Source organism: Acinetobacter sp. YH12151 (genome assembly GCF_013418355.1).
Lineage (GTDB): Bacteria > Pseudomonadota > Gammaproteobacteria > Pseudomonadales > Moraxellaceae > Acinetobacter > Acinetobacter pseudolwoffii.
The window spans coordinates 1-57,671 of record NZ_VPCG01000011.1 but is presented as its reverse complement, the minus strand read 5'-3'; the positions used below and the strand labels follow the sequence as shown (position 1 = coordinate 57,671).

Here is a 57,671-nt window from a genome sequence, read left to right as displayed (position 1 = left end):
AAGGAGCAGATCTTCGGTTCACAAAAAGAATTAACTGAATTGAAGAGCTTTATCAAAACAGAATTCAATGCAGTGATCGAAGACTTGTCCAGTCTGGGCAAGGAACTGAAAGAGGATGTCAGTCAGATTTCGACCAAACATAAAGAGCATTTGACCGATACCTTAAAACGTTCTAAAGACAGCACCATTGAAGTGCTGAAAAAAGTCAAGCCGGTAGTGAAAGCAGAAAGTTCAGACAAAAAGCCTGAGCTGAAAAGTTAAGCTGCGTTGAAAGGCTGCTCTTTAAAAGGAGAACAATCACATGTTCTCCTTTGTCTTTATGTAGCAAAACGGACTCACAATAATAATCAGAAGGGGTTACGATGCCACGGCATTATTTGGTAGGTGTGCTTGTTTTATTGATATTGATTATGCTGCTTAATCTGGAAAGCGGCTTGGGGCGCATACTTTATCTGGGTGTGATTGTGTTATGTTTGGGCGTACTGGGGCAGGTTTTGGGGACTGTTCTGCTCATGGTACTCACTTTTACTTTTATTCTTTATGCTGCAGTGAAAGCCATTCGGAGCCAGCATCAGTTACCTCATTAAAATGCTACTCTAAGATGTTCAAAAACAAGAAAATGCAAAATAACCATACACAGCTAACTACTTTGTCTAGAGACAAACAAAAACGTGAGACTTCAAGTCTCACGTTTTATCAGTCTTTTACAGATTCAGACAGAGGATATACAGGTTTGACTGATCTAAAATACATGCAACCAGTCACGTTTATTATGAAAATCTGCCTGAGGACTACTATGCTGCATCGCGTAGTACTGGTCACCTTGCGAGGTTTTTAAAACAGCAGATAAACCCAGGAACAAGTTTTCCCATTTGAGTTTATGTGTTGCCATAAAATCGGTCAGATCCACACTGACATTGAGACCATAATGGGTACGTTTGAGCTGATTCAGCTCAATATCATCTGCAGCTTGTGGTGGCATATCTTCAGGATAGCGGTATTCTTCAAATTGATAAGCCTGCCAGGCCTGAGAAGGGGAGAGATTAATCTCACGATAAAAATCTTCACCCTGAACCCCAATAAAAATTTCAAAGCAGGTCTGTTCCCACAAGAAATCCTGACGGGGATGTGCAGCTACCATGTCTGGCCACAGGATGTAATGATTGGGATCGCGGATCCAGAAGCCCACATTTAAACTACATGGACCTTGCTGTTCAATGGCAGCAACCAGAGAGATGGCCTGAAAACGGCGATCAAATGCGCTAAGTTCGTAACTTGCCATAAGTCCTGTACTTAGTTAGACAAATGAGCGAAACGAACAAGATTGGACAATTTTTGGTTCTGTTTTGCCGCTTTCTTATAAAGCAGCGCAATTTTACCAATAGTTTGAACCACTTCAGCACCAGTCGCTTCTGAAATTTCAGCAATCAGCGCTGCACGCGCTTCACGATCCTCAGCGACAATTTTAACTTTAATCAGTTCGTGATCGTTTAAAGCACGCGCTAATTCTTCGGTGACATTTTCCGTCAGACCTTTGTCACCTAGCATCACGACTGGGTTAAGTGTATGTCCGATTTGACGTAAACGCTTACGTTCCTGAATAGATAAAGCCGCCATGAGAGATAACCTGAATTTTAAAACGGCTTAGTATAGCAAAAGCAAAAAATAAACGCTGTAAATTATCAGGAAATAATCATATTCAATCTGTCCACGGAGAGAGCAAAAGCCTTAGATTTAGATACACATGTATACTGCAAAATAAGTCTTTTTCACGTACAATTAATATAATGAGACATTTTTTTATTTAGAGAGTTATGGCTACACGCATTACCAACCAAAAGTTATCTAAAAGTAGTCGTGATTGGATGAGAGAGCATTTAGACGATCCTTATGTGAAAAAGGCACAAAAGGAAGGCTATCGTGCGCGTGCAGCATATAAGCTCTTAGAAATGCAAGAAAAGTATAAAATCATTAAACCTGGTATGACTGTCGTCGACCTGGGCGCAGCGCCAGGCAGCTGGTCACAGATTGCCGGTAAACTTGTTGGCGATAAGGGTTTATTGATTGCATCTGATATTTTACCAATGGATGCTTTACCAGATGTCACTTTTCTGCAAGGTGACTTCCGTGAAGAAGAAGTTTTCCAAAAACTGCTAGAAATTTTAGATGGTCGTACTGTAGACGTTGTAATTTCAGATATGGCCCCCAATACATCAGGTAATAAGGCTGTAGATCAACCGCGTCAGATTTACTTGTGTGAACTTGCACTGGATTTTGCCAATAAGGTGCTAGGCCCTAAAGGTCAATTTGTGGTAAAAGTTTTCCAAGGCTCAGGTTTTGATGAATTCCGTAAGCAAGTGGTTGATAGTTTTGATATTCTGAAAACATCTAAACCCTTGGCATCACGTGCTCGCTCTAAAGAAGTTTTCCTGATCGGGCAGGGACGCAAGAAGGCTTTAAAATAAGTCTACTTGCCAAGTCGTTAAAAATTGTGCATTTTGTACGTTTTCAGATAATTGTAAGTTAATTTACAGCTTAAGTATTAAGGTCACCCTGAACAGGGCATGATCAAATTAGATTGGAATGGGAATAAAGCTTTGAGCGATCTTTTTAAGAATGCCGTATTGTGGCTCGTGATACTGGGTGTGCTGGTGTTAATCTTCAGCAACGTCAGTGACCGCAATCAACCGACTACAATGAACTACTCAGAGTTTGTTGCCGCGGTCAATGCTGGCCAAATTAAACAAGTTGTTATTGACGGCGAAAGAATTCGTGGCGAAAAATCAAACGGTTCAGAGTTTGAAAGTATTCGTCCGGCAGTTCAGGATCCTGAGCTGATGCCAAGCCTCATTAAAAATAATGTTGTGGTCGAAGGTGAAGCACCACAACGTCAAGGCTTGCTCATGCAGTTGCTTATTGCAAGTTTCCCTGTGCTTTTAATCATTTTGTTATTCATGTTCTTTATGCGCAACATGGGTGGCGGTGCAGGTGGTAAAAACGGCCCAATGAGTTTTGGTAAGTCTAAAGCCAAAATGTTGTCTGAAGACCAGATTAAAGTCACTTTCGTCGATGTTGCCGGTTGTGATGAAGCCAAGCAAGAAGTGGTTGAAATTGTCGACTTCCTGAAAGACCCAACGAAATTTAAACGTCTCGGTGCAAGTATTCCACGTGGTGTTTTGATGGTCGGTCCTCCAGGTACAGGTAAAACCTTGCTTGCCAAAGCCATTGCCGGTGAAGCTAAAGTGCCATTCTTTAGTATTTCAGGTTCTGACTTCGTGGAAATGTTTGTGGGTGTTGGTGCATCGCGTGTGCGTGACATGTTCGAACAGGCAAAACGTCATGCACCATGTATCATCTTTATTGATGAGATTGATGCAGTCGGTCGTCACCGTGGTTCAGGTACGGGTGGTGGTCACGATGAACGTGAGCAGACGCTGAACCAGATGCTGGTGGAAATGGACGGCTTTGAAGGCAATGAAGGCATTATCGTGATTGCTGCAACCAACCGTGCAGATGTACTGGATAAAGCATTACTTCGTCCAGGCCGTTTTGACCGTCAAGTTGTGGTTGGTTTGCCAGACATTAAGGGTCGTGAACAAATCCTGAATGTGCATTTGAAAAAATTGCCTTCAGTCACAGGGGTCGATGTTAAAGTACTTGCACGTGGTACACCGGGCTTCTCGGGTGCGCAATTGGCCAACCTAGTGAATGAAGCTGCTTTATTTGCTGCACGCCGTAACAAGAATACTGTCGATATGCATGACTTTGAAGATGCAAAAGACAAGCTTTATATGGGTCCTGAGCGTAAATCGATGGTACTTCGTGATGAAGAGCGTCGTGCGACGGCTTATCATGAAGCAGGTCATGCGATTGTTGCTGAAAGTTTGCCGGGTACAGACCCTGTGCATAAAGTCACCATTATGCCGCGTGGCTGGGCATTGGGCGTGACCTGGCAGCTACCTGAATTTGACCAAACCAGCCATTATAAAGACAAAATGTTGAATGAACTTTCGATTTTGTTTGGTGGTCGTATTGCAGAAGAAGTCTTCATTAACCAAATGTCGACAGGTGCTTCAAACGACTTCGAACGTGCAACTAAAATGGCACGTGCGATGGTGACCAAATACGGTATGTCTGACAAAATGGGCGTCATGGTCTATGAAGAAGATGCACAGCAATCGTTTATGGGTAGTATTGGCAGTCGCAGTATTTCTGAAACGACCCAGTTAGAAGTCGATCGTGAAATCCGTCGTATTCTGGATGAGCAATATAAAGTCGCACGCGATATCTTGGAAAGTAAAAAAGATGTTGCCCATGCGATGGTCAAAGCCTTGATGGAATGGGAAACTATTGATCGTGATCAAATCCGTGACATTATGGAAGGTCGTGAGCCTCAACCGCCAAAAGTCTATGTTGCAGAAAATCCTGTGATTGATGTAACCCCAGATGATGGCCCGTTAACGCCACCGCCATTGCCAGCCAACTAAGTTAAATAAAAAATCACCTTCGGGTGGTTTTTTTATGTCAGTCATTTTTATGATAATTTTCTGAATGCTATATTTAACTCAAAACTAATGGGCAAATGTCTTATCGAGCTTTGCTTTATTGCTCTATCCATAAGACAATATTCGAATTATTGTGAACGAGAATGGAAACATGCAGCTGATGCCTTTACGACCACATGTATGGACATTTGGTGAGTTAAAACTGGACTTATCTCAGCCGCATGTGATGGGAATTCTCAATGTCACCCCCGACTCATTTAGTGATGGTGGTCGGCATAATCAAAAAGAAGATGCAGTTGCACGTGCGCTGGAGATGATGGCTGAAGGTGCGACCGTAATTGATATCGGCGGGGAATCGACCCGTCCGGGTGCCGCTGTGGTAGACGTAGAGGAAGAGATCCGCCGCGTGGTGCCTGTGGTTGAAGCCTTAGCAAAACATGATGTTGTTCTCTCGATTGATACTTCACAACCAGAAGTGATTCGTGCAGCGGTTCAGGCCGGAGCGCATATCTGGAATGACGTCCGTGCGTTGACCCGCCCCAATGCCTTAGTAACGGCCGCTGAATTAAATATTCCGGTAATCATTATGCATATGCGTGGTGAGCCGACCACCATGAACAATCTGGATCAATATGAGGATGTCACTACCGAGGTGATTGGCGAACTATCTCAACGTGTTCAGGATGCCTTGGATGTAGGAGTAAAAGCCGAAAATATCATGATTGATCCGGGGTTTGGTTTTGCCAAGAATGCTCAGCAAAATCTCAAGCTGCTTCAAGAATTTTATAAATTGACAGAAATGGGTTATCCGATTTTATCTGCCTTATCACGTAAACGCTTTATTGGGGCTGTCTTAGATGGCGCAGAACCACAGGCGCGTGCGGTGGGTTCGGCAACAGCACATTTGCTCAGTATTCAGCAGGGCGCCTGTATGGTACGGGCACATGATGTGAAAGCGACAGCGGATGCGATTAGAGTCTGGCAAGCCATGCAGATGGCGTAGACATTGATGGCGGGAGAGTAAGCATCTGGCAATGTTGTTTGGCTTTCAGGCAACAATGTGCTATATAGGCACGCTTAGATTAAATTGTCATCTTTTAGAGTGCCTGTAATGTTTGCAGATTTACTTCTCCCCATGTTCGATGATGCGTATTATCCCGATATTCTGGTTGCTGAAATCAAACAGCACATCGAACATTTTGCCCAAAAAGTCGCTAAATCAGCTTTTTCAGATCAAGAAATTTACCAGCTTGCCCATCTGACCGTTGCTGATATTAATGCCATGAAACCGCAGTTTGAAGATCTGGATTCATCTCTGGATGATACCGCTGCAGATTATATTGCCGAAGCCATGATGATGGTGGTGCAAGAGCACGGGTTGTTCGAGATTGAAATGGAAGAGCTGATTACCAATCGTGAATGGTGATCGATAAAACCCTGCTACTGCAGGGTTTTTTATTATTTGTAGAAATAGTCTTTAAAACTTTTAAAGCGAATCGAGCTGAGTAATTTTTGCTCTTCATGCATGCATTGCTGATAAAGATTCTGGTAATAAGCTTGCAGATTTGACTGGTCCTGAATCGGTTGCGGTGTTTTGGATCTGGACTGTTGATAGGCCCAAAAGGCCAGCTGCCGCAGTTTTTGCAGTTTGATCTGATCAATTGCACTACAAGAACTTTTAAATAAAGGTTCTAAGGTGACAGCGCCAAAAGAGGAAAGCGCTAAAATGATCATGCTGATGATCACCAGCATATCTGAATGAATTACATACAGATTCAGCAATAAAACCAGAAAAATCGGAATTTGCAGATACAGACAGTTCTGCAAACGCTGACTATAGGCTTTGGAGCTGAATTGTGCCTGATATTGTGCATACCAGATATAGGGATAAAGCAGGGCCATTAACATGATCAAGGTGACATTAAAGGCGATCGTGGCATTCTTGAAAAAATAATATTCCAGAAGTACTGAGCTGATGCTACAGGCCACGCAGATTAAAAGAGACAGTAAATTAATCGCGATCACAAACTGGAGATTTTGCAGGGCATTAAATTTGAAGCGGCTATAACGCAGCTTCAGGAAAAAAGCGTCTGGATGGCGTAATTGTAATGTGGCGAGATCGAAGTATTTTAATTCTGACATGAGGATTTCGCGCTAAAAGAATAAAATTCAGGCACAAAAAAACCAGCCTAATGCTGGGTTTTCTATTGCACCATTTTAATAAAGATTAAAATGGTGCCCGAGGCCAGACTCGAACTGGCACGCTTTGTGGGCGGGGGATTTTAAATCCCCTGTGTCTACCGATTTCACCACTCGGGCATGTGCGCAATAATAGAGGACGAAATAAAGCTTGGCAAGCACATTTCTAAATGATTGCTTTCTTTTCAAGCAATTCCGTGGCTTCTCTCTAAAAAATTAGCAGATCAATCTGTTTTTAAGGCCCCTTATTAGAAATATTCAAGATGGCTAATCAAAATAATAGAGCGAACTATGAGTTCTCGTCCAGATAACTGTCGACATCCAGATGCTTGATGGTTTTACAGTATTGATGCTCATGTTTCAGCAGTTGGATATATAACTCGGCATAGTGATTTAATTGCTGTTTTAGTTCGGCATGCTGAGGATGATTGTTTGAACAAAAACGTAATTTTAGTCGAAGCATACAGGTCTGTTTATAAGCCCAGAAGCAGATTCTACGTAATTGTTGCAACTGATAATGTTCAGTATTTTGGCTGTTTTCCCGGAACAAGTTTTCCCGATAAAAACGGATAAAGCCAAAGCTGACTCCAAAAAAGAATAAACTCCACATCAGCAGGCTACTTTGTACAAAAAACAGATTTAAGGTTTGTAGTATAATCACCACAGCCATCTTGATTGGGGTATGGCGTAATAACTGATATAGCGAATAAGAAGAATGCTGAACCTGTTGCAGAATTAAGGTGAGACTCAACATCAGGAACAACAGTATCGCCAAAATGGCATAACTTTGCGCCTGAAATTCGCTCACTTGCACAAAAGATTGCTTTATGACGTCACCGAACATCAAACTGACGGGAATAAAAATCATGGCTGCCAAGACCCAGGGAATCAAAAGCTTGGCTTTATCCCAGATCCCACGGATTTTGATCTGGCTATAGAACAGGTAATTGCCTTTAAATGCAGTCGGATACTGTTGTTGAAGTTGCTGCAGCAACAAAGTCACTTGGGTAGTGGGCATCATCCAGAGATTGATTCAGAAATAGACACAGGCACTATAGTCGATTTGACGCAGAATCACAGGACAAATCCATTTTCAGCGCTTATCATTGCTTTAATCACGAAGATTTTAGTTTTTTAGCCACGAATTATGCGAAAATAGCCGATTCAAGATTTATTTTTTTAAGGACAGTTTATGACTGATCAATCTCCTGAGGCGTTAAGCGACATCGAAATTTTAGACATCCTGCAAAGCATGAAAAAGGATGAACTAAATACTGAGGCGAAAGAAGTGATTCGTCAGGGTGGTAAAGCTGGTCGTCAGGAAGCGCATAAAGAAGCGTTAGTGGCATTGAATCAGTCATTTGAAGACAAATTTGTCGAAGCGGTATCTTTGGCTTTGGGCCTGAATACGGCACAAATCAAAAAAATCCGTTATAAAAAAGACCGCGTCCGTATTTTAAAAGCGCGCGGAATCGACTATATGGCGATTGATGGCGCTGAAACGGCACAAGTGCTGTCCCAGATTGCACAAGCGATTCTGCGTGAAGATGCGATTGTTACCCATGACCTGCATAATATTTTTCCATTCTGGAAAGAAGGCTGGCCTATGGTGCAGTTCGACAATGCTTACAAGATTCTAGAAGATGATATCCAGATTCACTATCAAGCTGTTTTAGATGCATTGTTAACAAAGATCTAAGCACCTCAATAGATGTAAAAAAGCACCGTTAGGTGCTTTTTTATGATTGAATTTACTGGTTTGAATAAAACAAACTTAAAATAAAACTGATAGGAACGATAAATAGTCGTCCCCATAAAATCAAAGGTATGGCCAAATACTGTCCCCAACTCATGGTTCGGTCATAATGGCCACGGTGACGCTGGTAACCATAAGGGGTAATGATGCAAGCAAAAATCAATAAAATGATCGCTAAAAACAAGAACAGCGGATTTTGTTGTTGAGCAAAAAAGAAATAGATTAAATACAGTCCTGAATAAAAACTAAAACAAGCCAACAGCGCAGAAATGGACATCACTCTATCCTTATGATTTTTATTTTAAAATAGAGGAAGAATCAGATTATTCTAATTCTTCCTGAATTAATGGATTGATTTCAATGATCCGAGTCACCAGCAACTGGTCAATCTTGAAATGATCGACATCGACGACTTCAAATTTATAACCGGCATGAATGACGGTATCGGCAGGACGCGGAATTTTACGCAGCTTGAACATCATAAAACCAGCCAGTGTTTCGTAATTTTCCTCATCTGGCATTGAGTCGATTTCAAGCGCATGTTTCATGTCTTCAATTGGCGTGCTGCCTTCAATCAACCAGGAATTATTGTCACGCTTAATAATTTGCTGATCGGCTTCAATTGGTGTCACCCAGTCGCCCATTACAGTAATCATAATGTCGGAGAGGGTAATCACCCCAACCACCAGCGCATATTCATTAATGACGACGGCAAATTTTTCCTTGGTCGAGCGAAAACGGTCCAGAACTTCCGATAAAGTTAAAGTATCCGGAATGGTCAGGACATTACGGATGGTATTTTCATTTAACTGTAGCAGCGACTGGTTATTCAGAATCCGCACCAGAATATCTTTGGCATCGACATAGCCAATCACACTGTCGATGTCATTGCTACACACCAGAAACTTGGAATAGGGATATTCCGCCAGCTTTTGCCGAATACTTTCTTCTGGTTCATTTAAGGTAAAGAACACCACATTCTCACGGGTAGTCATACTCGAAGGTACATTACGCTCTTCCAGCTCGAATACATTTTCAATGAAATGATGTTCCTGTTTTTGCAGTACGCCAGCCTGTGCACCTGCATCCATCACTGCGGAAATATCATCAAAGGTAATATTATCATCACGAATGGTATTCACTTTAAACAGACGGAACAGCATGTTGGCAATAACATTAATGAGCCAGGCCAAAGGCTTACAGACTTTAATGAAAATCTGAATGGGTTCAATGACCGAGACTGCGATCTTTTCTGGCGCAATCATGGCCAGACGTTTCGGCATCAAGTCTGCAAATAAAATAAATAAAGAAGTGACGACAGTGAAGGAAAGTGCAAAGCTAATGTTTTCAGCCCACGGACCCTGGTAAAAGCGGGAAACAAAATTAAAAATATAAGGACGGAAGGCTCCTTCACCTAAAATACCGCCAAGAATGGCGACTGCATTTAAACCGATTTGAGAGGCTGCAAAGAAGTCAGCAGAATTTTCTTGTAGATCTAAAACTTTTTGAGCGCGATGTTCACCCGATTCAGCCAGAATTTTCAGTTTGACTTTACGGGCACCTGCGAGGGCGATTTCTGTTAAAGATAAAAAACCGGCCCCCGCGATGAGTATTAAGATAATCACGATATTTTGTAAGAGGCTCACAAATCCACCTGTGGATGAATAGTATCTTGGGATATTTTTAACACAAAAAAAGGCTTGAGGTGTAAAAACTACCTCTCAAGCCTTCAAAGTATAATCTTAAAAAATAAGAATTTAGAAGAATTTGAGTTTAATAGTGTGAAAATTGAGAGTTATTGCTCAGGAATTCACGATTTTCTTCTTCAATCATTTGACGCGCAACATACAAAATCAGCTGACGTAACCAGCGATGTGCAGGGTGATGATGCAATAGAGGGCACCATGCCATTTTGAGTTCAAATTCGGGAATATAAAATGGTGGATCTTTCAGAATTAAATTATGATTCTTGGCTTGCAGGCGTGCGATCCGTGAAGGCAGGGTTGCCACCAGATCGACATTGGAGGCCAATAAACCTGGCATTTGATAATGACGGGTAAAGACCGAGATTTTACGTTTCTGGCCAATACGTTCCAAAGCCTGATCGATCCAGCCTAAACCGGCCTGTTTCTCCGGGTTGACCCCGAAGCCCACACCCATACCGGTTTTAGAGACCCAGATATGCTGTGCATCCAGATAGCTTTTTAAGTTCAGGTTGGTTGCAGCGGGGTGTTTATTGTTTAATAAACAGGAAAAACTGTCACGCCAGACCAGAACCTGATGAAAACTTTGCGGTATTTCATTAAAACGGTTAATCGCCAGATCAACTTTGCCTTGTTCCATGTCACGATAAGACACATCACTCGGGGTTAGAAAGTCCAAGACCACGTTCGGTGCTTCTGAACGTAAGGCTTTGACCAGCCGAGGAACCAGTGTCGCTTCGGCATAATCCGAGGTCATAATCCGGAAGACACGATTTGACGTATAAGGACGGAACTCGGTACGCGGTTCCAGAATCATGGACAAGTCAGCCAGCGCATCCCGGATACGTGGCTGTAACTCAAGTGCACGTTCTGTTGGTGTCATGCCTTCAGAAGAACGGATCAGGAGAGGATCATTAAATAAATTGCGTAATCGGCGTAAAATATTACTCATGGCAGGCTGGGTAACGCCCAATTGTTCGGCTGCACGGGTGACATTTTTTTCGCGAAGAAGTACATCAAGATAAATTAATAGATTGAGATCGACCCGCTCCAGATTCATAAAAGAAATACCGAGAATAAATACAAGAAATTATGCTGATTATGCCATAACTGCCGGGCTTTGTGTAAAGCGCTGATGAAAAAAAAGCCATGAGAAAGCAGATAAAATCTAGGGAATTGATGCAGGTTTAAGCTGAATGATTAATGATTTTATTCGACTGAGTAGAAGCACGGGCTAAGCAAAATTTCAGTATTTTTATGTATGCAGATCAACAGCTCCATAGCCAAGCTTTAAACTTTAAAAATACAGCTGTAATTGCGTGAATAATTGCGTGAAAAGTGTGCTATCTTGATAAATGCTTCAGCCTAAGAAATAATTCAAAATCATGATTATTTTTTAATAAAAGTGGATTTGAGCCAAGCCCAGACTTAAGTCTAATGAAGTATTTTTAAGCAGTCTGAAGGAAAAACGATCAATTTTATTTTAGTAAAATATAAAATAAAACAATATCTTATTTTAACATCACAGGATTATACTAAGACTTTCATCTACTCATTTTTTAAATAAATACTGAAGATTCTTGCAGACTATTGGATTAATTTTCATAAGCCCACTAATCTTTAGCTATCCCAACGGACCGGCGAAAATCTAAACAAGTTACTGAGGGTGTGATTTGAACGGTTCGTTGCAGAAAAATCCTAATATTATTACAGGAAAATATCATGACTACATACCAAACAGCGATTGATGCAATCCGCGAATTGAAAGCGAAATTCGGTAACACTTGGGCAGACATCAGTCCTGAAGATGCTGCGCGTATGCAAATCCAAAACCGTTTCAAAACTGGTTTAGACATTGCGAAATATACCGCGGCAATTATGCGTCGTGATATGGCTGCTTATGATGCAGACTCTAGCAAATACACTCAATCATTAGGTTGCTGGCATGGTTTCATCGCACAACAAAAAATGATTGCCAACAAAAAATACTTCGGTACGACTGAACGTCGCTACATTTACCTTTCTGGTTGGATGGTTGCAGCACTTCGTTCAGAATTTGGTCCACTTCCTGACCAATCAATGCACGAAAAAACTTCTGTTCCTGCATTGATCGAAGAAATCTACACATTCTTACGTCAAGCTGACGCGAAAGAATTGAACGACTTGTTCCGTGCACTTAAAAAAGCACAAGAAGCAGGCGATACTGCTAAAGCAGCTGAATTGACTTCACAAATCGACAACTTCCAGACTCACGTTGTGCCAATTATTGCGGACATCGATGCGGGTTTCGGTAACGAAGAAGCGACTTATCTTTTAGCTAAGAAAATGATCGAAGCGGGTGCATGTGCACTACAAATCGAAAACCAGGTGTCTGACGCGAAACAATGTGGTCACCAAGCTGGTAAAGTAACTGTGCCACACGAAGACTTCATCGCGAAAATCCACGCACTTCGCTATGCATTCCTTGAAATGGGTCTTGACGACGGTATCATCGTTGCACGTACTGACTCTGAAGGCGCTGACCTGACTCAAAAAATCCCAGTGGTTAAAGAGCCAGGCGACATCGCTTCTCAATATATCAGCTACTTGGAAACATCTGAAATTGATATCGCTGATGCACAAGAAGATGAAATCCTGATCAAACGTGATGGCAAACTTCACCGTCCTAAACGTCTTGCTTCTGGCTTGTACCAGTTCCGTGAAGGCACGCAAATTGACCGCGTTGTACTTGACTGTGTAACCAGCTTGCAAAATGGTGCTGATCTTCTTTGGATCGAAACTGCGACACCAAACGTTGCTGAAATCGCTCACATGGTAAACCGTGTGAAAGAAACAGTTCCAAATGCGAAACTTGTATACAACAACTCACCTTCATTCAACTGGACGCTTAACTTCCGTCAACAAGCGTATGACCGTTGGGTTGCTGAAGGTAAAGACGTTTCTGCTTACGACCGTGCTAAGTTAATGAGCGCTGAGTACGATGCAACTGAACTGGCTGCTGAAGCTGACGAAAAAGTTCGTACCTTCCAAGCAGATGCTGCGCGTGAAGCGGGTGTGTTCCATCACTTGATCACACTTCCGACTTACCACACAGCTGCACTTTCTACGCATGAACTTGCTCAAGGTTACTTCGGTTCTGAAGGCATGTTGGCTTATGTTGCTGGCGTACAACGTAAAGAAATCCGCGGCGGTATCGCATGTGTTAAACACCAGGCAATGGCTGGTTCTGACATCGGTGATGACCACAAAGAAATCTTCGCTGGTGACAATGCATTGAAAGCTGGTGATGACGCTAAAAACACAATGAACCAGTTCAGTGCTTAATCTGCTGAATTGATTCACCAAAAAACCCTGCATCTGCAGGGTTTTTTATTTGGAAAAATGCTATTAATAAATAGGAAATGGCAACCTCAAGAAAGTATTCAAGTAAGATCATCCATAATTTCTCCATGATTGGTTTTTATCACAGTTATTATGTGTTTAATTCTTGCATTTTACTGCTATGTCACTGAATACTTAGATATAGCTTGCTCGTATTTGGTCTAAATTCATCCCTATTTAATTAAAAAGTGACTCGGACTTATGCTGTCTAAATTTTTTATCCACCGCCCGATCTTTGCTGGGGTATTGGCGATTGTCGTGATGGCGATTGGCCTGTTCGCAGTGATGAACCTGCCAGTGGAACGTTATCCGGATATTGCCCCGCCACGGATAACGGTGGCAGCAACCTATAGTGGCGCTTCTGCGGAAACTGTGGAAGAAAGCGTGACCCAGGTGCTGGAGCAGCAGATTAAAGGGATTGACCATTTACTGTATTTTAGTTCGAGTAGTGATTCTTCAGGGCGCAGCCGGGTCAGCATCAGCTTTGAAAATGGTACCGACCCCGATACAGCACAGGTTCAGGTACAAAATGCGATTAATGGGGTATTGAACCGTTTACCGGAAGATGTCCAACGCCAGGGCGTTAACGTGTTTAAATCTCTCGGCGATACCCATATGGTGATCAGCCTGTATGATGAGTCCGGCCGCAGTAACAATATTGAACTTTCTGATTACTTGATGACACATCTGGAGCAGGACATTTCCCGGATTGAAGGCATTGGTGAAGTCGATGTTTTTGGTTCTCAATATGCGATGCGGATCTGGCTGGATCCAGGAAAACTCAAACAGTATAAGCTGATGCCAAGCGATGTTCGTGCCGCCATTGAAGCTCAGAATACTCAGGTGGCTGCGGGCGCGATTGGGGATTTTCCGGCAGTGGATGAACAATACCTGAATGCTAAAGTCACCTCGGGTTCCCGTCTAAAAACCGTTGAAGAATTCCAGAATATTATTGTCAAATCGGATCGTGCCGGTAGTTTTATTTATTTAAAAGATATTGCACGGGTCGAACTTGGTGCTGAAAGTTATCAGTCTTATAGCACCAACAATGGTTATCCTTCGGCAGGTCTTGGGATTTCTCTGGCCTCAGGTGCCAATGCCATTGCCACCTCAAACTTGATTAAAGCTGAAGTTGCCCGTATTTCCCAGCAATTGCCCGAAGGCTATAAAATTGCCTACCCACGAGACAATACGCCCTTTGTACAAGAGTCGATTAAAGAGGTGGTCAAAACCCTGATCGAAGCGATCATTCTGGTTATCATGGTGATGTTCATTTTCTTGCAGAACTGGCGTGCCACCTTGATTCCTACCGTAACGGTGCCGGTGGTGATTTTGGGAACCATGGCAGTGCTGTATGCACTGGGCATGAGTATCAACACCTTGACCTTATTCGCTTTGGTTCTGGCCATTGGTCTATTGGTTGATGATGCGATTGTGGTGGTAGAAAACGTGGAACGGCTGATGCATGAACAGCATTTGTCTGCCAAAGAGGCGGCGTTAGAGTCCATGCAGGAAATTAGTGGGGCATTGGTCGGAATTACCTTAGTTCTAACCGCAGTCTTTATTCCGATGGCGTTCTTTGGCGGTTCTACCGGGGTGATCTACCGACAGTTCTCCATCACTTTGGTTGCGGCCATGTCCTTATCCTTATTGGTGGCCTTGATTCTAACCCCAGCACTGTGTGCGCTCATTCTGAAACCGAATCCGAAACCGGCAAAATGGGCGGCATGGTTTAACCAGAAGCTGGATCATTTAAAGCATCGTTATCTGCATCTTTCCAAAGTCACGATTCAGCATCAGGCCATTTGTTTACTGCTTTTTGCCGGCTTGATCTGTGTCTTTGCACTGTTTTACCGTGCTTTGCCAACCAGTTTTTTGCCGAGTGAAGATCAGGGGATTTTAAGCCTGCAAATCAAAGTGCAGGAAGGTGCTCCGATGAAAAATACCATTCAGGTCGGAGAAGAGGTTCGTAAATATTTTCTGGATCAGGAACAGGCCAATGTCAGCCTGGTGATGATTCGTTATGGCCGCAATTTCTCGGGAACTGGCCAGAATCTGGCCACCGGTTTTGTGGCATTAAAACACTGGAATGAACGTTCCGGTCAGGACAATACCGCACCCGCGATTCGTGAACGGGCTTTGAAGCATTTTCAAAGTAACCCTAATGCACAAATCAACGTATCCATGCCCGCGTCAGTCAATGGTCTGGGACAAACCGATGGTCTGGATTTCTGGATTCGGGATATCAATGGTAATGGCCGGCAGTATCTGGAACAGCAATTTCAGGCACTGGAAGCTCAGGCTGGCAATTATGCAAGCTTTGAAAATCTGGGTAAACGTTCTAATCCTGAAAAAGCCGAACTACGCGTCAATATTGACCAAAAACAGGCCATGGCCAATGGTCTGACCCAAACGGCAATTAACAGCACCTTATCTAGCGCTTGGGGTGGCAGTTATATCAATGACTTTATTGATCGCGGCCGGATTAAACGGGTGATCATGCAGGGCGATGCCGAATTTCGTTCCAAGCCGGAAGATCTGGCACAATGGCATGTCCGTAATGACCAGAATCAAATGGTGCCTTTTAGTAACTTCTCGCAAGTGGACTGGAGTGGTGGTCCGGAAGTGGTCAACCGTTTCATGGGCTATACCGCACTACAGATGGAAGCGGATCGGGCTCAAGGCAGCAGCTCCGGTCAGGCCATGCAGGATGTAGAGGCGCTGATTGCTGAACAGGACGGCGTAGATGTGGTCTGGAGCGGTTTATCCTTTGAAGAAAAACAGTCCAATAATCAGGCCATCTGGCTGTATCTGATTTCGATAGGTTTTATTTTCCTGTGTCTGGCCGCATTGTATGAAAGCTGGAGTATTCCTACTGCAGTGATGTCAGCAATTCCTCTTGGTATTGGCGGCAATATTATTTTCAGTTATTTGGCTGGCTTCCCGAATGATATCTATTTTCAGATTGCCTTGCTGACCACCATTGGCTTGTCCTGTAAGAATGCCATTCTGATTGTGGAATTTGCTTCGCTGGCACAGCAACAGGGCAAATCGGTGGTGGAGGCAGCATTAGAAGGTGCGTCCTTGCGTCTGCGTCCGATCCTGATGACTTCCTTGGCTTTTGGCGCCGGGATTTTACCTCTGGTCTTTGCCACGGGAGCAGGTGCGGTAAGCCGTCAGGAAATTGGTGTCAGTGTATTCGGCGGCGTAATTTTTGGAACCGTGCTGGTGCTAATTTTTATTCCCTTTATGTATGTGATGATTCGAAGTTTAATGGCTAAAAAAGAACCGGTTGATTCATGATCGTGCGCTCAGAAAAACAATCAATAGCCTGACTCAATCCGGCTGTGATGATTTAGATGCACTGAGAGCAGGGGTAATGTTCGGAGGATGATGCTAAAATCCACGCCTTTGCGCTTATAGCCATGGACTGCCTATGCCGAAAATTTCAGAAAAAATACAGCATATTCAACAACAGATCCGTTCTGAACACCATGCTATGGCGATTGGCTTATTAAATGATCTGAATGTCGCCGATCAGGCCAGTATTTTAAAAGGTTTGAAGTTAGAAGAACAGATCCGGATTTTTCAGGAACTCAAAGAACCGAGCCGGGTATTCGAGTTTATGCCACTCAGCCAACAAGTCAGTCTGGCTGAGCAATTACCGGTCGCACAGATTATTGCGATTTTAAATGCGCTCGATTCGGACAACTTTGTCGATGTTTATAAACGATGTTCTCCACAGCTGCAGCAGCAGCTCATGGCAAAATTGTCCGAAGCGAGTCGGCAAACCCTAAAAGATCTGGCGATTTATCCTGAAGGGACTGCTGGTGCGCTGATGAGCTCCAGTTTTGTTTCTTTGCATCAGGATCTGTCGATTCATGACGCTATCCAAATGTTGCGTGTGGTGGCCGCAGATCAGGAAACCCTGTATCTGATTTATATTGTTGATGAGCAGGACCAGCTGATCGGGGTAGTCTCTTTAAGGCAGATGATTCAGGCCAGTCCTGAAACCAGCATTGCCGAAATCATGCAAAGAGATGTGATTTACGCCAAGATTGGGGATGACCAAGAAGATGTTGCAAAAACTTTAACCTATTATGATTTTATGGCTTTGCCGATTGTCGATGAGCATAAAAAAATTCTTGGAATTGTCACTTATGATGATGCCATGGACATCATGGAAGCCGAAACCACCGAGGATATTTTAAAGTCAGGGGCGGTTGAGCCTTTAACTGAATTAAGTTTAAAAACTGCGCCTATTTTTACACTGTATCAGAAGCGTGTATCTTGGCTGGTGATTCTGGTCTTTGGCAGTCTATTGTCCGGCATTGGCATTGCACATTATGAAGAGACCATTGCCGCGCATATTGTTCTGGTTTTTTTCCTGCCATTGCTGGTGGGCAGTGGCGGTAATGCCGGCTCGCAGTCGGCGACCTTGATGGTGCGTGCTTTGGCCACCGGTGATGTAGAATTTAGAGACTGGTTTAGCCTGCTCAGCCGGGAAACCTTGGTGGCGTTGTGTCTGGGTGGCACCATGGCACTGGCTGTCTCGGTGTTGGGTTATGTCCGAGGGGATATCATGGTGGCTGTGGTTCTAGCGATCAGTATGCTCGGCATTGTGCTGATGGGCTGCCTGATTGGCATGAGTCTGCCTTTTATTCTGAACAAGTTTAAGATGGATCCGGCCAGTGCCTCTGCACCTTTGGTGACCTCTATTTGTGATGCCACCGGTGTGATTATTTATCTATTTGTTGCTTCCAAATTATTGTTTTAATTCACAGATTGCTACAACTTTGGTCTCAAAATAATTTATGCTGATGAAAGTCAGTCCTATTTTTGGAATCACATATGCCTGAGCCTGGACAAAAAACAAAACTGAGTCAACAAGAGGTCATTCGTCTGGAACGTGATCTGGCCAAGTTTGCCAACATGATGGATTCAGTGGTACGTATTCCATTTACCAAGCAAGGGGTAGGGGCAGATGCCGCGCTGAGTACGATTCCGGTCGCTGGAGATATCGCCGGTTTTGTATTGACCTGTTATGCCATTCATAAGGCCAAACAGATTGGGGTGCCGAGTGCCAAGCTGAATCCGGTCATGAAACTGGCGGTGATGGATGCAGTGGTTGGATTTATTCCAGTGGCAGGCACCATTTTTGATATTTTTATTCGTCCCAGTCGCAAGGCGCTTGATGTGGTGCATGTTCATATTCGCGAAGAATATCAGATTCACAGTGATCGACATGTGGTACACCCTTTTTTGCATGAAAGCCTGGAACGCAAACAGCAGCAATCTGCATTTTGGCGCAATCCTGTAGTGGCCTGGATCTGGATTCATATCCCGGATATTTTAGGCGCCTTGTTCCTGATTCTATTTGTTTTTGCGATTGGGTGGGGTGCGATGGCGTTGTATCAGTGGATTAGCGCATAACGGCCTATATAAATAATGAATAATTGAATCCAATAAAAAAGCCTGCAAGTGCAGGCTTTTTTCAATCAATGAATAGTATTACTTAAGCACAATCAAGCTGTTGTAGTGCAGCAACACGTTGTTCGATGCTTGGATGCGTCTGGAACAAGGCAGCAAGGCTAAAGCCTTCTTCTTTACCCGCAGAAATCGCAAATGCTTTCATTTCTTTCGGCATGGCATCTGGCATTTCAGACTCTGCCTGTAAGCGCAATAATGCTGAAATCATAGCCTGTTTACCTGCCAAGCGCGCACCGGCTTCATCGGCACGATACTCACGCTGACGGGAGAACCACATCACAATCGACGACGCCAGAATACCGAATATGATATCCAGTACGATGGTAATTACAAAATAGGCAATACCCGGTGCTTCACCTTCTTCACGACCAAAAACGTTACGGTCAATAAAATCACCCGCAACACGTGCGAAGAACATGACGAAGGCGTTCACAACACCCTGAATCAGTGCCAGAGTGACCATATCACCATTGGCGACGTGACCAATCTCATGCGCCAATACTGCACGAAGCTCGTCTTTGTTCATACGCTCCAGCAGGCCAGTCGATACGGCTACTAAAGCATCGTTTTTATTCCAGCCAGTGGCAAAGGCATTGGATTGATAAGATGGGAAAATACCCACTTCCGGCATTTTAATGCCTGCACGCTGAGAAAGTTGTGCAACTTCATGGAGCAACCAGGCTTCAGCTTGGTTACGAGGTGCATTCGGGTCAATAAGTTCAGTACCCGTGGTCTTTTTCGCCATCCATTTAGACATGAACAGGGAAATCATTGAGCCAACCATACCGAACACGAAACAGATGACCAACAGGTTGCCTAGATTCAAGCCACCTGCGCCATGGTAACTACCGACACCGAAGAGTGACAAGATAATGCCAGCTACAACCAGTACCGCGAGGTTGGTTAGCAAGAACAAACCAATCCGCATCATTGAGAAATCCTCTTATTACAGAAAAATAATCTGATTATTGAATGTAAATCATTGAAATCAATATGAGGTGAAATCGATAAGATTTCAAGAAAAAAATAGCAATTCGCTACAAAAAGACAGTATGTTTTTTGTCCATATTGAAAGATAGGTCTTTAAAAACAAAGCTGTTTCAAAATTACTCACTTAAATATATTTTTGCAGATGCTGTCGCATTGGCATTGGCATAAGAACCCATCGGTGCATCAGTGAAGCTACCATCTGCTCGTGCAATGATCTGACGCTGATATTTTGCCGCCTGAACATTGGACGCCGTCGTGGTTTCAGTTGAATAATTGGCAGAGCTGGCAATGACACGACCAGTATCAGAGGAAGCGGTATATGTACCACTGGTGCTACCCAGTCCCTGTGCGTACAAGTTCTGATAACGGCTGCTGACACGGCGGACATAGTCCTGAGTTTCACGAAAAGGTGGCACCCCCTTATATTTGGCCACATTGCCTTCGCCGGCATTATAACCTGCCAGTGCCAAGGTGGTATTGCCATTAAAGCGTTTCAATAACCAGGCCAGATATTTGGCCCCGGCCATAATATTCTGCTGCGGGTCATAGGCATTGCTGACATTAAAACGACGTGCTGTCGCCGGCATGAGTTGCATCAGGCCTTGTGCACCGACTGGAGAGCGAGCCTGTACATTAAAACCGGACTCGGTATGCATCACGGCTTTGATCAGGCCTTCAGAGACACCATAGGTTTGCGCTGCCTGGCGAATAATCGAATCATAAGCATTTTTATTTCTACTATAGCTCGGCAAGACCGAAGCTTCACTGGAACCCCAATTGCTATAACTATGAATATTACTGTCTGGATAATAGGTCTTCTTTTCAACCTGAAGATGGTTATAGCGACTTTTCTTATTGGTTAATAAGGTGCTGCCATTGCTATCGCGCAACTGATAAATGGTTTGACCGGCATAGACCAACTGGCAACAACTCGCCAATAGCACAGCACTGATCCCATGACACCCCAAAACACGCAAATTTATTTTCATTGTTTATATTAGGTAAACACAATCGAGAAAAATTTAATGATGAGTTTAACAAAAAATTACGGAATAGAAAGACTTGTACGCTGCATTTATAAACGAGTTTGTAAGTGCAAGCCATTTTTTACATTTTAGAGTTAGAAAAAAAAATATGATTTAATTTAAAACCTTAGGGTTGACAGGTTTAACTAGTTGATTTTTATTAATAATTAAATTGGTTAAAAAGTGATCAATTCAAAGAAAAGCCTTATCTTTTGAGACGAAGAACTTGTCAAGTGCGTTTCAATCCACAAAGTTATCCACAGCTTTTGTGGACAACTGTGGAAAAGTCCAAAAACTAGGCATCTTGCTGATTAATTGAACTGAAACGTTCAATATATCAATCTAAATAAAACATGAAAATGAAACTAATATGACATTTGCATGAAAATAAATTCTTTTGATGCGATGCGGGCCTGAATCGGCTAAAATTGCGCGGTATTTTTATTTATGGGTGAATCTCGTCTATGTACTCGCCAGTTGAGTCCGAACAAGGATTTAATTTCAAACCTGAACTGCCAACAAGCTCAGCCTACTATCGTTTGTTAAAGAAGCTGCGTCGCCAGGTCGGACATGCCATTCGTGACTTCAAAATGATTGAAGAAGGCGATAAGGTCATGGTGTGTATTTCAGGTGGTAAAGACAGTTACACCCTGTTAGATATCATGTTGCAGTTCAAGCGTATCGCACCGATCAACTTTGATGTCGTGGCGGTGAATCTGGATCAGAAACAGCCAGGCTTCCCGGAAGATGTATTACCACGTTATTTAGAAGAAAATAACATTCCGTATTACATTCTGGAAAAAGACACCTACAGCATCACCAAAAAGTTGACCCCGGAAGGTAAGACTTATTGCGCCGTCTGTTCGCGTCTACGTCGTGGCTCTTTGTATGGCTTTGCCCAGGAAATTGGTGCGACCAAGGTTGCGCTAGGGCATCACCGTGATGATATTCTGGCGACCTTCTTCCTGAACCTGTTCCATGGCGGCAGCTTGAAGGCCATGCCACCAAAACTGTTGTCTTCTGACAAAAAGAACATTCTGATTCGTCCACTGGCTTATGTGGAAGAAAAAGACATCATCAAATATGCAGAAATGCGTCAATTTCCAATTATTCCATGTAATTTATGTGGCTCTCAGGCGAACCTGCAGCGCGCAATTATCAATGACATGTTACGTGATTGGGATAAGGCACATCCAAAACGTCTGCACAGTATTTTTGGTGCATTGCAAAATGTCTCGCCATCACAGCTGGTCGATCGTGAATTGTTTGACTTTGAAGTGCTGGACAGCCAGCGCGAATTTGACTTCAAAGACAGCTGTTCGACTGAAGAAGCGCTGGAAGGCGAGAAACGCCGGATTAATATGGTCAATCTGGGCTTTGCCGCAGAATAATTTCAGTACGCAGATATCAGCCTTCGGGTTGATGTCTGTATGAAAAACAAATAAAAATAGAACTACAAAAATTGAACGACGCGTACAAAATTCGTTAGCCTTTGCGCTAATGATCATGATATAACAAAGCACGAGCATAATAGCTTCAACATGATGTCGTCTGGATAGCCGACACAAATGAACAAATAATTTGAGGAAAGATCATGCCTGCTTTTTTAACTGATGATTGGTTTTCAACTGTAGAAACACTTACTGCGCAAGCTGGTGATTTAAACTTGCCACCAGCTTTGGCGAACCTGGCGATTAATTTGGTTGTAGCGGACACTACAGGTAATACTGAACTATCTTTAGATGGTGGAGCAATTAAAAAAGGTTTGTCTTCAAATGCCAAAACGACGTTGAATATGGACGGCGAAACGTTACGTAAAGTTTTTCTGGAGTTTGATATGGCCGCAGCCATGCAGGCATTTATGACCGGTAAAATCAAAGTACAGGGTGATATGTCTCAATTGATGGCACTTCAAACTGCCAAACCGAGTCAGGAACAAAAAGATCTATTCAAGAAAGTACTTGAAAATACGACAGCTTAATTTTGCTGAACATCAGCTGAAATGAGCACAAAAAAAGCTTACCCTTGAGGTAAGCTTTTTTTATCGCCGGATAGAATAAAATCCAGCTCATCAGACCTTAGATATTCACCAATTGTGGTGTGGTCTTGATGTGTTCCAAATAAGCACGAATACGGGTTACATATTGTACTGCCTGACGATAGCGGCCGTTATTGGCTTTATTCTGATCCAGATAGGCATAGAGGTTGACCCAGTTATTTGGATTCTTGCCTTGTGACTGAATGCGTTTTTGTAACTGATTCACTGCACCTGGGCCCATATTATAAGCGACCAGTGCAAACCAGTTGCGATCCGGATAAGGAATATGCTCATAGCGGCTCAGCATTTGATCATAATACTTGGCACCACCCTGAATGCTTTGGGCTGGATCGGTACGATTGCTCACACCCATTGCTTTAGCAGTGCTATTGGTCAGCATCATCAAACCGCGAACACCTGTCGGAGAGACCGAGTTCGGTTTCAGATAAGATTCCTGATAACCAATGGCAGCTAATAAATGCCAATCCAGATCATATTGCTGCGCTGTCTGTTTAAAGCTTGCTTTATAGATCGGTAACCGGTTGCTCAAATCACGTTGAATGGCTGTCCAAGATTCCTCTTTCACCACATTCTGATTATAAAATGAAGCAAGCTGCTTGATGGCACCACTTTGTTTGCCTTTACAGATAAAAGCACTGGCAGTTTGGCTCAAGGGATCTGTGGCAGATTTAAATACCAGATTTAAATTGGTATTCAAGCCATTACTCACCAAAATAGACTGATCACCACAGGTGGCGGAGAATGAAGTCAGGCGCTTATTTTCAATTTCACCTAAATCGGTGGTGGTCATGGCCAGATTGGCTTTGCCCTGAGCAACCCATTGCAGTGCAGTGGCATTATTCGGGACAATTTTAAAATCCAGTTTCACATTCAGACTGTTGGCATAGTTGCGCACCAGGTCATAACCGAAGCCATGCAGATGTTGCCCATCCTGAAATACGGTGGTCGGATTTTCGACTGCAACCACGGTCAGCTTATTGCTATTGACTACATGATCAAACTGAAGTGTGGTTTTACTTGCATTGATACTGTGAAAGGGAATAAATGCAGTGCTCAGTACAAGTGCTTTCAAAGGGAGAGAAGAAATTACAGATCGTAGGCAAAGCCTCGACCCAGTGGATGAACTACTGTGCATGTTGTCTCCGCTACAAGTAATTTATGCCCTAAAAATCACAGCCAACATAGCCAGAAATTTTAACAGTTTGATAAATTCAATAAGGGTTGGGCAGTCATGACGTCATTCAAAATGACAAGAGATTTACGCATCATTATGTAGAAAAACTACATAGATTAAAAAATAAGCATTTCCGGAAGTAGGTGGCATATTAATGATCTAAAAAACGATTGTCAAATTTTGTACACAAATTATTATTAAAAATAATTTTAAGATATTGAAATGTAATGTGAATTTTTTTTGAATTTTTTCATTGTTTTGAAATGGTAAATAAAATAAGCTGTTTGTAAGTTAATACACTGAAAATTTGATCAGCACGACGTATGAAATCCAACTTAATCACCCGTGGTGGACACGATAAATTGGTGGCAGAACTTAAGAATCTCTGGCATGAAGAGCGGCCGGAAATCACCAGAAAAGTGAACTGGGCAGCGAGTCTCGGCGACCGTTCGGAAAATGCCGATTACCAATATAACAAGCAAATTTTGCGTAAGATTGACCGCCGGGTCAGATACCTAGGCAAGCGTCTTGAAGAGCTAAAAATCATCGATTTTTCTCCAGAGCAGGAAGGCAAGGTCTATTTTGGAGCTTGGGTCGAGATTGAAAATGAAGAAGGCGAGCAGAAAAATTTACGTATTGTTGGAGTCGATGAAATTTATGATCATCATCCGCAGCATATCTCGATCAGTTCGCCCATGGCACGTGCGTTGTTGGGCAAGCAGGTAGATGATGAGGCTGAAGTGCTGACACCTTCTGGAAAGAAACGCTGGTTCATCAATTCAATTCGTTATGAAAAACCAGAAAATTCAGCAAATTAATGGAATTGATTTTATTTTGTGCAATTGATGCAGTGAAAGCATGAAAATATTTGCCAAGCGTGATTTTTGTTTATATCATGTCGGCCATGGAAGCGTGGCAGAGCGGTTTAATGCACCGGTCTTGAAAACCGACGAGGGTGTGAGTCCTCCGTGAGTTCGAATCTCACCGCTTCCGCCAAATTCTAAAAACCCAGTCAATTGACTGGGTTTTTTTATGCCTTTATTTTTATATTCATTATCAAGCTAATTCTGATTCATGTCGTTGCTTTATCTTGAATTAAATACCTCTTGGCATCGTTTAAGTATTAACTTCTTTAAATAAAAATACATTTCAGCTTTTGTTTCGACTGATTTTTAACTGAATGAATAGCTTTTGCTAAAAGTTTTGCTAAATTTTATTGCCAAAAATCCGATTTATTTATATGATGGCGGCCAAGGAAGCGTGGCAGAGCGGTTTAATGCACCGGTCTTGAAAACCGACGAGGGTGTGAGTCCTCCGTGAGTTCGAATCTCACCGCTTCCGCCAAATTCTAAAAACCCCAGTCGAAAGATTGGGGTTTTTCTTTTTAGGCAGCAATGATTCAATACTTTATTCATCAATAACCAGCTCATAGCTTAAAACTTGAAAAATGGACGCATGTGCCAAATATAGAGTCAGAGACATCAACGCGCTATCATATGCCCAAGCATCATATGGATCTCATTATGAAAATTGTCGCAGATGAAAATCTGGCATTTACCGATTATTTCTTTTCTGAATTTGCAGACATTCGTCATTGTCCAGGCCGTAGCTTAATGGCACAGGATGTTCAGGATGCAGATGCATTATTGGTACGCTCAGTGACTCAGGTCAATGAAGCACTGCTACAGAATAGTTCGATCAAGTTTGTAGGCAGTGCCACTATTGGTACAGATCATCTGGATATTGCTGCATTGGAACAGCATGGGATTCAGTGGAGCAATGCAGCCGGCTGTAATGCACAAGCTGTGGCTGAATATGTCATTACCGCATTACTGCATGTACGTCCTGAGTTAGTAGATGCCAATGCAACATTTAGCCTGGGTATAGTCGGTTTGGGTAATGTTGGAACCCGTCTGGCTTATATGGCAAAACTTTTGGGCTGGCGCGTGATTGGCTATGATCCTTTGGTTCAAAGAACGCAGGTTGATCAAGTTGAATTTAATGAATTGTTGCAGCAAGCAGATGCGATTTCGATTCATGTCCCTTTAACTCAAACGGGTCTTTATCCAACTTACCATTTATTCAATACGGCTACATTGGCGCAAATGCAGCCTGATGCAATTCTGATTAATTCTGCACGTGGGCCAGTGATTGAAGAGGCCGCCCTGATCCAGGATCTTAAAGCGACACAACGAACTGTGATTTTAGATGTTTTTGAACACGAACCGGTTATTTCAGCAGAGCTTCTGGATCTGCTGACGCTGGTGACGCCGCATATTGCCGGTTATAGCCTGGAAGGCAAGGCGCGTGGTACTCAAATGATCTATGACGCTTTTTGTCAAACTTTTGCTTTTGCAGCACATAAACAGTTCGAAACCCAGCTTCCGGTCTGCAAGCAGTTTTTCCAAAATCAGGATTTAAAAATGGTGCTAAAGCAATATTTAACGCAAATTTATGATATTGCCCGTGATGATCAAAATCTGCGTGCTTGTGTCAAGGATGGCAAAGTGGATCAGCAGGCTTTTGATCATTTAAGAAAAACCTATCCGCTGCGTCGTGAATGGGCTGCACATGGTGGGCCAAAAGCATGAATAGCACTTATCAGCCGACGTGTGACCTGAATGCCATGCGTGCACGTGCCACCTTATATGCACAAATCCGTCAATTTTTTGCTGAGCGGGATGTATTAGAAGTCGAAACACCAATTTTATCTCAAGCCGGTGTGACCGATGTGCATTTGGCTTCAGTACAGGCGCAGCGTCATGTACTGGCTAAAGCACATACGCATTATTTACAGACCTCACCTGAATTTGCCATGAAGCGTTTATTGGCCAGTGGCAGCGGGCCTATTTACCAGATTTGTAAAGTCTTCCGTGATGATGAGCATGGGCGTAAGCACAATAGCGAATTTACCATGCTGGAATGGTATCGTCCGGGCTTTAGCTTAAAAGATTTGATGTTCGAAGTAGCCGATCTGCTTAATGTGACGCTTAAAGCACGTTTTGCTGAAATCCGTCCAACCATTTTGAGCTATAAACATGCCTTTATGGATCGTCTGGATATTAATCCATTGCAAGCGACCTTGCAGGAACTGAAAGACTGCTGTCGCCGTGTCGGTCTAAATCTGGATTTGGGTGAGGATCGGCTCGGCTATATCGACCTGTTATTTTCACATATGGTGGAGCCAAGTCTCGGTTTTGATACCGCAGTATTCCTGACCGATTTTCCGCCTGAAATGGCCTCTCTGGCGAAAACCCGAATCGATGAAGATGGGGAACTGGTCGCTGCACGTTTTGAGTTGTATATCGAAGGTTTAGAATTGGCTAATGCCTATGATGAGCTGATTGATGCCGAAGTTTTGCGCTCACGCTTTGAGGCGGATAATGCAGAGCGGGCCAGACTTGGGCTGCATGTTATGCCTATTGATGAGTATTTACTGGCGGCTTTACCGAATATGCCGGAATGTTCAGGGATTGCTTTGGGAATTGACCGCTTGCTCATGATCGCGACCAATCAGATGAAACTGGAGCAAGTGATTAGTTTCCCGGCGGATATTTCCTGATCGGGATTTGATTTTCCTTAAGCTCTTTAGAGGGCTGGGTCTCTGCACTAAATGATTGAAGCAATAAAAAAGCACCCTCGGGTGCTTTGTCTTTATTCAATAGATACAGTTTGTTGGGCTTTAAGTTCACCCAGTGCCTGAATACGCCGTTCAATCAGCATTTCGCCAATATCCGGGCCTTGAATATCGGCAGGCAGGTCTTGTGCTTTAATGGCACGTACTATCTGCATGGCATCAAGTACATATTGTGCTTGTGGATAGGCACGATCTTCCAGTCCTAAACGGCCACGTGAATCACATTCACAGGCCTGTACAAAAGCTTCGACACGCTCGGGACGACGTAAAACGTCCAGACGCTGCAATAATCGCCATAAAGTACCGGGTTTGAGATTAAATGCCTGATGACATTTCAGATGCTCTTTACATACTGCCAACGCCAGTTGCTTGGTATAGGTCGGTACTTTTAAGCGATCACACAGATCATTGACCGGCTTGATGCCACGTTCTTCATGCATGATATGCCGCGGTAATTCTTCAACCGGGGTTAATGCTTTGCCCAAATCATGCACTAAAACGGCGAAACGTACATCCAGGCTATAGTTTTGACGACACGCCTGCTGCAAGGACATCATGGTGTGAATGCCGCAGTCAATTTCCGGATGATATTCAGGGCGTTGCGGAATACCATATAAGGCATCTATCTCAGGAAATAAGACTTTTAAAGCGCCACATTGACGCAATACTTCAAAATACACATCAGCATGACGTTCTGTTAAGGCACGTGAAGTTTCTTTCCAGACCCGCTCCGGTGTTAATGCATTCAATTCACCGGATTCCGTCAAGCGCTGCATGAGTGCTAAAGTTTCATCCGCAATCACAAAACCTGCACTGGTATAGCGGGCCGCAAAACGGGCAATTCGCAGCACCCGTAATGGATCTTCGACAAAAGCATCGGAAACATGACGCAGCACCCGGTTATTCAAATCTTGCTGACCGCCATAAGGATCATAAATCTGACCGGCATCATCCATCGCCATGGCATTAATGGTCAGGTCACGACGGATCAAATCCTGTTCCAGGGTCACACTGATATCGGTATGAAAGTCAAAACCATGATAACCGGTGCCGGATTTACGTTCGGTACGGGCCAGTGCATATTCTTCTTTTGTTTTGGGGTGTAGGAAAACAGGAAAATCTTTGCCTACGGGCTGATAGCCTAAGTCAAGCATTTGCGCCGGAGTTGCACCAACGACCACATAATCTTTTTCGTGATAGGGGTGTCCGAGCAAATGATCCCGAACTGCACCGCCTACTAAATAAACTTGCATGAAAAAACCTCTATTCTTACAAGCATCATGCTACAGAATAGAGGTTTTCTCAAGTTAAGAAACGAGGCGGATGCGTCGTTATCTTGTCATTGGATTAAAGTGCGTCTTGTTCCGCTTGCTGGATTTCTGCAACGGTAAGTGCAGTCATGTTCACCACGCGACGCGTAGTCGCAGTCGGAGTCAAGATATGTACCGGCTTCGCAGCACCCAACAGAATTGGGCCAATCGTCACGTTGTTGCCTGAAGTTGCTTTCAACAAGTTAAACGAAATGTTGGCAGCATCCAGATTCGGCATGATCAGTAAGTTTGCAGAACCTTTAAAACGTGAGTTCGGGAAGGCAAACTGGCGAATATTTTCATCCAGTGCAGCATCACCATGCATTTCACCTTCAACTTCAAGTTCAGGCGCAATTTCAGACAAGATGTCATACACTTGGCGCATTTTTTTCGCGCTAGCATCATCTTGATCAGAACCAAAGCTTGAATGAGATAGAAGAGCAATACGTGGTGTCATACCGAAACGACGCACTTCTTCAGCAGCCAAAATGGTCATTTCAGCAAGCTGTTCAGCGGTTGGGTTACGGTTGATATACGTATCGGCAATGAATAAGTTGCGATCTTCAAGCATTAATGCATTGAGTGTGAAGAAGTTATTACGACCTTCTTTCAAACCAATAATATTACGTACGAAATCTAAATGAATATCGTAGCTTGAATAAGTACCACACAGCATACCGTCAGCCAAACCATGTTTCACTAACATGGCAGCAATTAACGTTGAACGACGACGTGTTTCACGTTGTGCATACTCAGGTGTAACCCCTTTACGTTGCATGATGCTGTAGTAATCATCTGCGAATAATTCGTAATTTGGATTTTTTTCTTGATCGACGATAGTGACATTGACACCATCTTCAAGACGTAAACCTAATTTCTTGATATTCGCTTCAATGATCGCAGGACGACCCACAAGGATGGGTTGTGCTAAGCCTTCATCGACTGCAATTTGTACACCACGAAGTATGCGTAAATCTTCACCTTCTGCATAAGCAATACGCTTAGGATTTGATTTTGCCTGTTCAAAGATCGGTTTCATCACGAATGCCGAGTTATAGACAAACTCAGACAAACGTTGACGATAATGCGAGAAATCTTTAATTGGACGTGTTGCTACACCCGAATCCATGGCTGCTTGTGCCACTGCAGGTGCGATTTCAAGAATCAGGCGCTGATCCAGTGGACCCGGAATCAGGTATTCACGGCCAAATGATGCCGATTTCTCACCATAAGTTGCAGCATCCGCTTCGACGTGTGCCATACGCGCAATTGCATGTACACAGGCAATTTTCATTTCTTCGTTAATCGTGGTTGCACCAACGTCTAATGCCCCACGGAAGATGTATGGGAAGCAAAGTGCGTTATTGACCTGGTTTGGATAGTCAGAACGGCCAGTGGCCATGATCACATCATTACGAACTTCGTGTGCATGTTCAGGCAGAATTTCTGGATCCGGATTCGCCAGTGCGAAAATGATCGGATCTTTGGCCATCACCTTAACCATTTCTTTGGTCAGGATGCCGGCAGCAGAAAGACCAAGGAACATGTCTGCACCCGCGATCACATCACCAAGCTGAGTGGCTTCGATGTCCTGTACATAAGCTTTCTTCGACTCATCCAGACCTTCCCGGTGCGTCGTCAGCAGACCACGTGAATCGGCAACGATGATGTTCTCTTTTTTCGCGCCAAGGGCACAAAGCAGATTTAAACAAGATAGGGCTGCAGCACCCGCGCCTGAAGCGACAATCTTGATGTCTTCAATTTTTTTGCCGTTGATTTGCAGCGCGTTAAGTAAAGCAGAACCCACAATAATCGAAGTACCGTGCTGATCATCATGGAACACTGGAATGTTCATGCGTTCACGCAGTTTTTGCTCGATGTAGAAGCATTCTGGCGCCTTGATATCTTCAAGGTTGATCCCGCCGAAAGTCGGTTCTAATGATGCGATAATATCAACAATTTTGTCCGGGTCGTTTTCAGCAATTTCAATATCAAACACATCTACGCCAGCGAATTTTTTGAATAATACGCCTTTACCTTCCATGACGGGTTTAGAAGCCAGAGGACCAATATTACCCAAGCCCAGCACCGCAGTACCGTTGGTCACTACAGCGACCAGATTACCGCGTGCGGTATACAATGCAGCAGTTGAAGGATCGCGTTCAATCTCAAGACATGGTGCAGCTACGCCAGGCGAGTAAGCAAGGGCTAAGTCACGTTGGTTGACCAATTGTTTGCTTGGTGTAACGCTGATTTTCCCCGGGGTAGGAAACTCGTGATAGTAAAGGGCCTGTTGCTTTAAAGATTGTTCGTCCATCAGTCTCTCGATCGTTGTAAAGATTACCCGGTCAGCGGGTAAAAAATTTATTTATGTCCCCGAATATACCATTTGTTCGCCAGTTCGCACAGCCAAAGACGGCCGTTTTTCCAACAATCTTATTGGGGGAGGGTATAAACTTAGACTTGATAAGTATAAGAATCGTTGGTCATATTTTGTGTCAAATACGCAGTGGCTTCCTGTTCGGGCAGCGGTTTGGAGAAAAGGTATCCTTGAGCGATATCACAGTCTAAATCACGCAGATATTCTAACTGTTCAATGGTTTCGATCCCTTCTGCCACCACGGTCATCCCCATGGCTTTACCCATCGCCACCATGGCACTGACTATGGCTTCCTGCTTGTTCTCTCCAATCTTGGAAACGAAACTACGGTCGATTTTTAAGGTATCAATCGGGAAATCAGCAAGATAGGACAGAGATGAGTAGCCTGTCCCAAAATCATCTAGGGCAATATGAATCTGTCGCTGTTTGATTTCGTTCAGCAGGTTTTTGACGGTTTCTGAATTTTCAATTAAAGACGATTCGGTAATTTCCAGTTCCAGACTGGTACCTGAAATCTGGTTATCGTCAATGGCCTGATCCAGATCGTCAAGTAATTGGCCGCGCCGCAATTGTTGCGCCACGATGTTGACTGATACACAAATATGATTAAAACCGAGATCATTCCATTGACGAATCTGTTTGGCAGTTTGCTGTATCACCAGACGGCCAATGTCTGAAATCAGGCTGGTCTGTTCGGCTAAAGGAATAAACAGGCCGGGTGGAATAATGCCTTTTTCTGGATGATTCCAGCGAATCAATGCTTCAAAGCCATAAATGCTCTGATCGCTGAAATTGATTTTTGGCTGATAATAGACAATCAGTTCATTGTTCTGAATGGCTTTACGCAGATCCCGTTCCAGGAAAATTCCCTGTTCCTGTAAACCCTCATTCTGACTGGAATAAAAATGAATGGTATTGCCGCCCAGATTTTTGGCTTCATTCAGCGCCTGTTCGGCGCAGTTATTTAAATAATCGAGTTGTCGGCCATGATCCGGATAAAATGCCACTCCCATAGAAAGAGTAATTACATAATCCTGACCATAAATATTAAATGGTGCGCTAAAAGCCTGGGCAATGCGTTCACAGTGATGCTGCACGGAAGGGCGAATGTGCGAAATCTCGTAGATAATTGCAAAATCATCCCCATTCAGATGTGCTACAAACAGGGCTTCTGCATTGGTCATACGCAGGCGCTGCGCCACCTGACGTAAAAGTTCATCACCGCCATTATTGGACAGATATTCATTTAACGGGCGGAAGCGATCGATGTTCAGCCGGATCACTGCCATCTGCTGAATGGAATCTTTTTGCGAGACCAGATATTGATGCAGCTGATAGTTATAATAGAAACGATTCGGCAAATCGGTCAGGGTGTCATAATTTTCCAGATATGACAGGCGCTGTTCCTGTAATTTACGTTCGGTCAGATCTGAGACAATTCCGACATAATGGGTAATCCGGCCCTCATCATCAGTGACGGCATTGATATGCAGCCATAAAGTGGACTGTTTGCCGGACAGAAACTTTGCCTGCACTTCCCCATCGTAGGAGCCAATCTTTTGCAGCTGTTTGATAATGCTGGCATGGCTGCTGCGTTGTTCGGCCTTATTTTGCGCGGCAATATCGAATAAAAACTTACCGATGATCTGCTCTCGATCATAGCCGCTCAGGTATTCATAGTGAGGATTGACATCAATATAATACAGTTCAGGATTGAGAATAAAAATCCCTTCCGCGGCCTGTTCCAGTACACTGGCGACCAGTTTCAAGCGTTCCTGAGAAATGCGTTCCTGCTGAATATCCCGACGAATGCCCACCATACGTAACGGCTTATTATTTTTGGGATCACGTTGAATCACACGGCCAATATCATGCACCCAGCTCCAGCTGCCATCACTGAGCTGGATCCGGTAGGTGACATCATAACGTTCAATCCGGCCACGTAGATGCTGCTTCATGTTGCTTTTAAAATAGTCCAGGTCATCCGGATGAATCAGATACTCTAATTGCAGATGATGGTCTTTAGAATCACGCAGGATTTTTTCATCTTTATGATTGGTCAGGGTAATTGTACGATCCTGGATATTCCAGTCCCATGGCCGAATGCCGGCAATTTCATGGGCAAGTTGCAGATTTTGTTGCTGATTTTTTAAATGATGATTAATCTGTTCAATATCGTAGGTACGTTCCCGAACTTTCTGTTCCAGCAGTTGATTGTTGAGCTGTAACTGTAATTCGATATCCTTGGATTTATTGACTTCAGTTTGCAGTTGCTGACACAGTTCATCGCTCCAGAGTACTTGCTGTTCGGCATTTTTAACCAGCAGACTGTTTTCTGCATACAAGCGCGATGTCCGGCGATGAATACGATAACTACTATTGGCACACAGCAGAATGACAATCACCGCAAAATTTAAGGCCAGACCGAAGAAGGGATTGGAAAGGCTGACATGATAAATTTGCGACAATAAAAAAGGGAATAAAGAGGGTAAAAATACCAGGCAGAAATAACTGAGTTTTTGGGTCAGATAAGTCAAGCCAAATGCCTGAGTCACAATCAGGAGCAGAGCAGACAAGGTCAGTGCTTCAATATCTTCGAATGCAGGATTGGCCTGCGGCAAATAGTAATAAATTGTATAAATACCGACAGCAATACAGCTCCCGACAGCAAGACTCTGAATCTGTAACCAGCGATGTGCGCCTTTCAAATCATATTGTTCAGGCTTAAAATAAAGTGTGCTCACCAACCAGCACATACTGACCAGTAGCTCGGTCAGAATAAACCAGATATTAAAATAGGTATTGGAAGGACGATATTGAAGGTGATAAATACAAAAAATATAAAGGCAAATCACCATTATACTGATTAAAAAATAGCGACTATGGCGAAGTGTGTTCGCAATCTGAGCATGATGCAAATGCTGCTGGATATAGTCGTCTTGCTTATCAACCATGTGATTCAATGCCTGTATTCATCCTAAACGTTTTTCCCTATGTATTGTTCTTATAAAAAAACTCCAGGAAATGTGTAAAATTAACTCATCAATAGTTATTATTCTTTCATCGAGATTAGAGGTCTTAGGAATAAAAATCAACAAAATTAAAGACAAATTTTTACTGGCCTGATGAACTAGAGATTATAGTTCAAAATTGAAAGGGCCACGACAGGGGCTGTTTCGGTACGTAGTACGCGTTCACCAATACACCAGTTTAGAAAACCTTTTGCATTTGCCGCTGTAATTTCTGCCTCACTGAGACCGCCTTCAGGGCCAATCAGCAGGGCAATATCCAGGGTCGCATCTGCCAGTACATCTGTTTCATCTTTATTGGGGGCCAAAACCAGTTTGGTCTTGGGTAGCTCGGTTTCCAACCATTTTTCAAGTGATATTGGTGCTAAAATTTTAGGCACAATATTCAGTCCACACTGTTCACATGCTGCAATCGCGATCCCCTGCCAGTGATCCAGTTTTTTCTGGTCACGATCATACTTCAAGCGCATTTCACAACGATCCGAAGTCAGCAGCTGAATTTCGGAAACGCCCAATTCCACAGCTTTTTGAATCGCATAATCCATGCGGTCGCCTTTGCTCATCACCTGACCGAGCAAGGCCTGGAACTTGGGTGTGCGATTAGCCGGATTAAATGTATTGACCGATACTGTGGCTGATTTCTTAGCAACTTCAGTTAAGGTCACTTCATATTCGCCACCCTGTCCATTGAACAGGGTCGCGGTTTCGTCCGCTTGAGCGCGTAATACCTTTACCCAATGATGAAAAACGGTTTCCGTTAACTCAACCGTAGTATCAACATTTAAGTCTGCTTCAATAAAAAAACGTGGCATGGAGGGATTACTCTCAGATGGAACAAAACAAGACTGCATTGCTATTTACACCCTCTTTGTGTTTCTCTCAAAGGGAGAAAATGGGTGAGATCAATGCAGCCTAAAAACTTATGCTAGACCTAAGTCTTTTACAAGTTGGCGTGTAGGATCAGTGGAGTTCATGGTGTAGAAGTGCAAGCTTGGTGCACCACCTGCAAGCAGACGCTCACAGAATTTAACCACAACTTCGTGGCCAAAGGCTTTGATGCTGGCAGTATCATCACCATAGGTTGCCAGTTGCTTGCGAATCCAGCGTGGAATCTCGGCACCGGTACCGTCCGCAAAGCGGATTAGGTTGCTGGCATTGGTGATTGGCATGATGCCAGGCGCCACAGGAATATCAATTCCAGTTTTCTGGATGCGATCTACAAAGTAGAAATAAGCATCTGGATTGAAAAAGAACTGGGTTAATGCTGCATTGGCACCAGCTTGTACTTTTTCAACAAAGTGCTGGATGTCTTGATCAAAGCTTTCTGCCTGAGGATGCATTTCCGGATAAGCTGCGACTTCAATCTTGAAATGATCGCCTGAATATTCACGGATAAAGCCAACCAGATCAGCGGCATAGGGTAATTCACCCAAACCAACCTGACCTGATGGCAAGTCACCGCGGAGGGCAACAATACGGTCAATGCCTTGTGATTTGTACAGATCAAGCAGTTCTGCAATACGCGCTTTGTCATCGCCGATACATGACAGGTGAGGGGCAACCGGTGCACCTTTGCCATTAAAATCGTTGATGGTAGACAGGGTGCGTTCACGAGTTGAACCACCTGCACCATAAGTTACAGAGAAAAATTCTGGATTGAGCAATTGTAGTTCTTGATGAACCACTTTGAGTTTTTCCGCACCCACATTAGTTTTGGTCGGGAAGAATTCAAATGAAATTGGAATTTGCTTAGACATGTTGAAATCCTTTTTATAAATACTTTTTAATTAGTTTTACCTCTCCTAAATCCTCTCCTGAAAGGAGAGGACTTACCCTCGATGACATACATTTGGTAATGAATGTTTCCTCTCCCTATGGGAGAGGGTTAGGGAGAGGGTGGAGTTTAATTAGTATTTATAAGCATCCGCTTTAAACGGACCTTCAACAGCAACGCCTAAGTAATCCGCTTGCTCTTGAGTTAATTGAGTCAGAACACCACCAAAACCTGCAACCATTGCAGCAGCGACTTCTTCGTCTAATTTCTTAGGAAGAAGCTCTACACGAATTTGCGCAGCTTTTTCAGATTCTGGAAGATCAGCAAATTTCTCAGCGAATAAATGCATTTGACCCAATACCTGGTTGGCAAATGAACCATCCATAATACGTGATGGGTGACCAGTCGCATTACCAAGGTTTACCAAACGACCTTCAGAAAGAAGGATCAGGTAATCATTTTCATTTTCTGAACGATACACTTGGTGTACTTGAGGTTTCACTTCAACCCACTTGTAGCCACGTAGGTAAGCTGTATCAATTTCAGTATCGAAGTGACCGATGTTACATACCACAGCGCCCGCTTTTAATGAATCAAGCATTGCCGAGTCACACACGTGGTAGTTACCCGTTGTAGTCACGATCAGGTCAGTGTTTTGAAGAAGATCAAGATTCACGTCTTCTTTCTTACCAGTTTGCACGCCATTTTTGTATGGAGAAACAACTTCGTAACCGTCCATGCATGCTTGCATCGCACAGATTGGATCAACTTCAGTTACGCGTACAATCATGCCTTCTTGACGAAGTGATTGCGCAGAACCTTTACCTACGTCACCGTAACCGATTACAAGTGCACGACGGCCAGATAAAAGCATATCTGTACCGCGTTTGATTGCATCATTTAGAGAGTGGCGGCAACCGTATTTGTTGTCGTTCTTAGACTTAGTAACAGAATCGTTTACGTTGATTGCAGGAACTTTTAAAGTGCTATCACGAAGCATTTCATACAGACGTTGAACACCTGTCGTTGTTTCTTCAGTGACACCGTGGATTTTAGCAATCACTTCTGGGTATTTTTCATGAACAAGTAGCGTTAAATCACCGCCATCGTCAAGAATCATGTTGGCATCCCAAGGTTTGCCATTGACATTGATCTGTTGTTCAAGACACCACATGTATTCTTCTTCAGTTTCGCCTTTCCAGGCAAACACAGGAATACCCGCAGCCGCGATTGCAGCAGCAGCATGATCTTGAGTAGAGAAGATGTTACATGAAGTCCAGCGAACTTCGGCGCCCAATTCAACCAGTGTTTCAATAAGAACAGCAGTTTGAATGGTCATGTGGATACAGCCGAGAATTTTCGCGCCTGCAAGTGGTTTAGCAGCAGCATAGCGTTTACGCAGACCCATAAGGGCTGGCATTTCAGCTTCTGCAAGTTTAATTTCTTTACGGCCGTAATCAGCAAGTGAAATATCAGCAACTTTGTAATCTGTAAATGAAGCAGTAACCGCGTTCATCAGGATCTCCTAGGAAAAAATAGATTGGATCGTTCTGTTCGCGGATGCCGTTGTTGATCAGAACGAATGTCTGACCGATGGTCGAGCCTAGCGATTTTACATTTAGTGCCTGTAAAACGTCGCAGCATCCCTCGACTAGCGCAGTATTGTACTTGGATTCTATGAATGAGCCAAGTTGAAAAAAGATAATATTAATTGTTTTCTAAGCTTTGAGCTTTTAGTTGATCAAAAGTATTCCAGCCTAAACCAGTTAATTCATACAGCCTACCATTGTTGCCAAGATCATTAATAAATCCTGATTTCTTTAGATCAGTGATAGCCGTTTTCCATTGAGAAATTTCTCTTTGGCTATTTAAATTCAAATGTAAATCGCCAGCATGCAGTTGGGTAGAATCAATATTTTGTAAAAATTGAATTTCACTTTCGCGTTCACCAGCACTTAGTAAAAGTTGCATCATTCTCTCGCTTAATTCATTTTTTTGTTTTAAGAGTTTAGGGTTTTTGAAATCAATGATTTTTAGATTATTTAAGATATTTTGAATGTATGTATTTTGCTGGATATGAAGAGATAAATGATCTTTAATTTTTTGCTTAAAAATAGATAAATCATTGTAAAATTCTAGTACGCCACTTGGCTTCCACTCCCTGATTTGAATTTGTAGTTTTTGATATTGTTCAGTAATTTGACTTGGGGGAATAGGTTTATCACAGATATAAATTGAAGTCAGTTTTTGAGAGTCGATATGTCTGGAAATTTCCTCTACAGTGCCGCTGGCGTATTCCCCAGTGTCTGTACCTAATCGAGTCCAAAATATTCCAATCAGAATGTCGGCATCATTGAGAATACTTTTATTGATAATTTCTTGAGGCCTATTACCCATTTCAGGTGCTACATGAGTTTCCCATCTGATAGGATTTAACATTACATTAAATTGCTTAGAATGAATTGCATTCCATTCATAGATTGCATCACGAACAAGTCGTCTTTCTTCTGCGACATCGCTTGGTGAAGCGATCATTACGTTTAATACTGTTGCTTGGTAAGCCATATTGTTATCAGAATTTTATTAATATTAATGACTAATATATAGGTGCTTTTTCAATTGAGCCAGACTATTTTTATAATAAAAAGCCCATCATCTGACGGGCTTTTCTTACTTATTTAGTTTCAGCAGCATCTGCTTTTTGAGTCCAGAACTCAGCCTGTTCTTCATCGCCATCTACGCCTAAACCATTGGCATAAATAAATGCAAGATCGCGCATCGCTTGAACTTCGCCCCATTCCGCAGCCTGTTTAACTAAAGAGATTGATTTTTCTACATCTTCTTCAATCACATCACCGCGACGGTAAAAACCGGCCAGCTCTAAAGTCGCAGCAGGGTGCTTCTCGATATTGGCCTTACTTAGCCAGTAATAGGCTAACTCAAAGTGAGCTTTAGATTCTTCTGGATCTTCTTCAGCCAGTTCTTTGGCATAAACGGTATAACCTTCACCTAACCAGTACATCGCATCAACCAGTCCGCCGTTGGCAGCTTTCAATGCCCATTCTTCAGCCAGAATAATGTCATCATCATGCTCGCTTTGCATATACAGTTCAGCCAATTCAAATTGCGCTTCAGCATTGCCTGCTAAGGCAAGATTGGTCAGGGCAGCAGAGGGAGAAACACGCTGGGTCATATCAACATCTCAAAAATATTATGCGTAGACTAAAGGTTTAAATTAAAAAAGCCAATCCGAAGATCAGCTTTTCAAGTATGAGGGGGTAAATTAGAATTTTAGACCAAGCAAATGATTGCTGAAATCACGGCGATTACCACACAGATTGAGGCGATTACTTTAATTTTACTTTCCAGATAGCTCAGGCTTAAACCAACGACCAATGCTGCAAAAGTTAAACTGCCCAGCCAATAACTGATCATGTTACTGATTGTACCTGCGAACAGGCACAGGATGAGCGCAATCGTTAATATCACCCAGCCAAGAATGCTGGCCATTCTGGTTTTGGAAGCATCTAGCTCTTTAGCAAAGATCTGTTTCTGATGTTTGGACATCGACGCGGCAAGTGCAAATAAACCGAGAGAAGTCAAAGCCCAAATCAATAAGAAGAACATCATGCCTGATTCTCCTTGAGCATCACTTTGGATTTTTTAGGCGGCAAGCCTTTATGGTTTTTTACTTTCTTGAATGCAAACCAGAACAGGATTGCAAGCGCCCACATCGCCAGATCAAAAGAAGCAATCATCCACTGACCATGCATGATGCTGTTCCAGATTGCCTGACCGCCGGTCAGGAAGTTTACAATTGGGAGTAGGGCAAATGCTGCTGTTGCAAGCAGGAGCAGCTCTAGCCAGGCCTGACGATTGCTACGAATCATGGCATAAACTAAGGTCAGCAACCACGCGATAAAGAAGCTGCGAATTTCCCAGTTCAAACGCATGTCCATGTCTGCAGGAATAAAACGGTTGGCATAAAAGTAGGCAGCACAGGCAATCGGTAAACCGATAATTGCCGCGATATTAGTCACTTCCACAAGACGATAACCAAAAGATTTATAGCCTTGCTTTTGTTGTTGTGGTGCGCGTTTGACACACCACAGAATCAAACCAGTCGCAATCATGAATGTGCCGACCACACCAGACATGAACAATAACCAGCGTAGAGCCAAGTCCACGCCACGTGCTTCATGCAATGTGGTAAATACGTTATAAATACCGTTTGCAACTGAAGGTGTTTTCAGTGTGGTTTGATCCGGCTTTAATTCACCCGTCACGCCATTGAAAGCCAGACTCGGATAAACATTGCGATAGGCTACGCTGACCCCATTTAAGGCACGAAGTTCAATTTCAGCTTTGGCGGTATTTGGCTGGATGATGTTAATTGTAGCAACCGGATTGTTTTTCCATTGCTTTTCTGCTGCTGCAAGAATGGGCGCTAAGTCTGCCAATGGCGCAGGGCGTGCAGGTGGTGCATCACCACGCGAACGGCGAGCTTCACTCCGTGCAGACATATCACCACGTTCACTACGACTCTCTCCCTCGCCACGCAGTCGACGCTGGTCACTATCACCGGATTCAGCCTGAACGCTATTGTCCTGAATCAAGCTCTTACGTTGATCTTGCAGAAATGCGCCTCGATTTTCATAAATCTGGCTGACACCCCAAGGCATCAGGGTAAACAGCAGCAGTAACAAACCGCTAAAGGTAATCATGATATGGAACGGCAGGGCAAATACCGCCGTTGCATTATGGGCATCCAGCCAGGAGCGCTGACCTTTGCCAGGACGGAAAGTAAAGAAATCCTTAAAAATTTTCTTATGGGTAATGACACCGCTGATAATCGCCACCAGCATGAGCAAGGTTGCAATGCCGACAATCCAGCGCGCCCAGATTCGGGGCAGTCCGTACAGTTCAAAATGAAAACGGTATAAGAATGAACCACCGCGTGTTTCACGGGCTTGCAGCACTTCACCGGTTGCACTGTCAATGGTTAGGCGGGTACCGCCACGACGGGCACGCGGATCTTCACCGGCACCGCGAATATTCAGTATGGTGGTATTCTGGCGTGAGTTAGGCAGCTGAATCGCCCAGCTGCCGGCATCCGGATGATGCTGTTGCAGATAAGCCAATGCGACACGGGTCTGTTCGATTTGGGACTTTTGTGGGACTGACTGATGAAATTCCGGTTTCATCCAGATGCTGATTTCATTCTGGAAAAAACTTAAAGTTCCAGTTAAAAAAATCGCATATAAAAGCCAGCCTAAAATCAGACTGGCCCAGGTATGCAACCATGACATCGACTGGCGTGGCCCTTCCTGTTTTGCATCTACTCTCATCTTAATTTCCTAGGAATTTATATGCGATATAGAGCAAAACACTGGGAATTACGATTCCGAGCGTTGCCTTGACAGTTTTGTTGACCATAAATACCCAAATAAAGGCTGCGGTATTCAGGCTAAAACCAATCAGGGTGGCTGACATGGCAGCACTGCTTCCTGCATCCATAAATATCTGGGCAATCACGACGGCAGCCAGCGAGGCAAGCATATAACCGCCGACACCAGCCAGAAGAAAACGATATAAAATCATCCCACGATAAACCAGCAGATTTGCTTTAACTTTATTTTTGCTCGATGGACTCGGTGCAGTAACTGTTTCAGTCGCTATTGCATGCATATTCGGACTACTCATCATCGAAAATTCTATCTATTAAACTTGTTAAGCTATTTCGATGCGAATGATAACAATTATTGTTTATATTTTAAATACGAAACATCAAACTATTTATATGAAAAATAAAAAGAACTATTGGACAGGCTAAAAGGGGGGTATTAAAAAATATAAGCTTTAAAAATAAAAACAGCGGCTCGAAAGCCGCTGTCTAAATATTATCTGTTCAGAATTAGTCTTGCTGAATACCTGCAACCACCCAGTCCTGATTTGAACCTGCTGGTTTAGTGAAATGCCAGATTTCTGCAAACGGTTGTGGCAAGCTGTTCAAGTCTTCGCTTACCGTACCGGTAAAGCGTACGCTGACAATATACTGACCATTGTCAGTCGATGAATCTACCACCATGGCATTCAGATTTGAAAACTCGGCAACATCCTGATCCTGATTGCTCATGATGTCATTACGCATTGACTGATAAAGATCAGGAGTTAGGTAACGCTGAATTTCCGAAATATTGCTTGCCGTATTCATAGACTGAATGTGGTTAAAACGCTGACGTGCGACACGCAAGAACGCGGCAGGTTCAGTACCATCCGGTAACTGGCTACCACTTTGGGTATAAGCCGTGCCGAAAGGCGCCGTATTTACCGGCGCAGAACCAAACGGTGCATTAGTACTTGGCGTTTGACCACCAACATTCTGACCAAAGATATTGCTATTGTCACCACCGCGAGGTGCAGTCGGTGCTTGACCAAAAGGTGCTGTATTACCAGCACCGCTATTTGGTGCAAATGGATTAGAAGCTACTTTTTTTTTTGCGCCCATCTTACGGAAAATGAAGAAGGCAACAGCAGCAGCAAGCAGGATCCAGATCCAGCCTGGAATACCACCTTTTTCCTCTTCTGCTGGAGCCGCCTGAGCTTCAGACGCTGCCACACTTTGATCATCGGCCAATGCATTGGCAGCTACGGCACCAATCGCAGCACCCGCTACACCGGCAGCAACCATACCACCCACACCTGGGCCAGATTTTTGCTGGGTTGCAGCACCGGCAGCTGGCGCTTGTTGAGCAGGCGCAGCTTGACGAGGTTGTTGATAAGATTGGGTAGGCTGTGCAGAACGTTGCATACCGTGACTTTTACCGCCACCGGCACGTTTTGCTTCAGCAGCAAAAGGCGCAACCAATAATACTGCTGTCAAGATACCTGTAATCAAACCGCGCTGTCGAACTTGCATTCATTTTTCCTATGAGAATAAAACCTATTTGTACAGTCTATTTATATAGGCTTTGTGTGGAATTTCAATCAAAAATCTGTATTTTTTTGCGCTTTACTGCAAATTCACTGCCTGATGCTTAATTTAGCTCATCACTTAAAGACATGGCTTCACTCAGGGCTTCATGCAAACGGGCAACAGCAATAATCTGCACGCCTGCAATGGTTTTTTGCGGTGCATTGCCACGCGGCACAATAATGTATTTAAAACCATGCTTGATTGCTTCTTTCAGACGCTCCTGTCCATTTGGCACGGGACGAATTTCACCAGACAGCCCGACTTCCCCAAAAACAGCCAGTTGTTGTGGTAAGGCCTTGCCACGAATACTGGAAGCGCAGGCCAGAAGTACCGCCAGATCGGAGCCGGTTTCCGTAATTTTAAGACCACCAACAATATTGACATACACATCCTGACCTGAGGTTTGCACACCGCCATGCCGGTGCATGACGGCCAAGAGCATATTCAGGCGGTTCTGGTCCAGACCCAGCGCGACCCGTCGTGGCTGACCATGTGCATCATCGACCAAAGCCTGTACTTCGACCAGGAGTGGACGCGTGCCTTCACGACTGATCATAACAATCGAGCCCGGAATCGCTTCATCATAACGGCTTAAAAATATTGCAGATGGATTGGACACTTCGCGCAGCCCTTTGTCGGTCATGCCAAACACCCCGAGTTCATTCACCGCGCCAAAACGGTTTTTGACGGCACGGATCATCCGGTAACGTGAATCGGACTGACCTTCAAAATAGAGTACACAATCGACCATATGCTCAAGTACGCGTGGGCCTGCCAAGGCGCCTTCTTTGGTGACATGACCGACCAGAAATAAAGAGGTACCGCTGTTTTTGGCAAAACGGGTCAGCAGGGCAGCGGATTCACGAATCTGCGAGACTCCACCTGGAGCCGATTGTAAGGTCTCGGTATACAGGGTTTGAATTGAGTCCAGAATTGCGACGGCAGGACGTTGCTGGGCCAATACTTCACAAATGCGTTCGACACAGGTTTCTGCCATGACCTTGAGCTGATCGGTTGGCAGATCCAGACGCTGGGCACGTAATGCGACCTGAGACAGGGATTCTTCGCCGGTGACATATAAGGCCGGATTTTTGACAGAGGCCATATGCGTGGCTGTTTGCAGCAAAATGGTTGATTTACCAATGCCGGGATCACCGCCGATCAGAACCACTGAACCCGTTACCAGTCCGCCACCCAGAACCCGGTCAAACTCACTGATACCGGTCGGTAAGCGTGTTTCATGAGAGACTGAGACCTGATTTAAGATGGTGATTGTGGATGCCTGACCTGCATATCCACCCGCGATTTTTGGCTGAGCCCGATGTGTAACCGCAGGTGCAATGCTGACCTCAGTCAGGCTGTTCCATTCCCCACATTCCGAACATTGTCCCGACCATTTCGGATGATCTGCACCACATTGTTCACAACGATAGACACTTTTTGCTTTAGCCATATTTTAAGATGAAGCGATTGAAATTGACTGACAGCATAGCGGTGAATGTGATCTAAAACCAAGCCTTTCACCTGAGAAATCATGGTTTTTACGACAAGGCTTGTCGTTTTTATTTGTGCTTATTCGGATGTTGTGTATCAACGCCGTCTATAATGCCCGTCTTGTTATGCTGAAATGGAACAGATCTTGTCACAATTGCTGAAACATATTGATGCGATCGCACGTGAAAAAAACCGTGATGTGCTGTTTGTGCATTTTGAACAGTATGTATACCCAGATCAGGACGCTCACTCGGTTCGGCAAATGTTTATCGGCTGGTTAGAGCAACAGGGTATCCGTTATATACCGTGTTTGGGCATTGAGCCCACAGTCCGCAGTGACGTGTATTCGGGCAGTCTATATCTGGATGTACCTTTTGACCTGCAGCATAAAACTTATCAAAAACTGAGCGAGTACTTGGAAGATGATCAGGGCAATATGAAAATTGAAGGCATTCAGTTTTTTGTTTTATCTTTAGGACTGGCACTTGAACTCGAATCTGACGGCAAATTACCAGAATGGGGCGGTTTACGCTCATAGAACATGAATATTGGATTTGGATTTCGAATAATTAATAATAAAAAGCCACAATTGATGTGGCTTTTTATTCTCTTGGTTCGGGATTTAAGCAATAAGGCGGTTAATAAAGTTCACCAGATTTACGCCTTGCGATGAAGTCTTTCGATTCCTTGGCAATCACGCCAGACAATAACAGCAATGCAATCAGGTTGGGAACCGCCATCAGACCATTAAAGGTATCGGCAAATAACCAGACCAGATCCAGTGTCGCGATACAGCCGACAAAAACCGATGCAATATAAATAATACGATAGGGTAGAACGAACTTTTCGCCGAGCAAGTAAGTGGCACATTTTTCGCCGTAGTAGCTCCAGCCTAAAATCGTGGAATAAGCAAAGAAAATAATTCCGAAGGTGACCACCCAGCCACCGACACCGGGCAGGAGTTTGTCGAACACGCCAATCGTCAGTACTGCACCGGTCTGATCACCAAATGAATTACCGGCCATGATGTAGCCCATGACCAGAACAATACCAGTAATCGAACACACAATAATGGTATCAATAAAAGTACCGGTCATAGAGACCAGACCCTGACGGGCAGGATGGTCGGTTTTTGCTGCTGCGGCTGCAATCGGCGCAGAGCCCATGCCGGCTTCATTCGAGAATACCCCACGTGCTACACCATAACGAATCGCCGCACCAATCGCACCGCCTACTGCAGCTTCACCGGTAAAAGCATAGGTGAAGATCATTTTTAGTGCAGGCGCTACCAGTTCTAAATTGTTGAGAATAATGACCAGACCACCAGCCACATAGCCTACCGCCATGATTGGAACAATCACCGAAGATGCCTTGGAAATCGATTTAATCCCGCCCAGAATCACCAGTGCTGAAAAGGCAGTAATGATAATACCGGTCATCCAGGTTTCGATCCCCAAACTGTTTTCAACTGCCAGTGCAACAGTATTGGACTGCACTGAACTGCCGATCCCAAAAGAGGCCAGTGTCCCGAACAAGGCAAAAATCAGCGCCAGCCATTTCCATTTCAGGCCACGTTCGATGTAGTACATCGGACCACCCGACATTTCACCTTTTTCATTTTTAATTCGGTATTTGACTGCAAGGACACCTTCGCCGTATTTAGTCGCCATACCAAACAGGGCAGTCATCCACATCCAGAACACCGCACCCGGACCACCCAGCACACAGGCGGTGGCTACGCCGGCAATATTACCGGTACCAATCGTGGCAGACAGTGCGGTCATCAGTGAAGCGAACTGGGAAATATCACCTGAGTGCTCGGGATGCTTGCCAAAAACCTGTTTGAAGGCCAGTGGCAGCATACGGAATTGCCAGAACAATAAGCGGAAAGTGAGGAATATCCCGGTGCCGACAATCAGTACCAGCATATAAGGGCCCCAGACCCAGCCGCTTAAAGTCTCCATTAAACTTTGTAAATTTTGCATAAAATTCTTCTTATTGATCCATGTCTATGTAATTCGAGATATTGATTAAAAAGCAATTATTGTGCCATCGGTATTCATCCTGAATACTTAAAATGGCGGAATTGTGTTCTAGTTTTTACATGGTTTTGCTGCTTTGACAAGAAGTTTCTTGAATCTCGGGCGTCGAAAAAATAAGCGTTAAGCTGGTGCGAGTGAGATATAAGAAAAATAAATGAACTTTACAGTTTAGGCAGAAAATACAAATGATGTGATTTTTCTTTTTGTATTCAGCCTTTTTTACGTTAATTTGTCGCGAGTAAAACTCGAAGTTGAAATCAATAATGTCAGAAAAATATAACAGTTCATCGGCAGAGCACGGTGAGTTACAGCGAAGTTTATCCAATCGGCATCTACAGCTTATTGCCATTGGTGGCGCCATCGGAACCGGCCTGTTTATGGGTTCGGGCAAGACCATCAGTCTCGCAGGCCCTTCTATTCTGGTGATCTATATGATCATCGGTTTTATGGTATTTCTGGTAATGCGTGCACTCGGTGAGTTGTTGCTCTCGAATTTGCAATATAAATCATTCATTGATTTTGCCACGGATCTGATCGGGCCTTGGGCCGGATACTTTGTTGGCTGGACCTACTGGCTGTGCTGGATCACTATCGGGATCGCAGATCTATCCGCGATTATTTATTACCTGCAATTCTTCAATAATGGCTTGCCCTTTAGTCCTGAAGAAGGAGTGATGATCAGCGTTGCCGCGATTGTGTTTATCATGGGTTTGAACCTGGTCACGGTCAAACTGTTTGGTGAAATGGAATTCTGGTTTGCTCTGGTCAAGATTATCGCGATTGTGGTGCTGATTGCCGTTGGCCTGTGGATGGTCTTTACCGGGTTTACCTCGGATGCCGGCACAGTTGCGTCATTTAGTCATATCTGGTCACATGGCGGTATCTTCCCGACTGGAGCGATGGGCTTCCTGGCCGGGTTCCAGATTGCGATTTTTGCCTTCGTGGGTGTAGAGCTGGTGGGTACGACCGCAGCTGAAACCAAAGATCCGGAAAAGAACCTGCCGAAAGCAGTGAACTCGATTCCGATCCGTATCATTATTTTCTATGTACTGGCACTTTTGATTGTGATGTCGGTAACGCCATGGAATCAGATTGATCCAAATATCTCGCCCTTTGTGAACCTGTTTAGTCAGGCTGGTATTGCCGCAGCTGCGATCATCATGAACCTGGTAGTGTTGTCCTCGGTGATGTCATCGATGAACAGTGGGGTATTCTCGACCAGTCGTATGCTGTTCGGTCTGTCGCGTGAAGAGCAGGCACCACTTGCCTTTGGTCGCTTAAACCGTCGTGCAGTTCCGGCAAATGCCTTGTATTTCTCTGCGGTATGTTTGTTGCTGGGTGCAGCACTACAGTATTTCGTTCCAGATACCGTCCGCGCTTTCACTTTAGCAACGACTTTATCCACGATTCTGTTTATCTGTGTCTGGATCATCATTATCTGGAGCTATATCGTGTACTACAAAACACGTCCAGAATTGCATGCCAAATCGACCTTTAAGTTGCCGGGCGGTCTGGTGACCTGCTGGATTGTGATCGTATTCTTCCTGAGCATGATCGTGGTGTTGGCGCTGGAAGACGATACCCGTCAAGCACTGATGGTCAGCCCGATCTGGTTTATCCTTCTGGTTATTGGCTATTTCGGTTTCTATAAACAGAAACATAAATAAACCTTATCAATAAAAACGTCAGCGATCTGCTGGCGTTTTTTTATCGCTAAAGATAATCTCTAGGCTTTAGCGCTTTGGTCATGGTGATCATCGCGTTATACTTCATCGAAACACTATTCAATTAGGTGGTCAGATGCATCAAGTCATTTGCTACATCAGTATCTTGGCGACAAGTCTTGTTCTTGCAGCTTGTGGGCAGTCAGGTGCGTTGCACTTGCCGAATGATCCAGATTACGACAAGCGTGCCAAGTATTTGTTATATAAAAATACCGAAGCTGAATCCAAAGCCTCCGATGAAAAACGAGATGCCCCTGTGCAACAACAGTTTGCTGCGCCTGAAGCATCAGATTCAACGACTACACCTTAACGCTTTCAAAGAAAGGATACCTTCATGAGTTTCACCCGCATTAATGGGGTATTGCACGCTGAGCAATGTTCATTACAACAGCTCGCAGAGCAATTTGGCACACCTCTCTATGTTTATTCCAAAGCCACCTTGGAAAAGCATTTTTTAGATATGGACCGTGCTTTTAACTTTATCGATCATCAAATCTGTTTCGCGGTAAAGTCCAACTCCAATCTTGCGGTATTGAATGTATTGGCCAAACAGGGGGCCGGTTTTGATATTGTGACCGGTGGTGAATTGGCACGTGTGCTAAAAGCCGGTGGTGATGCCGCAAAAATTGTATTTTCGGGTCTGGGTAAAACTGAAGCAGATATTAAAAAAGCCTTAGAAGTGGGCATTGCCTGCTTTAATGTGGAATCTCATGCCGAGCTGGATCGTATTCAAAAGGTTGCGGCTGAATTAAATGTTAAAGCGCCGATTTCATTGCGCGTGAATCCGGACGTCGATGCCAAAACCCATCCTTATATTTCAACCGGTCTAAAAGAAAATAAATTCGGTATTCCATCTGATAGCGTATTTGCAACCTATCAATATGCGGCGTCACTGGCCAATCTGGATGTGGTCGGGATTGACTGTCATATCGGTTCACAGCTCACCGAAACCCAGCCTTTTGTTGATGCGCTGGATCGTGTCATTGTCATGATTGACCAGCTCAAAGAAATGGGTATCCACCTCAAACACATCGATATTGGTGGTGGTTTGGGTGTGACTTATAAAGATGAAACCCCGCCATCGGTTGAAGAATATGCCAATGCGCTGCGTCCAGCTTTAGAAAAATTGGGCCTGAAAGTGTATATGGAGCCGGGGCGTAGTATTTCTGCCAATGCGGGTGTATTGCTGACCAAAGTCGATCTGCTCAAACCGACCAATCACCGTAATTTCGCGATTATTGATGCCGCGATGAACGACCTGATTCGCCCGGCTTTATATGAAGCATGGATGGACATTCAACCTGTTAGGCCGCGTACTGATGCTGAAACTAAAGAATGGGATGTGGTAGGTGCAATCTGTGAAACCGGTGATTTCCTCGGTAAAGAGCGTGAATTGGCAATCAAAGAAAATGATGTACTGGCAGTCTTGGGCGCAGGTGCCTACGGTTTTGTGATGAGCTCAAACTACAACAGCCGTGGCCGTGCGGCTGAAGTGATGGTTGATGCAGATCAGGCACATTTGATTCGTGAACGTGAGACGATTGAATCACTCTGGGAACGTGAGCGTTTATTGCCTTAAGGACTAAATCGAGATGTTATTAGAATTTACCAAGATGCATGGTCTGGGCAATGACTTTATGGTGGTTGATCTGATCAGCCAGCGCGCTTATTTGGATCCGGTCACCATTCAGCGCTTGGCCAATCGTAATTTTGGTATTGGTTTTGATCAGCTGCTGGTGGTTGAACCACCAGACGTACCGAGTGCAGATTTTAAATACCGGATTTTTAATGCCGATGGTTCGGAAGTAGAACAATGTGGCAATGGCGTGCGCTGTTTTGCCAAGTTTGTACATGACCGTCAGCTGACCAGCAAAACCAAAATCAAGGTACAGACGAAGTCTGGTATTGTTGAACCGGAATTGGGTGCCAATGGCTGGGTGCGGGTCAATATGGGCTATCCGAAATTCCTGCCACAGGACATTCCATTTTTGGCCGATGCACCGGAAAGCCTGTATGACATTGAGCTTGCTAGCGGTGAAAAGCTGAGCATTGATGTGGTGAATATGGGTAATCCACATGCGGTGACGATTGTACCGGATGTGATTGCTGCCGATGTGGCACGTATTGGCCCACAAGTTGAAGCGCATGCGCGTTTCCCGGCACGGGTCAATGCTGGCTTTATGCAGATCATTGATGAAAAACATGCGCGTTTGCGTGTATATGAACGTGGTGTCGGCGAGACTCTGGCCTGTGGTACAGGTGCCTGTGCCGCAGCCATTTCCGGGATGCGCCGTGGTCTGCTGTCGAGCAAGGTTGAAATCGAGCTGGCAGGTGGCAAGTTGCAGATCGAGTGGAAAGAAGGTGATGTGGTCTGGATGACCGGACCAACGGCGACCGTGTATGAAGGGCGTCTGGATTTGCGTTATTTTCAGGGTTAATCGGCATTAAGTTTTAAAAAAGCACCGTGCTCAGAACGGTGCTTTTTTTATGTTAGGATGAAACTGAAATTTAATATGCATGATTATGCCTTCATGAATCAGCTTGTATTTTTACCGGGTGCATCTGGCAGCCAAGGTTTTTGGCAGCCGTTAAGGGCAGCATTAACCGAATATCCAGATCAGCAGGTCATTGCCTATCTAGGATTTGATGGGGTAGCGCCAAATGTAGCCATTCAAAACCTGTATGATTTGCAAGAACTAGTAAATAGGCAGATTCAGGATGACTCCATTCTGATTGCCCAGTCGATGGGTGGTGTACTGGCAGTTGGGTTGGCGCTTAAGCATCCGCAAAAAGTCAAAGGGCTGGTATTGTTGGCGACATCAGGCGGTTTAAATTTGAAGAGATTTCACTGTGCCGACTGGCGAACAGATTATCGTGAACAGTTTAAAGCAGTACCGAACTGGTTTGTACAAGATCACACTGAATTTAATCCTGATCAGCTCGCCGGTCTTGAAATTCCCATTTTGCTAATTTGGGCAGATCATGATCCTCTAAGCACGATTCAAGTAGGACAATACTTAGAAAAAATATTTAAACATGCAAAACTGCATATCATCCAAGGCGGAAATCATTTCTTTGCCCACACTCATGCAGATCAGGTGGCAGCACTGATTCAAGATTATCTGGAGCAATTTTAAATGGAGCATGCAGTGACTGTGCCTCCTCAACTTTTACTCAATATGTGGCTGAAAGAACGTGAAATCCAGAACCAGTCTAAACATACCTTGCAGGCCTATGCTCGTGATGTCTCGGATTTTTTAGAGTTTTGCCAGCGTGAGCAGCTCAATTTAAATGATGTAGAAGCCACAGACCTGCGCCAGTTTCTGGCTGAAAAAGTCGAACAGCATCAGCTGAGTCCCAGCAGTCTTCAGCGCATGCTGTCGTCCATTCGCCAGTTTATGAAATGGGCAGAGCAGGCCCAGCATCTCGCTTTTAACCCGGCGGATGATTTTCAGTTAAAGCGCCAATCGCGTCCTTTGCCGGGCATGGTGGATATTGAAACCGTGAATCAGATTATCGATCAGCCTGCGCCTGAAAATGAAATCCAGCAGCAAATGTGGCTCCGGGACAAAGCGATTCTGGAGTTGCTGTATTCCAGTGGGTTGCGTCTGGCCGAATTACAAAACCTCAGAATCAAAGATATCGACTTCAACCGGCAGTTGCTACGTATTACCGGTAAGGGCAATAAAACCCGGATCGTGCCTTTTGGCTCCAAGGCCAAAGAGAGTGTTATGGTCTGGTTACAGCTTTATCCACGCTGGAATGGCGATTTTGTGCCAGAGGCGAATGTATTTATTACCCAGAAGGGCAATCCACTGGGTGCACGCCAAATTGAAAATCGGGTCAAGTTTCAGGCGCAGCGCGCAGGCGTCAATTTGGATTTACATCCGCATTTGTTACGTCACTGCTTTGCCAGTCATATGCTGTCGAATAGCCGCGACTTACGTGCGGTTCAGGAAATGCTGGGCCACAGTAATTTAAGCACCACCCAGATTTATACCCATGTCGATTTTGATCATCTGGCACAAATTTATGATCAGGCGCATCCGCGTGCACAGCATAAAAAGGATTGATCATGCGCCAAGTGGTAGAAAGTAAAAATCATGAATATATATTTTTGGCATAAAACTTTCATATTTAAATTTTAAAATGGAATTGAACTGAAAACTGGCGTTCTGTTGGGGCATTTCACTATTGTCTTATTCGTTAAATGCGTCATTTCAGGTATAACAAGAACGAGTAATTAATATTTAAAATGAAGTATGACTGAGCAAAGTCTCAGCATTTGGCGGATGGGAATTGATATGGACACAATAGTGATTGCAGATATAGAACAAAAATATGCACAGTTAAGCGCAGCTCAAAAAGAAATGTTTGCCGGTTATGGTTTGCGACAAATCAAGCATTTTGTGGACATTAGCTTACCGAGTCTTGCAGCGACTTTACCTGAAGGTGCCATCATTCAAGGGATTAATGCTGATGGTAAAGTTCAGGCATTTAATGCAATGACAGGACAATACTATTTATGGATTTCTGATTTACAGTGGCAAGTGTCGAATCGTGCCACCCAAGCGGTCGATTTAAAAGAAGATGCGATTGCGATTTGGACAGTTTTTGAATTATCAGACTATGAATTGGTGGATTTAAGCCATATTCATCGTGATTTTTTAGCACAGGTAACTGCCTAAACTTAAACTCCCTAGTATCTCGGCTTTACTCAAGAAAAAGGTTGTCTTTAAACAAGGCAACCTGATATTTTTCTTATCGTCAAACTTGCGATCTATCTATCTGCAACATAGCGGGTGATTTAAGCTGGCTATGATTATTTAGCGCTGGAATTAAAAATACGCCATCGTCACTCTTAATCCATTCGTTTATAAATCCTCTAAAGGCAATTGGAAACTCTGTTTAATAATCTGACTCGGTAAATCGGTTTTAACACTGGTAATACCATTTTTTTTAGTCAGATGTGTCGACTGGAATTTACGGTAACTTTCTAGATCAGGCACCACGACTTTCAGCAAGGCATCACTTTCCCCCAAAATGATATAGCACTCCATCACTTGAGGCAGTTCTTTCATGGCCTCAATAAAGGTGTCAATGGTTTCAGCATCTTGACCGACCAGCCAAATCCGTGAAAACAAAATCAGCTGAAAGCCAATTTTCTGTTGATCGACAATGGTGGTGTAATTCTGAATCACACCCGCATCTTCCAGTAATTTGACCCGCCGCAAACAGGAGGAAGGTGAAAGTCCAATTTCCCGCGCCAGATCATTATTTTGAATACGGCCATTGGCTTGTAAATGTCGAATGATATTTTTATCAATTCGATCAAGTTTTACCCGCACAGACTTGGTGGATATTTTCATAAATTAGAATAATATTCGAAAAATAAGACTTATTATAAAATAAATTGAAAGCCAATTTTGTAAAAAATCGCAGATACTTGTTTCACTTTCTGGAGTTTGAAAGGAAAAGGAAATGTCTGTATTTGTACTCTTTGCACTGACCGTGCTTCCCCTGATTTTTACGCCTGGACCCGATATGTTATTTATCCTGTCTCAAGTAATGGGTAAAGATGCAAAAGCAGGCATGATGGCGACTGTCGGTGTGTGTTGTGGTTATCTGGTACATTCGATTCTGGTCGCACTCGGAATTGCCGCGATTATTGTGTCCTTTCCGGTGCTGTTTGAAACGATTCGCTGGCTCGGAATTGCTTATCTGCTGTATCTGGCCTTTGGCCTGTTCAAGTCAGTATTCAGTAAAAGTGTGCTGAACATTGAGAAAAAGACATCAGCTAATCCGATTCAAAAAGGTTTTTTTACTGCGTTATTAAACCCGAAAGGCATGCTGATTTATTTTGCGATTTTGCCGCAGTTTATTGATAAATCGGCCAATACTGTCAGTCAAGGTTTGATTCTGTCCTTTATTTTTATTGGTCTGATTTTTGTGGTGTATTGTGGCTTAAGTATTTTGTTCAGCAAAATCAGCCAGAAAACCCAGATTGATGAACGTAAACAAAAATGGGTAGATGGAACTTCTGGTGGTTTATTGGCGCTTGCAGCAAGCTGGCTCATCATCAATTAAGCCCGATTCAAAAAAGCATACTTTTCACAGTATGCTTTTTTATGGTTAAAAGCATTTGAAAAAGAGATGACTTTCCTGGCGTATCTATAAGTGAGCGGGTTGCTTATTCAGTCAATTGGTCTTTTTAGTGGGCCAAATCCGTTTCAAAGAAGATTTCTGTCTAAAATGACAAATATGATTGTGGGTTCATCCTGCCAGTTTTGCTGCCAACTACTTTCATTTTATTTTGCGTACAGCTTTTCAATCAGAACTATTGATGTGACTAATCAAATAAAAAAATAATATAAATCAATGCTTAAATTTTAAGTAAATGTTTATACATTTCATTGTAATAAATGGATAACAATTAATTGTGAACGCATCGTTCAGGTAAATTTACGCATTTTTACAGCTCTTTGTTGAATTGTGACTTGACCGAAATGCCGTACACATTGCAAGATAGGGCACCTAAAAAAATTTAAGTGAAGAGTTACACTAACTTTTCTCAACATTTACATTTGCTAAAACAGCCGAGGATTACATGAAGGCTCTTGTTGCTGTAAAACGTGTGGTTGATGCCAACGTTAAAGTTCGTGTTAAACCGGACAACAGTGGTGTTGACTTAACCAACGTTAAAATGTCAATTAACCCATTCTGTGAAATCGCAGTGGAAGAAGCGGTTCGTTTAAAAGAAAAAGGAACTGTTTCAGAAATCATTGTTGTTTCTATTGGTCCTAAAGAAGCGCAAGAACAGATCCGTTCTGCAATGGCGCTTGGTGCTGACCGCGGTATTCTGGTTGAAGCTGATGACAGCCAGCTCGGTGCGCTAGAAATTGCTAAAATCCTGAAAGGTGTTGTTGAAGCTGAACAACCACAATTAATCCTTCTAGGTAAGCAAGCCATTGATGACGACTCTAATCAGGTTGGTCAGATGCTTGGCGCTCTAATGGGTGCGGGCCAAGGTACATTTGCTTCTGAAGTGAAAGTAGATGGCGACAAAGTACAAGTAACACGTGAAGTAGACGGTGGTTTACAAACTGTTGAACTTGCACTTCCAGCCATTATTACCACTGACTTGCGTTTGAACGAGCCACGTTATGCAGCGCTTCCAAACATCATGAAAGCGCGTAAAAAACCGCTTGATAACAAGTCGCCTGCAGATTTTGGTGTAACGACCACAACTAAACTGAAAACAGTAAAAGTTGAATCACCTGCAGAGCGTAAAGCTGGCGTACAAGTGAAGTCTGTAGACGAGCTTGTAGAAAAATTGAAAAACGAAGCGAAAGTGATCTAATACAGAAGGATAAAAATCATGAGTATTTTAGTTATCGCTGAGCACGACAACAAAGCATTAAACGCTGCTACTTTAAACGTTGTTGCTGCGGCGCAAAAAATCGGTGGTGATATCACTGTATTGGTTGCTGGTTCTGGCGCTCAAGCAGTTGCTGATCAAGCAGCGAAAGTTACGGGTGTAAGCAAAGTCGTACTTGCTGATGATGCTGCTTATGCAAACCAGCTGGCTGAAAACGTAGCGAAACTGGTTGCTGAATTAGGTAAAGGTTATAGCCATATTCTTGCTGCTTCGACTACCACTGGTAAAAACATTTTACCACGTGCAGCTGCGCTTCTTGATGTGAGCATGATTACGGACATCATCGCAGTCGATGGTCCTAAAACATTCAAGCGTCCGATCTATGCAGGCAACGCGATTGCAACTGTAGAGTCAGGCGAAAATGTCGTACTGGCAACTGTTCGTGGTACAGCATTTGATGCTGTTGCTGCTGAAGGCGGTTCTGCCTCTGTAGAAGCTGCGACTGTTGCTGGCGATGCAGGCATTTCTAAGTTTATCAACGAAGAAATCGTAAAGTCTGAGCGTCCTGAATTAACAGCTGCTCGCATCGTGGTGTCTGGTGGTCGTGGTGTGGGTTCTGGTGAGAACTATCACGCGATCCTTGATCCATTGGCGGACAAGCTTGGTGCTGCACAAGGTGCATCACGTGCTGCAGTAGATGCTGGCTTCGTTCCTAACGATATGCAGGTTGGTCAAACCGGTAAAATCGTTGCACCTGACCTGTACATCGCTGTCGGTATTTCTGGTGCAATTCAGCATTTGGCCGGTATGAAAGAATCTAAAGTGATCGTTGCGATCAACAAAGATGAAGAAGCGCCAATCAATGCAGTGGCTGACTACTGGTTAGTTGGTGACTTGAACACTGTTATTCCTGAATTGGTTTCTAAAATCTAATTCCTGAATACAGTTTAAAACGCCTCTTAGTCTCTGTACCAAGAGGCGTTTTTTATTGGAAAATTTTTAAAGATACTCGGCAGTCGAAACTAGAGTATGTGATTTGGATGAAAAGTGATAAAATCCTGCTTTGCTTTTTCTCCTGTTTTGATCATGTCCTTTTCCAGAACCGCTCATATCCTGTTTATTAGTTTCCTGCTGATTGCGCTCTATGTGAGTATTTGTGTGCATACTGCGTTGAATGCACCGCTGTCAGTAACCCAGTATTTATTCAGTGAGTCGGGCGCTTTTGAAGTGCTTAGTCCTTGGCTATGGTACTTGCTGGCCATGCTGTGTCTGCTAAATACTGAAATTAAACTGAATACCCGGATATTTACCGCTGCTGCTGCGATATTGCTGGGCTTCAGGGAAATGGACTTTCATAAGCGACTGTTTGACGACAGCTTTATTAAAACCAATTTCTATCGCAGTGCTGAAATTCCGCTCATGGACAAGCTGCTGGGCTTTATTTTATTGCTCGGCATTATTTTTGTCTTTCTGGTACTGGCGAAAAAATTGGTAAACACCATACGCAGCATGAAAGATTCTAGGACTTACGCACTATTATTTATAGATTCTCTGTGGTAGCAGATGATTTTTATCGAGAATAAAGTCATCAATGAAGTTTTTGATAACTGGTCTAAATAATTTCTTCTGCCAACGATATACATTT

At 43.7% G+C, this 57,671-nt stretch carries 53 protein-coding genes, 3 tRNA genes and 1 pseudogene (1 of these 57 running past the window's edge); 30 read left to right on the top strand and 27 right to left on the bottom strand.

Features of this window, described 5'->3' with window-relative positions; translation table 11 throughout:
- Positions 1-261, top strand: the 3' portion of a protein-coding gene (locus FTU82_RS06060) for a hypothetical protein (RefSeq protein WP_159516100.1). It extends 228 nt beyond the left edge of the window; 261 of the gene's 489 nt are visible here — the last part of the coding sequence; its start codon lies off the left edge, out of view; the stop codon is at positions 259-261.
- 101 nt (positions 262-362) lie between these two features.
- Positions 363-587, top strand: coding sequence for a hypothetical protein (locus tag FTU82_RS06055; protein WP_180101135.1), 225 nt, complete (start codon positions 363-365; stop codon positions 585-587).
- Positions 588-742: 155 nt separating this feature from the next.
- Here the strand turns inward: FTU82_RS06055 and FTU82_RS06050 are convergent, their stop codons facing one another.
- Positions 743-1,282, bottom strand: a complete 540-nt coding sequence (locus tag FTU82_RS06050) for a DOMON-like domain-containing protein (protein ID WP_005169863.1) — start codon at positions 1,280-1,282, stop codon at positions 743-745.
- Positions 1,283-1,293: 11 nt separating this feature from the next.
- Positions 1,294-1,617: a ribosome assembly RNA-binding protein YhbY gene (yhbY, locus tag FTU82_RS06045; protein ID WP_074383400.1), complete on the bottom strand. Its 324-nt coding sequence runs from the start codon at positions 1,615-1,617 to the stop codon at positions 1,294-1,296.
- A 197-nt stretch (positions 1,618-1,814) separates the two neighbouring features.
- Between yhbY and rlmE the strand changes: the two genes are divergently transcribed.
- The 4 genes from rlmE (at position 1,815) to FTU82_RS06025 (ending at position 5,931) form a co-directional block, all read left to right on the top strand.
- Positions 1,815-2,465 (top strand): 23S rRNA (uridine(2552)-2'-O)-methyltransferase RlmE, encoded by a 651-nt coding sequence (gene rlmE / locus FTU82_RS06040; RefSeq protein WP_005097715.1) that lies wholly within the window; start codon positions 1,815-1,817, stop codon positions 2,463-2,465.
- Positions 2,466-2,597: 132 nt separating this feature from the next.
- Positions 2,598-4,487 (top strand): ATP-dependent zinc metalloprotease FtsH, encoded by a 1,890-nt coding sequence (ftsH, locus tag FTU82_RS06035; protein ID WP_100355633.1) that lies wholly within the window; start codon positions 2,598-2,600, stop codon positions 4,485-4,487.
- Between the two features lie 169 nt (positions 4,488-4,656).
- The gene (folP, locus tag FTU82_RS06030; protein ID WP_159138239.1) at positions 4,657-5,508 is read left to right on the top strand and encodes a dihydropteroate synthase; all 852 of its coding nucleotides are present in this window, start codon (positions 4,657-4,659) and stop codon (positions 5,506-5,508) included.
- 108 nt (positions 5,509-5,616) lie between these two features.
- Positions 5,617-5,931, top strand: a complete 315-nt coding sequence (locus FTU82_RS06025; RefSeq protein ID WP_180101134.1) for a DUF5713 family protein — start codon at positions 5,617-5,619, stop codon at positions 5,929-5,931.
- A gap of 32 nt (positions 5,932-5,963) precedes the next feature.
- On the opposite strand, the gene FTU82_RS06020 is transcribed toward FTU82_RS06025, so the two are convergent.
- The 3 genes from FTU82_RS06020 to FTU82_RS06010 all read right to left on the bottom strand — a co-directional run bounded on the left by FTU82_RS06020 (position 5,964) and on the right by FTU82_RS06010 (position 7,722).
- Positions 5,964-6,647: a hypothetical protein gene (locus tag FTU82_RS06020; RefSeq protein ID WP_100329093.1), complete on the bottom strand. Its 684-nt coding sequence runs from the start codon at positions 6,645-6,647 to the stop codon at positions 5,964-5,966.
- A gap of 91 nt (positions 6,648-6,738) precedes the next feature.
- Positions 6,739-6,824 (bottom strand) — tRNA-Leu (locus tag FTU82_RS06015).
- 169 nt (positions 6,825-6,993) lie between these two features.
- Entirely contained in the window at positions 6,994-7,722 is a 729-nt protein-coding gene (locus tag FTU82_RS06010) for a hypothetical protein (RefSeq protein ID WP_100534866.1), read from the bottom strand.
- Positions 7,723-7,896: 174 nt separating this feature from the next.
- Between FTU82_RS06010 and FTU82_RS06005 the strand changes: the two genes are divergently transcribed.
- The gene (locus tag FTU82_RS06005; RefSeq protein WP_005097708.1) at positions 7,897-8,403 is read left to right on the top strand and encodes a hypothetical protein; all 507 of its coding nucleotides are present in this window, start codon (positions 7,897-7,899) and stop codon (positions 8,401-8,403) included.
- 52 nt (positions 8,404-8,455) lie between these two features.
- Here FTU82_RS06005 and FTU82_RS06000 read toward each other — a convergent pair whose 3' ends face one another.
- The 3 genes from FTU82_RS06000 to FTU82_RS05990 all read right to left on the bottom strand — a co-directional run bounded on the left by FTU82_RS06000 (position 8,456) and on the right by FTU82_RS05990 (position 11,223).
- The gene (locus tag FTU82_RS06000; protein ID WP_005097706.1) at positions 8,456-8,737 is read right to left on the bottom strand and encodes a hypothetical protein; all 282 of its coding nucleotides are present in this window, start codon (positions 8,735-8,737) and stop codon (positions 8,456-8,458) included.
- 46 nt (positions 8,738-8,783) lie between these two features.
- Complete coding sequence (locus tag FTU82_RS05995; RefSeq protein ID WP_180101133.1) at positions 8,784-10,106, bottom strand: hemolysin family protein; 1,323 nt, start codon at positions 10,104-10,106, stop codon at positions 8,784-8,786.
- Between the two features lie 127 nt (positions 10,107-10,233).
- The gene (locus FTU82_RS05990) at positions 10,234-11,223 is read right to left on the bottom strand and encodes a LysR family transcriptional regulator (protein ID WP_005097703.1); all 990 of its coding nucleotides are present in this window, start codon (positions 11,221-11,223) and stop codon (positions 10,234-10,236) included.
- 662 nt (positions 11,224-11,885) lie between these two features.
- On the opposite strand from FTU82_RS05990, the gene FTU82_RS05985 reads away from it, so the two are divergent.
- The 4 genes from FTU82_RS05985 to FTU82_RS05970 all read left to right on the top strand — a co-directional run bounded on the left by FTU82_RS05985 (position 11,886) and on the right by FTU82_RS05970 (position 18,977).
- On the top strand, positions 11,886-13,487 hold the full coding sequence (locus FTU82_RS05985; RefSeq protein ID WP_005169883.1) for an isocitrate lyase: 1,602 nt from the start codon (positions 11,886-11,888) through the stop codon (positions 13,485-13,487).
- Between the two features lie 258 nt (positions 13,488-13,745).
- Positions 13,746-16,847 carry a multidrug efflux RND transporter permease subunit gene (locus FTU82_RS05980; protein WP_180101132.1) on the top strand — a complete coding sequence of 1,034 codons (3,102 nt, stop codon included), beginning with the start codon at positions 13,746-13,748 and terminating at the stop codon, positions 16,845-16,847.
- A gap of 133 nt (positions 16,848-16,980) precedes the next feature.
- Positions 16,981-18,321, top strand: coding sequence for a magnesium transporter (gene mgtE, locus FTU82_RS05975; RefSeq protein WP_180101131.1), 1,341 nt, complete (start codon positions 16,981-16,983; stop codon positions 18,319-18,321).
- A 74-nt stretch (positions 18,322-18,395) separates the two neighbouring features.
- A complete protein-coding gene (locus tag FTU82_RS05970) occupies positions 18,396-18,977 on the top strand; it encodes a DUF4112 domain-containing protein (protein WP_005097695.1) in 582 nt (193 codons plus the stop codon).
- Positions 18,978-19,059: 82 nt separating this feature from the next.
- Here the strand turns inward: FTU82_RS05970 and htpX are convergent, their stop codons facing one another.
- Both htpX and FTU82_RS05960 read right to left on the bottom strand, forming a co-directional pair.
- The gene (htpX, locus tag FTU82_RS05965; protein ID WP_180101130.1) at positions 19,060-19,965 is read right to left on the bottom strand and encodes a protease HtpX; all 906 of its coding nucleotides are present in this window, start codon (positions 19,963-19,965) and stop codon (positions 19,060-19,062) included.
- A 175-nt stretch (positions 19,966-20,140) separates the two neighbouring features.
- Positions 20,141-21,013: a lytic transglycosylase domain-containing protein gene (locus FTU82_RS05960; RefSeq protein WP_100329088.1), complete on the bottom strand. Its 873-nt coding sequence runs from the start codon at positions 21,011-21,013 to the stop codon at positions 20,141-20,143.
- A 500-nt stretch (positions 21,014-21,513) separates the two neighbouring features.
- Here FTU82_RS05960 and ttcA point away from each other — a divergent pair, with 500 nt between their 5' ends.
- Entirely contained in the window at positions 21,514-22,440 is a 927-nt protein-coding gene (gene ttcA, locus FTU82_RS05955; RefSeq protein WP_005097691.1) for a tRNA 2-thiocytidine(32) synthetase TtcA, read from the top strand.
- Between the two features lie 203 nt (positions 22,441-22,643).
- Positions 22,644-23,030: an SCP2 sterol-binding domain-containing protein gene (locus tag FTU82_RS05950; RefSeq protein ID WP_004280536.1), complete on the top strand. Its 387-nt coding sequence runs from the start codon at positions 22,644-22,646 to the stop codon at positions 23,028-23,030.
- A 97-nt stretch (positions 23,031-23,127) separates the two neighbouring features.
- On the opposite strand, the gene FTU82_RS05945 is transcribed toward FTU82_RS05950, so the two are convergent.
- Positions 23,128-24,243, bottom strand: coding sequence for a transglycosylase SLT domain-containing protein (locus tag FTU82_RS05945; RefSeq protein WP_005097690.1), 1,116 nt, complete (start codon positions 24,241-24,243; stop codon positions 23,128-23,130).
- A 362-nt stretch (positions 24,244-24,605) separates the two neighbouring features.
- On the opposite strand from FTU82_RS05945, the gene greB reads away from it, so the two are divergent.
- From greB to epmA, 5 genes are all read left to right on the top strand, one after another.
- Positions 24,606-25,100 (top strand): transcription elongation factor GreB, encoded by a 495-nt coding sequence (greB, locus tag FTU82_RS05940; RefSeq protein ID WP_005097688.1) that lies wholly within the window; start codon positions 24,606-24,608, stop codon positions 25,098-25,100.
- 88 nt (positions 25,101-25,188) lie between these two features.
- Positions 25,189-25,278: transfer RNA gene (locus FTU82_RS05935), tRNA-Ser, on the top strand.
- Positions 25,279-25,536: 258 nt separating this feature from the next.
- Positions 25,537-25,626: transfer RNA gene (locus FTU82_RS05930), tRNA-Ser, on the top strand.
- Positions 25,627-25,805: 179 nt separating this feature from the next.
- Positions 25,806-26,873, top strand: a complete 1,068-nt coding sequence (locus FTU82_RS05925) for a 4-phosphoerythronate dehydrogenase (protein WP_180000967.1) — start codon at positions 25,806-25,808, stop codon at positions 26,871-26,873.
- Positions 26,870-27,844, top strand: a complete 975-nt coding sequence (gene epmA / locus FTU82_RS05920; protein ID WP_005169915.1) for an EF-P lysine aminoacylase EpmA — start codon at positions 26,870-26,872, stop codon at positions 27,842-27,844. Before FTU82_RS05925 ends, epmA begins: the two co-directional genes overlap by 4 nt.
- A gap of 92 nt (positions 27,845-27,936) precedes the next feature.
- Here epmA and FTU82_RS05915 read toward each other — a convergent pair whose 3' ends face one another.
- The 13 genes from FTU82_RS05915 to radA form a co-directional block, all read right to left on the bottom strand.
- A complete protein-coding gene (locus FTU82_RS05915) occupies positions 27,937-29,172 on the bottom strand; it encodes a multifunctional CCA addition/repair protein (RefSeq protein ID WP_074383390.1) in 1,236 nt (411 codons plus the stop codon).
- A 94-nt stretch (positions 29,173-29,266) separates the two neighbouring features.
- On the bottom strand, positions 29,267-31,546 hold the full coding sequence (locus FTU82_RS05910) for an NADP-dependent malic enzyme (protein WP_180000968.1): 2,280 nt from the start codon (positions 31,544-31,546) through the stop codon (positions 29,267-29,269).
- Positions 31,547-31,686: 140 nt separating this feature from the next.
- Positions 31,687-34,563: a bifunctional diguanylate cyclase/phosphodiesterase gene (locus tag FTU82_RS05905; RefSeq protein ID WP_180000969.1), complete on the bottom strand. Its 2,877-nt coding sequence runs from the start codon at positions 34,561-34,563 to the stop codon at positions 31,687-31,689.
- A 176-nt stretch (positions 34,564-34,739) separates the two neighbouring features.
- On the bottom strand, positions 34,740-35,450 hold the full coding sequence (locus FTU82_RS05900) for a 16S rRNA (uracil(1498)-N(3))-methyltransferase (protein WP_180101129.1): 711 nt from the start codon (positions 35,448-35,450) through the stop codon (positions 34,740-34,742).
- A gap of 108 nt (positions 35,451-35,558) precedes the next feature.
- Entirely contained in the window at positions 35,559-36,395 is an 837-nt protein-coding gene (metF, locus tag FTU82_RS05895) for a methylenetetrahydrofolate reductase [NAD(P)H] (RefSeq protein WP_180101128.1), read from the bottom strand.
- A 150-nt stretch (positions 36,396-36,545) separates the two neighbouring features.
- A complete protein-coding gene (gene ahcY / locus FTU82_RS05890) occupies positions 36,546-37,928 on the bottom strand; it encodes an adenosylhomocysteinase (RefSeq protein WP_180000972.1) in 1,383 nt (460 codons plus the stop codon).
- 191 nt (positions 37,929-38,119) lie between these two features.
- Complete coding sequence (locus tag FTU82_RS05885; protein WP_159138231.1) at positions 38,120-38,977, bottom strand: DUF4062 domain-containing protein; 858 nt, start codon at positions 38,975-38,977, stop codon at positions 38,120-38,122.
- A gap of 109 nt (positions 38,978-39,086) precedes the next feature.
- Entirely contained in the window at positions 39,087-39,605 is a 519-nt protein-coding gene (locus FTU82_RS05880) for a tetratricopeptide repeat protein (RefSeq protein ID WP_180000973.1), read from the bottom strand.
- Between the two features lie 98 nt (positions 39,606-39,703).
- On the bottom strand, positions 39,704-40,042 hold the full coding sequence (locus FTU82_RS05875; protein WP_100329080.1) for a DUF3325 domain-containing protein: 339 nt from the start codon (positions 40,040-40,042) through the stop codon (positions 39,704-39,706).
- Entirely contained in the window at positions 40,039-41,760 is a 1,722-nt protein-coding gene (locus FTU82_RS05870) for a PepSY domain-containing protein (RefSeq protein ID WP_180000974.1), read from the bottom strand. Before FTU82_RS05870 ends, FTU82_RS05875 begins: the two co-directional genes overlap by 4 nt.
- A 1-nt stretch (position 41,761) precedes the next feature.
- On the bottom strand, positions 41,762-42,118 hold the full coding sequence (locus FTU82_RS05865) for a hypothetical protein (protein ID WP_180000975.1): 357 nt from the start codon (positions 42,116-42,118) through the stop codon (positions 41,762-41,764).
- A 208-nt stretch (positions 42,119-42,326) separates the two neighbouring features.
- On the bottom strand, positions 42,327-43,331 hold the full coding sequence (locus tag FTU82_RS05860) for a Tim44 domain-containing protein (protein ID WP_005169956.1): 1,005 nt from the start codon (positions 43,329-43,331) through the stop codon (positions 42,327-42,329).
- A 118-nt stretch (positions 43,332-43,449) separates the two neighbouring features.
- Positions 43,450-44,841, bottom strand: coding sequence for a DNA repair protein RadA (gene radA, locus FTU82_RS05855; protein WP_180000976.1), 1,392 nt, complete (start codon positions 44,839-44,841; stop codon positions 43,450-43,452).
- A 174-nt stretch (positions 44,842-45,015) separates the two neighbouring features.
- Here radA and FTU82_RS05850 point away from each other — a divergent pair, with 174 nt between their 5' ends.
- The gene (locus tag FTU82_RS05850) at positions 45,016-45,420 is read left to right on the top strand and encodes a hypothetical protein (protein WP_005169959.1); all 405 of its coding nucleotides are present in this window, start codon (positions 45,016-45,018) and stop codon (positions 45,418-45,420) included.
- A gap of 100 nt (positions 45,421-45,520) precedes the next feature.
- Here FTU82_RS05850 and FTU82_RS05845 read toward each other — a convergent pair whose 3' ends face one another.
- The gene (locus FTU82_RS05845; protein WP_005097666.1) at positions 45,521-46,867 is read right to left on the bottom strand and encodes a sodium:alanine symporter family protein; all 1,347 of its coding nucleotides are present in this window, start codon (positions 46,865-46,867) and stop codon (positions 45,521-45,523) included.
- Between the two features lie 320 nt (positions 46,868-47,187).
- On the opposite strand from FTU82_RS05845, the gene FTU82_RS05840 reads away from it, so the two are divergent.
- The 7 genes from FTU82_RS05840 (at position 47,188) to FTU82_RS05810 (ending at position 53,336) form a co-directional block, all read left to right on the top strand.
- Complete coding sequence (locus tag FTU82_RS05840; protein ID WP_005097664.1) at positions 47,188-48,591, top strand: amino acid permease; 1,404 nt, start codon at positions 47,188-47,190, stop codon at positions 48,589-48,591.
- Between the two features lie 133 nt (positions 48,592-48,724).
- A complete protein-coding gene (locus FTU82_RS05835; RefSeq protein ID WP_005169961.1) occupies positions 48,725-48,958 on the top strand; it encodes a lipoprotein in 234 nt (77 codons plus the stop codon).
- 24 nt (positions 48,959-48,982) lie between these two features.
- On the top strand, positions 48,983-50,227 hold the full coding sequence (gene lysA, locus FTU82_RS05830) for a diaminopimelate decarboxylase (protein WP_074383381.1): 1,245 nt from the start codon (positions 48,983-48,985) through the stop codon (positions 50,225-50,227).
- Positions 50,228-50,240: 13 nt separating this feature from the next.
- Positions 50,241-51,086, top strand: coding sequence for a diaminopimelate epimerase (dapF, locus tag FTU82_RS05825; RefSeq protein ID WP_100534855.1), 846 nt, complete (start codon positions 50,241-50,243; stop codon positions 51,084-51,086).
- Positions 51,087-51,179: 93 nt separating this feature from the next.
- Positions 51,180-51,785 carry an alpha/beta fold hydrolase gene (locus FTU82_RS05820; RefSeq protein ID WP_257221918.1) on the top strand — a complete coding sequence of 202 codons (606 nt, stop codon included), beginning with the start codon at positions 51,180-51,182 and terminating at the stop codon, positions 51,783-51,785.
- Positions 51,786-52,721 (top strand): site-specific tyrosine recombinase/integron integrase, encoded by a 936-nt coding sequence (gene xerA, locus FTU82_RS05815; protein WP_180101126.1) that lies wholly within the window; start codon positions 51,786-51,788, stop codon positions 52,719-52,721.
- A 231-nt stretch (positions 52,722-52,952) separates the two neighbouring features.
- Positions 52,953-53,336, top strand: coding sequence for a hypothetical protein (locus FTU82_RS05810; RefSeq protein ID WP_034608955.1), 384 nt, complete (start codon positions 52,953-52,955; stop codon positions 53,334-53,336).
- A 186-nt stretch (positions 53,337-53,522) separates the two neighbouring features.
- On the opposite strand, the gene FTU82_RS05805 is transcribed toward FTU82_RS05810, so the two are convergent.
- Entirely contained in the window at positions 53,523-54,017 is a 495-nt protein-coding gene (locus FTU82_RS05805) for an Lrp/AsnC family transcriptional regulator (RefSeq protein ID WP_005265834.1), read from the bottom strand.
- A 112-nt stretch (positions 54,018-54,129) separates the two neighbouring features.
- On the opposite strand from FTU82_RS05805, the gene FTU82_RS05800 reads away from it, so the two are divergent.
- From FTU82_RS05800 to FTU82_RS05785, 4 genes are all read left to right on the top strand, one after another.
- Positions 54,130-54,735 carry a LysE family translocator gene (locus tag FTU82_RS05800; protein ID WP_100329074.1) on the top strand — a complete coding sequence of 202 codons (606 nt, stop codon included), beginning with the start codon at positions 54,130-54,132 and terminating at the stop codon, positions 54,733-54,735.
- 520 nt (positions 54,736-55,255) lie between these two features.
- On the top strand, positions 55,256-56,008 hold the full coding sequence (locus FTU82_RS05795; RefSeq protein WP_005097655.1) for an electron transfer flavoprotein subunit beta/FixA family protein: 753 nt from the start codon (positions 55,256-55,258) through the stop codon (positions 56,006-56,008).
- Positions 56,009-56,026: 18 nt separating this feature from the next.
- Positions 56,027-56,959 carry an FAD-binding protein gene (locus FTU82_RS05790; RefSeq protein WP_005169982.1) on the top strand — a complete coding sequence of 311 codons (933 nt, stop codon included), beginning with the start codon at positions 56,027-56,029 and terminating at the stop codon, positions 56,957-56,959.
- 153 nt (positions 56,960-57,112) lie between these two features.
- Positions 57,113-57,586 (top strand): hypothetical protein, encoded by a 474-nt coding sequence (locus FTU82_RS05785; protein WP_257221917.1) that lies wholly within the window; start codon positions 57,113-57,115, stop codon positions 57,584-57,586.
- On the opposite strand, the pseudogene FTU82_RS05780 reads toward FTU82_RS05785, so the two are convergent.
- Positions 57,563-57,671: pseudogene (locus FTU82_RS05780) on the bottom strand (IS701 family transposase); the annotation flags it as partial. The gene FTU82_RS05785 and the pseudogene FTU82_RS05780 overlap by 24 nt on opposite strands.

Excerpts from the sequence above, each read along its gene's own strand:
- FTU82_RS06025 (WP_180101134.1), top strand. The coding sequence starts at position 5,617 with ATGTTTGCAGATTTACTTCTCCCCATGTTCGATGATGCGTATTATCCC.
- FTU82_RS05900 (WP_180101129.1), bottom strand. The coding sequence starts at position 35,450 with ATGCCACGTTTTTTTATTGAAGCAGACTTAAATGTTGATACTACGGTT.
- FTU82_RS05790 (WP_005169982.1), top strand. The coding sequence starts at position 56,027 with ATGAGTATTTTAGTTATCGCTGAGCACGACAACAAAGCATTAAACGCT.
- FTU82_RS05945 (WP_005097690.1), bottom strand. The coding sequence starts at position 24,243 with ATGCACAGTAGTTCATCCACTGGGTCGAGGCTTTGCCTACGATCTGTA.
- rlmE (WP_005097715.1), top strand. The coding sequence starts at position 1,815 with ATGGCTACACGCATTACCAACCAAAAGTTATCTAAAAGTAGTCGTGAT.
- FTU82_RS05800 (WP_100329074.1), top strand. The coding sequence starts at position 54,130 with ATGTCTGTATTTGTACTCTTTGCACTGACCGTGCTTCCCCTGATTTTT.
- FTU82_RS05810 (WP_034608955.1), top strand. The coding sequence starts at position 52,953 with ATGGACACAATAGTGATTGCAGATATAGAACAAAAATATGCACAGTTA.
- yhbY (WP_074383400.1), bottom strand. The coding sequence starts at position 1,617 with ATGGCGGCTTTATCTATTCAGGAACGTAAGCGTTTACGTCAAATCGGA.
- FTU82_RS05885 (WP_159138231.1), bottom strand. The coding sequence starts at position 38,977 with ATGGCTTACCAAGCAACAGTATTAAACGTAATGATCGCTTCACCAAGC.
- FTU82_RS05960 (WP_100329088.1), bottom strand. The coding sequence starts at position 21,013 with ATGAAAATAAATTTGCGTGTTTTGGGGTGTCATGGGATCAGTGCTGTG.
- FTU82_RS05860 (WP_005169956.1), bottom strand. The coding sequence starts at position 43,331 with ATGCAAGTTCGACAGCGCGGTTTGATTACAGGTATCTTGACAGCAGTA.
- FTU82_RS05875 (WP_100329080.1), bottom strand. The coding sequence starts at position 40,042 with ATGATGTTCTTCTTATTGATTTGGGCTTTGACTTCTCTCGGTTTATTT.
- FTU82_RS06005 (WP_005097708.1), top strand. The coding sequence starts at position 7,897 with ATGACTGATCAATCTCCTGAGGCGTTAAGCGACATCGAAATTTTAGAC.
- FTU82_RS06020 (WP_100329093.1), bottom strand. The coding sequence starts at position 6,647 with ATGTCAGAATTAAAATACTTCGATCTCGCCACATTACAATTACGCCAT.
- lysA (WP_074383381.1), top strand. The coding sequence starts at position 48,983 with ATGAGTTTCACCCGCATTAATGGGGTATTGCACGCTGAGCAATGTTCA.
- FTU82_RS05845 (WP_005097666.1), bottom strand. The coding sequence starts at position 46,867 with ATGCAAAATTTACAAAGTTTAATGGAGACTTTAAGCGGCTGGGTCTGG.
- FTU82_RS05985 (WP_005169883.1), top strand. The coding sequence starts at position 11,886 with ATGACTACATACCAAACAGCGATTGATGCAATCCGCGAATTGAAAGCG.
- FTU82_RS05950 (WP_004280536.1), top strand. The coding sequence starts at position 22,644 with ATGCCTGCTTTTTTAACTGATGATTGGTTTTCAACTGTAGAAACACTT.
- FTU82_RS05915 (WP_074383390.1), bottom strand. The coding sequence starts at position 29,172 with ATGCAAGTTTATTTAGTAGGCGGTGCAGTTCGGGATCATTTGCTCGGA.
- metF (WP_180101128.1), bottom strand. The coding sequence starts at position 36,395 with ATGTCTAAGCAAATTCCAATTTCATTTGAATTCTTCCCGACCAAAACT.
- FTU82_RS05850 (WP_005169959.1), top strand. The coding sequence starts at position 45,016 with ATGGAACAGATCTTGTCACAATTGCTGAAACATATTGATGCGATCGCA.
- FTU82_RS06000 (WP_005097706.1), bottom strand. The coding sequence starts at position 8,737 with ATGTCCATTTCTGCGCTGTTGGCTTGTTTTAGTTTTTATTCAGGACTG.
- radA (WP_180000976.1), bottom strand. The coding sequence starts at position 44,841 with ATGGCTAAAGCAAAAAGTGTCTATCGTTGTGAACAATGTGGTGCAGAT.
- FTU82_RS05785 (WP_257221917.1), top strand. The coding sequence starts at position 57,113 with ATGTCCTTTTCCAGAACCGCTCATATCCTGTTTATTAGTTTCCTGCTG.
- ahcY (WP_180000972.1), bottom strand. The coding sequence starts at position 37,928 with ATGAACGCGGTTACTGCTTCATTTACAGATTACAAAGTTGCTGATATT.
- FTU82_RS05820 (WP_257221918.1), top strand. The coding sequence starts at position 51,180 with ATGAATCAGCTTGTATTTTTACCGGGTGCATCTGGCAGCCAAGGTTTT.
- FTU82_RS06055 (WP_180101135.1), top strand. The coding sequence starts at position 363 with ATGCCACGGCATTATTTGGTAGGTGTGCTTGTTTTATTGATATTGATT.
- FTU82_RS05910 (WP_180000968.1), bottom strand. The coding sequence starts at position 31,546 with ATGGACGAACAATCTTTAAAGCAACAGGCCCTTTACTATCACGAGTTT.
- FTU82_RS06010 (WP_100534866.1), bottom strand. The coding sequence starts at position 7,722 with ATGCCCACTACCCAAGTGACTTTGTTGCTGCAGCAACTTCAACAACAG.
- ttcA (WP_005097691.1), top strand. The coding sequence starts at position 21,514 with ATGTACTCGCCAGTTGAGTCCGAACAAGGATTTAATTTCAAACCTGAA.
- FTU82_RS05835 (WP_005169961.1), top strand. The coding sequence starts at position 48,725 with ATGCATCAAGTCATTTGCTACATCAGTATCTTGGCGACAAGTCTTGTT.
- greB (WP_005097688.1), top strand. The coding sequence starts at position 24,606 with ATGAAATCCAACTTAATCACCCGTGGTGGACACGATAAATTGGTGGCA.
- FTU82_RS05795 (WP_005097655.1), top strand. The coding sequence starts at position 55,256 with ATGAAGGCTCTTGTTGCTGTAAAACGTGTGGTTGATGCCAACGTTAAA.
- FTU82_RS05925 (WP_180000967.1), top strand. The coding sequence starts at position 25,806 with ATGAAAATTGTCGCAGATGAAAATCTGGCATTTACCGATTATTTCTTT.
- xerA (WP_180101126.1), top strand. The coding sequence starts at position 51,786 with ATGGAGCATGCAGTGACTGTGCCTCCTCAACTTTTACTCAATATGTGG.
- mgtE (WP_180101131.1), top strand. The coding sequence starts at position 16,981 with ATGCCGAAAATTTCAGAAAAAATACAGCATATTCAACAACAGATCCGT.
- FTU82_RS05880 (WP_180000973.1), bottom strand. The coding sequence starts at position 39,605 with ATGACCCAGCGTGTTTCTCCCTCTGCTGCCCTGACCAATCTTGCCTTA.
- dapF (WP_100534855.1), top strand. The coding sequence starts at position 50,241 with ATGTTATTAGAATTTACCAAGATGCATGGTCTGGGCAATGACTTTATG.
- folP (WP_159138239.1), top strand. The coding sequence starts at position 4,657 with ATGCAGCTGATGCCTTTACGACCACATGTATGGACATTTGGTGAGTTA.
- FTU82_RS06050 (WP_005169863.1), bottom strand. The coding sequence starts at position 1,282 with ATGGCAAGTTACGAACTTAGCGCATTTGATCGCCGTTTTCAGGCCATC.
- htpX (WP_180101130.1), bottom strand. The coding sequence starts at position 19,965 with ATGATGCGGATTGGTTTGTTCTTGCTAACCAACCTCGCGGTACTGGTT.
- FTU82_RS05905 (WP_180000969.1), bottom strand. The coding sequence starts at position 34,563 with ATGGTTGATAAGCAAGACGACTATATCCAGCAGCATTTGCATCATGCT.
- FTU82_RS05865 (WP_180000975.1), bottom strand. The coding sequence starts at position 42,118 with ATGATGAGTAGTCCGAATATGCATGCAATAGCGACTGAAACAGTTACT.
- FTU82_RS05805 (WP_005265834.1), bottom strand. The coding sequence starts at position 54,017 with ATGAAAATATCCACCAAGTCTGTGCGGGTAAAACTTGATCGAATTGAT.
- epmA (WP_005169915.1), top strand. The coding sequence starts at position 26,870 with ATGAATAGCACTTATCAGCCGACGTGTGACCTGAATGCCATGCGTGCA.
- FTU82_RS05870 (WP_180000974.1), bottom strand. The coding sequence starts at position 41,760 with ATGAGAGTAGATGCAAAACAGGAAGGGCCACGCCAGTCGATGTCATGG.
- FTU82_RS05980 (WP_180101132.1), top strand. The coding sequence starts at position 13,746 with ATGCTGTCTAAATTTTTTATCCACCGCCCGATCTTTGCTGGGGTATTG.
- FTU82_RS05970 (WP_005097695.1), top strand. The coding sequence starts at position 18,396 with ATGCCTGAGCCTGGACAAAAAACAAAACTGAGTCAACAAGAGGTCATT.
- FTU82_RS05840 (WP_005097664.1), top strand. The coding sequence starts at position 47,188 with ATGTCAGAAAAATATAACAGTTCATCGGCAGAGCACGGTGAGTTACAG.
- FTU82_RS05990 (WP_005097703.1), bottom strand. The coding sequence starts at position 11,223 with ATGAATCTGGAGCGGGTCGATCTCAATCTATTAATTTATCTTGATGTA.